This window comes from Variovorax sp. P4_B10 (assembly GCF_056402375.1).
On record NZ_JBFUHN010000020.1, the window covers coordinates 1 to 56349 of the forward strand.

Below are 56349 nucleotides of genomic sequence, written 5' to 3' on the forward strand. Positions count from 1 at the left end.
CGGGCCACGGACTCTCCATCGCGGACTGAAACGCGCTGCGCCTCGCGCCGAAGGAGCGCGACCGGACGATTCGCAGCTGGCATTTCGGTTTTCTACCAGGCTATCGCGTGACCCGCGATGCGTGAAACTGGCACGAAAGCGTTTGGGGCGCTGTTGTTCAGGGCGCGTGCACAGGACACCGGGTACTCCCCTCCGCGAATGTCCCCCGCTTCGCTCCTCCTTTATTTCGCTGCGGAGAGCACCCGGTGCCCTGTGCACGATGGACGCAGCGCTTGTGCGAGCCGATCAACGGCCGCTCTGAGCGATCACGCCGATGGTGTGCTCTGCGCAGCGAAATAAAGGAGGAGCGAAGCGGGGGACATTCGCGGAGGGGAGTACCCGGTGTCCTGTGCACGCGCCCTGAACAACAGCGCCCCAAACGCTTTCGTGCCAGTTTCACGCATCGCGGGTCACGCGATAGCCTGGTAGAAAACCGAAATGCCAGCTGCGAATCGTCCGGTCGCGCTCCTTCGGCGCGAGGCGCAGCGCGTTTCAGTCCGCGATGGAGAGTCCGTGGCCCGTTGCCTGTTGCCGCCGACGACATCATGTTTCTTCAGGTAGCGGATAAGACGCCAGCAGCTCGTGCCGGAACGGGCGCGTGAAGTGCGAGCGCACGAGCTTGAACTCCTGCGCCTTCCAGCGAATAGGGGGCAGGCATGGCGGGCGTGCGGCGCACTCGGTGTCTCGGGCAATCGTGACGTGCGGCGTCCATCCACGGACGCGGGAAACAAAGCCGGCCCGCAACAGGGCGCGTTGGAGATGGTCATGAAGCGCGCGCAGTCCTTCATGCTCGGCCGGTTGAACCACCGAAACACCGTTGGGCCAGGTGCATGAGCGGTTGAGGGTGAGTTCCAGCGGTGGCATGGCCACCTCGGCCAACGCGGCGCGCAGGCGCTGTTCGGCCGCTTCGTCCAGGTCATTGAGGTACTGGAGCGTCAGGTGCAGGCGTTCTTCGGGCGGGAACGTGCAGTTCCTCGGCCACCACCAGTCGTTGCAGTGCGCCTTGATCTCCGCCTGCACCCGCCGGCCGGGAAAGAGACCGATGAGAAGTTGCCGCCGGACCATGGATTCGTTCAGGATGCCGACGGCCACCAGTGCTCGGCCGTCGTCCGGATGACGCGTGCCGCCTGAACGCGGATGTCGTCCTTCTCGCTGCTGTCGCCATGGTCGTGGTCGCGGGCGACGCGAAAGGGCCAGGTCGAAAGCCGGCCTGCACGTTGACGCGGCTGCATCGGGTGCAGCCGGGAGAAAAATAGGACCTGCGCCGAGGGCGCGGGCGGATTGGCGGTGGTCATGAAGTCGCCTCGAATGTTGTTCTTGGAGACGACGTATTCTAGAGAAAATACTGTATTTATGTACAGTATATTTGCAGCCTATCGAGGGTCGCCAAGCAGGGCTTCGAGATCGATCGCCGCGGCCATCGCCTTGTAGCCGGCGTCGCCCGGATGCAGGTGATCGCCGGAATCCATCGACGCCTTCATGCGGATCGGGCGGGCCGGGTCGCGCAGCAGTGCGTCGAAGTCGACCACCGCGTCGAACGCGCCGCCCTCGCGGATCCAGCGGTTCACAGCCTGCCGCACCTTGTCCTTCTCCGGCGAGTGGTGGCCTTCGAGGCCCGTGCCTTCCAGCCCGCGTTCATTGGGCGGGATCGTGCCGGCCACGATGCGCACGTTGTGGGCATGGGCCATCTCGATCAGCTGGCGGAACCCCTGGATCAGTTCCTCCGCGCGCATCGCCGGCTCCTGCGGTGCGAACGGGCCGCCGGGCCAGCCGATGTCGTTGGTGCCCAGCAGCACGACCACGGTGCGAATGCCCGGCTGCGCGAACACGTCGCGGCCCGCGCGCTCCAGCGCGGCGCGGCCCATGCCGTCCTTCATCAGGCGGCCGCCGGAGATGCCCGCGTTCAGTACGCCGACGCCGCGCCCGGCCAGGCGCTCGGCCAGCGCATCGGGCCAGCGGGTGTTGGCGCCGGGCGTGGCGCCGTTGCCGTCGGTCAGCGAGTCGCCCAGCGCGACGACGGTGGCCGGCGGCTTCGGCGTTTCCACGATCAGGCCGCTGACGTAGACGCGGGTGCTCCATGGCGACGCCGCAGGCGGCATCCTGGCGGCGCCGGTCAGGTCGCCGTTGACCACGTACGCAATTTCGCGGGCATCGAAATGAAAGCCCGCGGGCTGGCTGGGTTTCGGCAGGTAGAGCGACACGGCGACTTCGCTGAGCGCAGCCAGCGGCAACTCCACCGGGTCGCTGACCAGCCGTGCGCCGGGCGGCACGGTGACCTCGGCTTGTCCGCCGAAACGAAGCGCCCGGTCGGTGCCTTCGACGATCGCCGAGCCTTCTGCATGGCGCGCCACACGCGCCGCGCCGATGTAAAGCGGCGTCGTGCCGCCTTCATTGCTGATCACCACGCGCAGCCTGGCGCCGCCGATGCTCAGGCGCGCCACCTGGCGAATCGTCTGCCGGTTGAGCTGGAAGGGCAGGCCGCTCGGCAGCACGAAGTCGCCGCCCCAGGTGGGCTGGGTGCTGGCCATCCAGCTGGGGCTCCAGTACGCCGGTGCGCGCGGTGCGGCCGTTTCCGCGGTCGATGCGGCGGCGATGCCCGCCAGGGTCAGCGCCACGGCGCCGTGCTTGAGGATCGATCCGAGGGCCGATGCATTCATGTGCGTATCCTTGAAAGTGAAGCGATGCCTCGACTTTCATGCATGCAAGTGCGGATGGGTAGATGGCAGAATTGCATCCAATACATTCCATATTCGAATACATCGTGGACACCTTGCGCGCCCTCTCGGCTTTCGTGCACAGCGTCGAGCTGGGCAGCCTCTCGGGCGCGGCCCGCGCGCTGGACACCACCCAACCCACGATCAGCAAGCTGGTCGCGGGCCTGGAGCGCTCGCTGGGCGTGCGCCTGCTGCGGCGCGCCGCCACCGGCCTGAGCCTGACCGAGGAAGGGCAGCGTTTTCACGAGCGCGCCCGCCGCGTGCTGGAGGACTACGGCGACGCCGTGGCCGGCGCGCGCGAGCAGGTCCAGCAGCCGCGGGGCCTGCTGCGCATGAGCGCGCCGGTCACCATGGGCCAGCGGCATCTCAACGCGTTGGCGGTGGAGTTCCTGCGGCTGTACCCGGACATCGAACTCGAACTGGTGCTGGACGACCGCTTCGTCGATCCGCGGGAGGAGCGCATCGACGTCTCGCTGCGCGTGGGCGGATCGCTGCCGCCGGACCTGGTCGCGCGCCACCTCGGCACATGGCCGCGCGTGCTCGTCGCGTCACCGGCCTACGTGGCCTCGCGCGGCAAGCCGCGCAAGCCGCAGGATCTTCTGGCCCACGACTACCTGCGCTATGCCGCGGGCGACGAAGGCGTTCTGCTGCAGGGGCCGGACGGCGCAGCGACCGTGCCGGTGCGCAGCCGCTACCGCGTGAACAACGCGGTGGCCCTGCTGGACAGCGTGCTCGGGGGCGCCGGCATTTCGCTCCAACCCACATGGATGGTGGCAGACCTGCTGGCCGAGGGCCGCCTGGTGCGCGTGCTCGGCCGCCACACCGGACCGGCGCAGGAGGTACACCTGCTGTACGCCCCGCGCCGCCACCAGCCGCTGCGGGTGCGCGTGCTGGTGGACTTCCTGGCAGAGCGCGTGGCGCAGCTGCCGGGAGCGGCCCGCTCGCCGGCTCGGTCGGGCGGCCAGCGCAGGTAGGTGCTGTGCAGCAGGCGCGGGGTTATTCCACCCGGACTTCGAAATACGCTTCGTCGGCCTCGCCGAGCGCGCGGAAGCCGGCCGTCTTGGCCGCTTCGTAGGCCTTGGCCCAACTGGCAGCGAGTGCGATCTCGTCCTTGGTGAGTTCGTCGGCACTCGACTCGCTGGCGTTCTCGAAGGCCTTCAGAGCCTGTTCGACGCGGTCGCCCAGCAGCTTGTCGAGTTCGCGCCGGAAGCGGGACTCCGCGGTGGCGATGACATCGGGTGGGGCGTCGGGGAAGTCGACCAGGTTCACGGTGTAGCTCATGGCCGGATGCTACGTGATGGCTGTGACCCGCGATGGGCGCGAGTGCGGGATTCCACCAAGGTTTTGCAGCCGCCGGTGCGGCGCATACTGGCGCCAAAGCCGCATGCCGGCCCCTTCGGGGTCCAGAGCGACTGTCAGGAGGCACGCATTGCAGCGAACCGACATTGCCAACCCGGCCTATTTCCACAAGGTCGTCGATTGCCAGTACGCCTGTCCGGCGCACACCCCCGTCCCTGAATACATCCGCATGATCGCGCAGCGCCGCTACAGCGACGCCTACATGATCAACTGGGTTTCCAACGTCTTTCCCGGCATCCTGGGGCGCACCTGCGACCGGCCTTGCGAGCCGGCCTGCCGGCGGGGGCGGGTGGAGGAAAGCAACGCCAAGGATCCTGAGCCTGTGGCGATCTGCCGGCTCAAGCGCGTGGCGGCCGACATGAAGGACGACGTGCGTGCACGCATGCCGAAGCTGGCGCCGAAGAACGGCAAGCGTGTCGCCTGCATCGGCGCGGGGCCGGCCTCGCTCACCGTGGCGCGCGACCTGGCGCCGCTGGGCTACGAGGTGACGGTGTTCGACGGCGAGGCCAAGGCCGGCGGTTTCATCCGCACGCAGATACCGCGCTTTCGCCTGCCGGAGTCGGTGATCGACGAGGAGACGGGCTACATCCTGGACCTGGGCGTCGAATTCCGCGGCGGCGAGCGCATCGGCTCGATGAAGGCGTTGATGGCCGAGGGATGGGACGCGGTCTTCGTCGGCTGCGGCGCGCCGCGCGGGCGCGACCTCGATGCGCCCGGCCGCCAGGAAGCCGCAGCCAGCATCCACATCGGCATCGACTGGCTCAATTCCGTCTCCTTCGGTCACGTCGGCAGCATCGGCCAGCGGGTGATCGTGCTGGGCGGCGGCAACACGGCGATGGACTGCTGCCGGTCGGCCCGCCGCCTGGGCGGCACCGACGTGAAGGTCATCGTGCGCAGCGGCTTCGAGGAAATGAAGGCCTCGCCCTGGGAAAAGGAGGACGCCCAGCATGAAGGCATTCCGATCATCGACTTCCATGTGCCCAAGGCCTTCGTGCACGAGGAGGGCAGGCTGCTGGGCATGCGTTTCGAAATCGTCCGTGCCGCGTACGACGAGCATGGCGGCCGCACGCTGGTGCCCACGGGCGAGCCGGACGCCTACTTCGAATGCGATGAAGTGCTGGTTGCGGTGGGCCAGGAGAACGCCTTCCCGTGGATCGAGCGCGATTGCGGCATCGCCTTCGACAAGTGGGGCCTGCCGACGCTGGACAAGGACACCTTCCAGTCGACGGTGCCCAACGTGTTCTTCGGCGGCGATGCGGCCTTCGGCCCCAAGAACATCATCACGGCCGTGGCCCACGGCCACGAGGCTGCGGTGTCGATCGACAAGCTGCTGCGTGCCGAACCGGTCTACGTTCGCCCGGCGCCCATGACCAACCTGGTGTCGCAGAAGATGGGCATCCACGAGTGGAGCTACGATAACGACACCTCCAACGACCTGCGCTACAAGGTGCCGTGGGCCAAGGCCGAGATGGCGCTGGCCAGCATCCGGGTGGAGGTGGAGCTGGGCTTCGACGCCGCCACCGCCTTCAAGGAGGCCGAGCGCTGCCTGAACTGCGACGTGCAGACCGTGTTCACCGAGGCCGCCTGCATCGAATGCGATGCCTGCGTGGACATCTGCCCAATGGACTGCATCAACTTCACCGCCAACGGCGAGGAAGCTGAACTGCGCACCCGGCTCAAGGCGCCGGCGCTCAACCTGGCGCAGGACCTGTACGTGTCCGGCGGGCTCAAGACGGGCCGCGTGATGGTCAAGGACGAGGACGTCTGCCTGCACTGCGGCCTGTGCGCCGAGCGCTGTCCCACGGGGGCCTGGGACATGCAGAAGTTCCTGCTGAAGATGACGCCGGCGGGGCAGGGGCATGCGCAGGAGGTGGCCGCATGAGCGCCGTACGGCCGCCCGAAGGCGCGAAGGCCCCCTCGGGGGGCAGCGAAGCACACGAAGTGGCAAGCGTGGTGGGGGTCATTCCGCAGATCGAGGCGGTCAACGACTTCGTCATCAAGTTCGCCAACGTCAACGGCTCGGGTTCGGCCTCGGCCAACGAGCTGTTCGCCAAGGCCATCCTGCGCATGGGCGTGCCGGTGAGTCCGCGCAACATCTTCCCGAGCAACATCCAGGGCCTGCCGACCTGGTACGAGGTGCGCGTGACCGAGCGGGGCCACCTGGGGCGGCGCGGCGGCACCGACATGATGGTGGCGATGAACCCGCAGACCTGGGACGCCGACGTGGCCGAGCTGGAGCCCGGCGGCTATCTCTTCTACGACAGCACGCGGCCGCTGCCGCCCTCGAAATTCCGCGACGACATCCGCATCATCGGCATGCCGCTGACCGAGATCTGCAACGCGGTCTATCACGACCCGCGGCAGCGCCAGCTCTTCAAGAACATCGTCTACGTGGGCGCGCTGGCGATCCTGCTGGGCATCGAGCCCGAGGTGGTCGAGAAGCTGTTCGGCGAGCAGTACAAGGGCAAGGAGAAGCTGCTGGCTTCCAACGTGCAGGCGCTGCACCTGGGCTGCGACTTCGCGCGCGAGAACCTGCGCGAGCCCGTGGGGCTGCGGGTGCGGCGCGCCGATGGCGTGGGCGACCGGATCTTCGTCGACGGCAACAGCGCCGCAGCGTTGGGCTGCGTGTACGGCGGCGCCACGGTGGCCGCCTGGTATCCGATCACGCCTTCGTCCTCGGTGGCCGAGGCCTTCCAGAAGTACTGCGCGAAGTTCCGTGTCGACCCGGCCACCGGCCAGAACCGCTTCGCCATCGTGCAGGCAGAGGACGAGCTGGCCTCCATCGGCATGGTGGTCGGGGCAGGGTGGAACGGCGCACGCGCCTTCACGGCAACCTCGGGGCCGGGCATTTCGCTGATGGCCGAGTTCATCGGCCTGGCCTACTTTGCCGAGATTCCCGTCACGCTCATCAACGTGCAGCGCGGCGGCCCTTCCACCGGCATGCCAACGCGCACCCAGCAGGCCGACATCCTGTGTTGCGCCTACGCCTCGCACGGGGACACCAAGCACGTGCTCCTGTTTCCCGAGGACCCGCACGAGTGCTTCGAGCACGCGGCGGCGGCGCTGGACCTGGCCGACCGGCTGCAGACGCCGGTGTTCCTCATGACGGACCTGGACATCGGCATGAACCAGCGCCTGTGCGAGCCCTTTGCATGGGACGACAGCAAGGCCTACGACCGCGGCAAGGTCATGAGCGCCGAAGAGCTCGAGGCGGGCCGCGACTTCGGCCGCTACAAGGACGTGGACGGCGACGGCATCCCCTGGCGCACGCTGCCGGGCACGCACCCGACCAAGGGCAGCTACTTCACCCGCGGCACGACGCGCGATGCCTACGCCCGGTATTCGGAGCGCGGGCCGGACTACATCTACAACATGGAGCGGCTGCTGAAGAAGTTCGCGACCGCGGCCACGCTGGTGCCGCAGCCCGTGCTCCGGCCGGCCGCCGAGAAGACCGACCTGGGCGTGATCTATTTCGGCTCGACCAGCCCGTCGATGCACGAGGCGCTGGAAACCCTGCAGGAACGCGGCATCCACCTGGACGCGCTGCGGCTGCGCGCCTTTCCCTTCCCGGACAGCGTGGTGCAGTTCCTGGCGCAGCACGCGCAGGTGTTCGTGGTCGAGCAGAACCGCGACGCCCAGATGCGCAGCCTGCTGGTCAACGAGCTGGACATCGATCCCGCCCGGCTGGTCCGGGTGCTGCACTTCGACGGCACACCCATCACGGCGCGCTTCATCGTGCAGGCCATCGGCACGCACCTGCAGACGCAGGCATCCGGCGCCGCCGATACGAAGGAACCTGCATGACCTACCTCGCCAAGCCCCGGCTGCACCACCCGACGCTGGCCACCAACAAGGTCGGCTACACGCGGCGCGACTACGAGGGCAAGATCTCCACGCTGTGCGCCGGCTGCGGGCACGACTCGATCTCCGCCGCCATCATCGAGGCCTGCTGGGAGCTGGACATCGAACCCCATCGGGTGGCCAAGCTCTCGGGCATCGGCTGCAGTTCCAAGACGCCGGATTATTTCCTGGGCGCGTCGCACGGCTTCAACACGGTGCACGGCCGCATGCCCAGCGTGCTGACCGGCGCCAACCTGGCCAACCGCGACCTGCTGTACCTGGGCGTTTCGGGGGACGGGGATTCGGCTTCCATCGGCCTGGGCCAGTTTGCCCACGCCATGCGGCGCGGCGTGCGGATGGCGTACATCGTGGAAAACAACGGGGTCTACGGCCTGACCAAGGGCCAGTTTTCGGCCACCGCCGACCAGGGGTCCAAGAGCAAGAAGGGCGTCGTCAACACCGACAACCCGGTGGACCTTGTGGCCATGGCGCTGCAGTTGGGCGCCAGCTACGTGGGACGCGGCTTTTCGGGTAACAAGGCGCAACTTGTGCCACTGATCAAGGGCGCGATCAGCCACGGCGGGGCCGCCTTCATCGATGTGGTCAGCCCCTGCGTCGCGTTCAACAACCACCCCGGCAGCACCAAGAGCTACGACTACGTCCGCGAGCACAACGAGGCGGTGAGCCGCATCGACTTCATCAGCGGGCGGGAGGAAATCACCGTCGACATGGTGCCGGGCGAGGTGATGGACGTGCGCCAGCACGACGGCACGCTGCTGCGGCTGCGCAGCCTGCACCCCGACTACAACCCCGGCGACCGCTACGCCGCCATGGCCTACATGCAGCGGCACCACGAGATGGGGGAGGTGGTGACCGGCCTGCTCTACGTCGATCCGCTGGCCACCGACCTGCATACGGCGCTCAATACCAGCGACCGGCCGCTCAACGCGCTGGGGCCGGCCGAGCTCTGCCCCGGCGCCCGGGCGCTGGAACGGCTCAACGCCTCCTTGCGCTAAGCGAGCGGCGGCGGCACCATTGGCGCTAATTTCCGGAGGGCGCACCATGGCCGAGCGCACCGTTTTCCAGTCCATCTCGCGCAAGCATGTGACCAGCCTTGGCCCGCAGGCCAGCGCGCGCGATGCCGCATGCGTGATGACGCGCGCCAACTGCGGCAGCGTGCTCGTCATGGAGCTGCCGGACACCCTGCTGGGCATCCTGACCGAGCGCGACCTGATGACCCGGGTGCTGGCCCGGGGACTCGACCCCGATCGCACGGCGGTGCACGAGGTCATGACGCCCAACCCGATCTGCGTACCGTCGGAGACGCTGGTGTCCGATGCCGTCGTGCTGATGCTCGAGAGGGGATTCCGCCATCTGCCGCTGATGTCGGGGACGAAGATCCTGGGGGTGTTCTCGATGCGCGATGCACTGCCGCGGGAGATCGGCACGGCCCTCAGCCAGGCCGAATTCAACGAGCAGGTGAACGACGTTCTGGGCTGAGGAGCCGTCGACGCGGCCCTCAGGCCTGCTTGCGCATCGCGAAGCAGGCGCCCGCCACCAGGATGAAGGCCCCGATGATCACCTTCTGCCATGTGCTGGGCACGCCCGCCAGGATCAGCACGTTGTTGATCAGCGTGACCAGCACCACGCCGAGCAGCGTGCCGCCCACGGTGCCGCTGCCGCCCGTGATGCGCGCGCCGCCGAGGATCACGGCGGCGATCACGTCCAGCTCGTTGCCCACCAGGTCGAACGGATTGGCCAGCCGCGTGCTCGACACATGCACGATGCCCGCCAAGCCCGACAGGAAGCCCGCGTACGCGAACACGAAGACGTGAACGGTGCGCAGGTTGTAGCCCAGCCGCTCCGCAATCGCCAGGCTGCCGCCGATGGCGTACACGGCGCGGCCGATGAGCGTGCGATTCAGCAGCCACCAGGTCAGCAGCGCCGCGCCGGCCAGCACCAGCACGGTGGCCGGCAGCACCGCATGCAGACCCTGCGGCGTGTCGAAGCGCCAGAGCGCGAGCTTGCCGAAGGCGTCCATCGGCAGCGGCACGTTCATGAAGAACACCGTGCCGACGAAGGTCAGCAGGATGCCGCGGTACAGGTACTGCGTGCCGATGGTCACGATCAGCGAAGGCGCCTTGAGCCAGTGCACCAGCAGGCCGTTGAGCACGCCGAGCAGGGCACCGCTCACCGCACCCGCCACCAGTAGCAGCGCGATCGGCGCTTCCGGAAAGTGGTTCAGCACGAGCTTGGTGATGCTGTACATCGTGAGCGCGGCAATCGCCGCGAACGACACGTCGATGCCGCCCGCGGCCAGCACGATCAGCACGCCGAGCGCGAACAGGCCCAGCACCGTGCAGGCACGCACGATGTCGAACAGCACCGGCAACTGGAAGAAGCTCGGGTTGATCGCGCCCACCACCAGGCTCACCAGCACGATCAGCGCCAGTGTGAAGGCCGAGGGGCGCTGTGCGAGCCAGTGGCGCCAGGACGTGCGGGCCCGGGGCTCGGGGGCTGCGGGCACGGCGGTGGCGTGCGCTTGCATGGTGGAAGCCGTCATGAGAATGCGGGGGAGGGAGTGTCTGAAACCAGCGCACGGTACAGCTCGCTTTCGGCCAGCCCCTGCGCGTCGAAGTCGTGGGCGATGCGGCCCTTGCGCATCAGCAGGATGCGGTCGCAGTTCTGCAGCAGTTCCTGCAGGTCGTCGCTGACCAGGATCACGCCCAGCCCCTGCTCGGCCAGCCGCTGCACGATGCGGTAGATGGTGTCTTTCGAGCCGACGTCCACGCCCACGGTCGGGCCGTGCAGGATCAGCACTCGCGGATCGATGGCGAGCCAGCGGCCGATGAGCACGCGCTGCTGGTTGCCGCCCGAGAGCGACTGCACGGGGCGGTCCACGTCGGGCGTGGCGATCTGCAGGTCGGCCACGGTGCGTTCGGCCAGCGCCTGGCACTGGCGTGCATCGAGCGCGCCGAAGCGACCGCGCAGGCGGCTGAGCACGGCCGTGACGATGTTGTCGCGGATCGGCTTGTCGAGAAAGAGGCCTTCGCTGAGCCGGTCTTCGGGCACGTAGCCGATGCCCTGGCGGATGCCGTCGGCCGGTGTCTTCAGCGTGATGGCTTTCGATGCGAGCGAGATGCGGCCGCGGTCCGCGGCCTGCACGCCCGCGAGCGCCATCGCCAGTTCGTTGCGCCCCGAGTCCAGGAGCCCGGTGATGCCCAGGATCTCGCCCTTGTGCAGCGTGAAGCCCACGTCGCTGAACTGCGCGCCTCGGCCCAGCGCCTCGACCTTCAGCAGCACGTCGCCGTCGTGCGAGCGGTGGCGATAGCGCGCGCCGTCAAGCTGCTTGCCGGTCATCCAGTGCGCGAGCTCGGCCTTGGTGAAGTCCTTGATCGAGCCCTGCGCGACCTTGGTGCCGTCGCGGAACACGATGGCCTGGCCGCCCATGGCCATGCACTCGTCGAGCTTGTGGCTCACGAACAGCACCGCCACGCCCTGCGCGCGCAGCGCCTCGACCACGTGCACGAGGTTGTCCACCTCCTTCTGCGTGAGCGAGGTGGTGGGCTCGTCCATGATGACCATGCGCGCGCGCGTGGCCACGGCGCGCGCGATCGCCACCAGCTGGCGCGTGGCGATCGGCAGCTCGTCGACGCGGCGCGCGAGGAACGCGGCGTCTGTCGGCAGCTTCACCGTCTCCAATGCGCGCACGGCCGTGGCCGCCACCGCCTTGCGGTCGAAACGCCGTGCCAGCTTGCCGCTGGTGCTCACCAGCTGCTCGCTGAGCGCGACGTTCTCGGCCACGCTCATGTTCGGCAGCAGGGACAGGTCCTGGTAGACCGTCTCGATGCCGAGCGTGAGCGCCTGAAGCGGCGACAACGCATCGTGCGGCCTGCCGTCGATCACGATGCGGCCCTGGCTCGGCGGCTGCGCGCCCGAGATGATCTTGATCAGCGTGCTCTTGCCGCAGCCGTTCTCGCCGAGCAGGTGGTAGATCTCGCCGGCCTCGATCGTCAGGTCGATGCCGCGCAGTGCATGCACGCCCGCGAAGCGCTTGTGCACGTCCTGCACTTCGAGAAAGACGCGGCGCCCCGCCGGCGCGGCTGGGGCATGCGTGGAAGGCGCTGCTGCAAGGGTCATGGTTCGCAGGCTCAGAAAGCGTACTTCTTGTAGTTCTGCTTGTCGACCTCGACCCAGGCCTGGCCGGTGACGATGACGCCGGCGCCCGGTCCCTTCTTGACCGAGACCTTGTTGTAGCCCGGCACGCCCATGTCGGCGCCATCGGCGATGGTCTTGCCGTCGATCAGCATCTTGGCCGCCTTGTTCATGACGAGGCCGGCATCCTTCGGATCCCAGAAGGCGATGCCGCCGACCGCGCCCGACTCGAGGAACTTGGCCGCCTCGCTGGGCAGGCCCGTGCCGAACACGCAGACCTTGCCCTGCAGGCCCGCTTCTTCCACGGCGCGGCCGATGCCCAGCACGTCGAGCGACGACGAGCCCTGGAAGCCCTTCAGGTCGGGGTGCTTGCGCAGCATCTCCTTGGCCTTGCCGTAGGCCTTCTCGGCATCGTTGAGCGATTCGTTCTTGGCATCGACCAGCTGCATCTTGGGGTACTTCTTCGCGTTCGAGGCGCCGCCGTCGGCCCACTGCACCTGCGACTGGCTGCCGAGCGAGCCGACGAGCGAGGTCCACTTGCCCTGCTGGCCCATGCAGGCCGAGAGGCGCTCGTTGATGCGCGCGCCGTAGGCCGTGTTGTCGAAGGCCTCGATGTCGACCATGGTGTTCTTCTGGTTGTCGGCCTCGTGCGTCACGACCTTGATGCCGCGCTCCATCGCACGCTTGAGCACCGGCTCCAGCGTGGGCGGATCCATCGAGACCACGGCGATGGCGTCGACCTTCTTGGCCACCAGGTCTTCCACCAGGCGCTGCTGCTGCGCGGCGTCCGACTGGGCCGGGCCGATCTGGCGCGTGGACACGCCTGGCGTGTTCGCGCCGAATTCCTTCACGCCCACTTCCATGCGGTTGAACCAGCTGATGCCCGTGATCTTGACCACGGTGACGATGTCTTGCGGCTTGCCCTGTGCGTGCAGCGCCGAGGCGAAAGCCACGGTGGTCAGCGCGAGTACGGTGCAGGCGATCTTTGTTTTCTTCAGCATTGTGTTGTCTCCTAGCCCTCGGGGTTTCTTTGCGTCGCGCCAGGAGGGAGCTGGTGCGGCGGTGCGCTGGTGCGCGAAGTGGAAAGAAAGACGCGCAGGTCCTGCAGGCCGAAGCGCCCGTAGGCCAGGAAGAACAGCAGCAGCAGGCCCCAGGCGCAGTCGCGGAAGAAGTTGGAAATGCCCAGCAGGTTGAAGGTGCTCGACAGCAGCTGCAGCGCCACCGCCGAGAAGAACAGGCACACCATGCGCCCGTAGCCGCCCTGCGGCCGGACGCCCGCCATCACCGTGATGAGGATGGCGATCAGCAGGTAGGAGTTGCCGTAGTCCGACTTCACGCTCGCGGTGCGCGCGGCGATGATCACGCCGGCCACGGCCGCGAGCAGCCCGCACAGCGCGTAGGTCGCGATCAGCATGCGGGCCTGCGAGATGCCGGCGTAGCGTGCCGCCTTGGCGTTGGTGCCGAGCAGGAACAGGCGGATGCCGAAGGGGCTCTGCCGCAGCAGCCAGCCGACGGCCAGCAGCATGACGAGGAAGATCACGAATGGAATCGGCACGCCCAGCACCATCTCGTTGCCGATGGCAGAGAGCGCCTCGGCATCGCCCACGCGCAGGCTGGAGCCGCCGGTGAGCACCACTGCCAGGCCGGTGTAGAGCAACTGCGTGCCCAGCGTGCAGAGGATGGGCGTGAGACCGGCGCGCGCGATCAGCATGCCGTTGAGCAGCCCGCCGGCCAGGCCCACCGCGAGTGCGATGGCGGCAAACCAGCCGGTGTAGAGCCACGGCGACACATCGGGCGCGGCCAGCTGCGGCGCGAGCGTGGCGGCCACCACGCCCGCCAGGTTGGCCAGTGCCACGCCCGACAGGTCGATGCCGCCGTTGCCCGAGATCATCGACAGCGCCACGCCCATGGCCAGCAGGCCGAGTTCGGGCAGCTGGCCGCCCATGGACTGGAAGTTGTAGACGTCGAGGAAGTCGCCCTTGGAGAGCACCGTCGCCACCACGAGGATGAGGACGTTGATGCCGACCAGGAAGTTGAGTTCGCGGTCTGAAAACTTGAGCTTCATGGGCTGGGTCCTGTCAGGCGGCGCGGCCCAGCAGCGCATCGACCTCGGCGCGCGTGGGCATCGAGGGCGCCGTGCCGGCACGCGTCACCGAGATGGCCGCAACGGCCGCGCCGAAGCGCGCAGCCTCGCGGGCGGTCGCGCCTTCGGCCAGCGCGGCCGCGAAACCGCCGTTGAAGGCGTCGCCCGCGCCGGCGGTTTCCTTCACCGCACCGGCACGGAACACCGGAATGTGCTCGGAGCCGCTGGCGCTGTGCAGCAGGGCACCTTTGTCGCCGAGCGTGATGAGCGCGCAGCCCACGCCCTTGGCGAGGAAGAAGTCGCCCGCGCGGCGCGCGTCCTCGATGGTTTCGACGGGCATGCCACTGAGGGCCGCGGCTTCATGCTCGTTGGGCGTGATGTAGTCGCACAGCGCGTAGAGCGCGTCGTCGAAGGGCAGGGCGGGCGCGGGGTTGAACACGGTGACCGTGCCGGCTTCGCGCGCAATCTCCAGCCCGCGCCGTGCGGCGGCGGCCGGCTGCTCGAGCTGGGTGACGAACACGCGTGCGCCGCGGATCGCATCGGCTGCCGCATCGACGTCGGCGGCATCGATCAGCGTCGCGGCGCCCGGCACCACGATGATGGCGTTGTCGCCGGTGACTTCATGCACGTAGATGAACGCCGCGCCGGTCGGCTGCGCCGTCACCTGCGGTGCGCGCGGCGTGATGCCTTCGCGCGACCACAGGGCGAGCGCGTCGTTGCCGAAGGCGTCCTGCCCCAGCTTGGAGATGAACGTGACCCCGGCGCCCGCGCGCGCGGCCGCCACGGCCTGGTTCGATCCCTTGCCGCCGGGGCCCATCGCGAAGCCCGAGCCGGCGATGGTCTGGCCCACGCCCGGAAGGCTGGACGCGCGAAACGCGAGGTCGGCAACGAAGATGCCGAGCACGGCCACGCCGTGCTGCCTGGAAGTGACGACGGTCATGGGGTCAGTCCTGCGGCGCGAGCACGCCCTTTTTGAAGATGAAGCAGCCGTAGAAGCGGCGCTCGCCGGTCGCGATCACGCAGTAGGCGCGGCGCGCGGCTTCGTAGAAGGCGAAGCGTTCGATGGCGCCGAGCGGACGCGAGCGACCTTCGGCCGCATCGATCTCGCGCTGCATTTCCTGCTGTACCGGCGGGATCTCGTTCGGCTGGCCCATGATTTCCATGCGGCGTGCCGGATCGTCCACCGCCTCGTCCAGCGGCAGCACCGACAGGATCGCGTGGGCCGCTTCTGTGGTGCCGACGCCGTCGATGCGCAGCAGCCGGCCCAGCGTGGTCTGGCGCGCCACCGAATCGGCCGGAAAGTTGGCGTCGCACAACACCAGTTCGTCGCCATGGCCCATGGCGCGCAAGGCGTACAGCACGTCGGCATTGAGCAGCGGGTGGATGGACTTCAGCATGCGGACTCCTGGCGATGGAACGGTTCGGTTGGCTGCGATCTTAGGGAAAGAAAACGTTTGCGCAAACGTTTGCTATTCGGGGATTTCCCTTGGTTTTCGAAGCTTTGGCGGCCTTGCCGGCGTTCATTCGCCATAGGGAATCCAGATGTTCTTGACCTGCGTGGCATGCCGCAGGAACAGCGGGCCTTCGGCGGCCGCGCCGTCGTGCCAGTCGGTGGCCAGGCCGTGGTCGACCAGCGTGCGCTTGAGGTTGCCAATAGACAGTCGCTCGGCGGTGCGCGACAGCTCCTTCGCGCCGAAGGCCCACAGCGCATCGACGTCGTCGTGCTCGGCCAGCGTCTGCGCAAGGCCGGCGGCGGGGCCGGTCACGAGGTTGAGCACGCCGGCCGGCAGGTCGGAGGTCTCGAGCACCTGGTAGAAGTCGGTCACGATCAGCGGGTGCTTCTCGCTCGGCACGATCACCGTGCGGTTGCCCATGGCGAGCAGCGGCGCGAACAGGCTCACGAAGGACAGCAGCGGCGCCTCGTCGGGGCACACCACGCCGACCACGCCGATGGCCTCGATGGTGGCGAGCGCCACGCCGCGCAGCGGGGGCACATGCACCGTGCCTTCGTACTTGTCGGCCCACGCACCGTAGGCGAAGAGGCGGCTCACGGCGGCGTCGACTTCGGTCTGCGCGGCGCGCGTGGACACGCCGGTCAAACTCGTGAGGCGCGCGGCGAATTCGCCGGCGCGTGCCGAGAGGTTTTCGGCCAGGTAGTAGAGCGCCTGGGCGCGGCGGTGCGGCGTGGCGCTCGACCAGGCCGCGGCGGCGCGCGCGGCGGCCACGGCGTTGCGGATGTCCTTGCGGTTGCCGGTGCCCACCTCGCCGAGCCGCTGGCCGGCGGCGGAGAACACGGGGTGCGAGAGCTCGCCGTCGGGGCGCACCTGCTTGCCACCGATGAACAGCTTGGCCGTGCGGTCGATGGTCGGGGGCCCCGCGGCGACTGGCGCCTTGTCCGTTTCGTTCGCGGCTTCCGCAGTCGCAATTGCCGAACGCGGCTTGCGCTCTGCCCACGCGCGCGGCTTCAGGTATTCGTAGCAGCCTTCGCGCCCGCCTTCGCGGCCGTAGCCCGATTCGCGGTAGCCGCCGAAGCCTACGCCCGCGTCGAACAGGTTGGTCGCGTTGACCCACACCACGCCGGCCTGCAGCTGCGGTGCGATGCCCAGTGCAAGGCCGATGGTCTCGCTCCACACACTGGCCGCGAGCCCGTAGCGCGTATTGTTGGCCAGCGCCACGGCCTCGTCGGGCGTGCGGAAGGTCATGGTCACCAGCACCGGGCCGAAGATCTCTTCGGTCGCCACGGTGGAGGCCGGATGCACGCCCGTCAGCAGCGTGGGCGGAAAGAAGCTGCCGCCCGCGGGCAGCGCGCCCGGTGGCTGGTAGCAGGCCGCGCCTTCGCGCACGCCGGTGGCCACCAGCGAACGCACGCGTTCGAGCTGCGAAGGGTCGATCAGGCTGCCGATGTCGATCGCCTTGTCCAGCGGCAGGCCCACGCGCAGGCTCTGCATGCGGCGCTTGAGGCGTTCGATGAAGTCGGCCGCAATGCCTTCCTGCAGCAGCAGCCGCGAGCCGGCGCAGCACACCTGGCCCTGGTTGAACCAGATGGCATCGACCACGCCTTCCACGGCGGCATCGATGTCGGCATCGTCGAACACGATGAAGGGCGACTTGCCGCCCAGCTCCAGCGTGAGCGACTTGCCCGAACCGGCGGTGGCTTCGCGGATCCGGCGGCCCACGTCGGTCGAGCCGGTGAAGGCGATCTTGTCAACGCCTTCGTGCGCCACCAGCGCCGCGCCCGTGGCGCCGTCGCCGGTCACCACGTTCAGCACGCCGGCGGGCAGGCCGGCCTGCGCCGCCAGTTCGGCGAACAGCAGCGCGCTGAGCGGTGTGAACTCCGCGGGCTTGAGCACCACCGTGTTGCCCAGCGCGAGGGCGGGCGCGATCTTCCAGGCCAGCATCAGCAGCGGAAAGTTCCAGGGAATGATCTGGCCGATCACGCCCAGCGGCACCTGGTCGGCGAACTCGCGCGCCTGCAGCTGGGCCCAGCCGGCGTGGTGATAGAAGTGGCGCGCCACCAGCGGCACGTCGAGGTCGCGGGTCTCGCGGATCGGCTTGCCGTTGTCCAGCGCCTCGACCACCGCGAGCAGGCGCGCATGGCGCTGCACCATGCGCGCCAGGGCATACAGATGCCGTGCACGGCCGTGGCCGCCGAGCGCCAGCCAGCCGGGCTGCGCGGCGCGCGCCGCGGCGACGGCGGCATCCACGTCCTGCGCGGACCCTTGTGCAATGGCGGCGAGCCGTTGGCCGGTGGCCGGTTCGGCCGTGTCGAAATGCGGGCCGGCCGATGCGGCGGTGAAGCGCCCGCCGATGAAATGGCCGAAGCCCTCCGCATGGCGCGCGAGCCATTGGCGGGCGTCGGTGTCGTTCTCTGGCGCGGGGCCGTAGTCCATGGTGTCGAAATAGCGTGCGACGCTGCTGTTGCTGTTGCTGTTGCTGCTGCTCATCGGGTCATCCGATCGGGTGGCGGTGGAAGGCCGAGTAGCGGCCCGTGACGTGGTGTTCCAGCTGGCGCTCGATGTCGGCCAGCAGGGTGGAGGCGCCGATGCGGAACAGCTCGGGCTCGAGCCAGGCGCGGCCCAGCTCTTCCTTCATGAGCACCTGGTAGTCGAGCGCGGTCTTGGCGGTGGAGACACCGCCGGCGGGCTTGTAGCCCACGCGAAAACCCGTGCGGGCTTCGTACGCGCGAATCATGCGCAGCATCACCAGCGTGACCAGCGGCGTGGCGTTCACGCCTTCCTTGCCGGTGGAGGTCTTGATGAAATCGGCGCCGGCCATCATGCAGACCATCGAGGCCTTGGCCACGTTGCGCAGCGTCCTGAGCTCGCCCGTCGCGAGGATGGCCTTGACGTGGGCATCGCCCGCGGCGAGGCGGAAGTCGCGCATCTCGTCGTAGAGCTTGCGCCATTGGCCGGTGAGCACGTGTTCGCGCGTGATGACGATGTCGATCTCGGCCGCGCCGTCGCGCACCGAGGCCTCGATCTCCTTGAGCTTGAGCTCGTGCGGAATCAGCCCGGCCGGAAAACCCGTCGACACGGCCGCCACCGGAATGCCGGAGCCCGCGAGCGCATCGACAGCCGTGGCCACGAAGCGGTGATAGACGCAGACCGCCCCGGTGTGCAGCGCGCGGTCCGCAAAGCCCAGCGCGGCCAGCAGGTCGGGCCGCACGGGGGTCACGGCCTTGGCGCAGAGCCTGCGCACGCGCTCGGCCGTGTCGTCACCATTGAGCGTGGTCAGGTCGATGCAGCTGATGGCCTTGAGCAGCCAGCCGGCCTGCGCATCTTTCTTGACCGAACGGCGGCCGGGCAGCGTGGCCACGCGGCGTTCCGCGGCCGAGAGGTTGACTCGGATGTTGTCGAACCAGGCGGCATCGAAGGGTTGCGCGGTGTTGCGTGCGACGGTGTGCGGCTTGGCGTCGGGCGCCGTCGCGGCGGCGCTGGCGACGGCAGCCGAGGGCGATGCGGCCGCGACGGTCGAAACGGGGCGCGAGCGCACCGCGCCGCTGGCGCGAACGAGGGAGGTGGAATTCATGGAGTGAAGGGCGCCGGGGCGCGCAGGCGCCGCATGTGCGGCAGGCAGGCAAGGGGCATGTCTTTGTCTCCGAACGTTGTGCATGCCGTCGTGCAGGGCCGGCGGCGATTCGGTGTGAATGTTATTTCAATAACATTTAATCGCGCAAGATGTTTTTGAAATAACATTTTCGATGCCCGATACTCGGGTTTGTGGACCAGAGGAACCAGACCATGCGAAAGACCGCCGGCGCCGAGGCCCGGGCCTTGCGCCTTGCAAAGATGCAGGAGCTCGTCGAGGCCGGCGGCCCATTGCCGATCAAGCAGGCCGCCCAGCGGCTGGACGTGACGGAAATGACGATCCGCCGCGACCTGTCGGCCGCCGACTCCCCGCTCACCGCCCTCGGCGGCTACGTGCTGGCGACCACGCTGCCGGGCGCCGACAGGTACTCGCTCGACGAGGCCGGCGACCAGCATGCGGCGCACAAGCGCGTGGCCTGCGAACGCGCCGCCGAATGGGTGCAGGCGCACGACAGCCTGTTCATCGACTGCGGCACCACCATGGCCCATTTCGCGGAGGCCTTGCCGCCCGACATGCCGCTGAGCGTGGTGTGTTACTCCACCAACATCGCGTCGATCCTGAGTCGCCGGCCGAACACGCAGCTGATGCTGCTGGGCGGGCTGTACCACGCGTCGTCGGCCACGTTTTTTTCCGACGAGGGTCTGCAATATCTCAACCGGCTGGGCGTGAACAAGGCTTTCATCTCAGCCGGTGGGCTGGATCCGGAGCGGGGCGCGAGCTGCTCCAATTTTCACGAGGTGCCGGTGAAGCAGGCCGCAATCCGCAGCGCATCGGAGAGCTTTCTGATCGTGGATGAAAGCAAGCTCGGTCGCCTGCGGCCTGCGTTCTTCAGTCCGCTCGATGCCTTTGCGCGCATCGTGGTGGGCGGTGCGCCCGCGCCGAGTTTGCGCAAGCAGTTCAAGGATGTGCCGATGGAGTTTGCGCGACCCTCGGCCGCTTGAGCATGCGTTGCGCGGCGGGTCGGGCTACCTGCCGGCCTTGGCCACGTTCACGGCGCCCTTCATGCCGGCGTCGTAGTGGCCCGGTTGCAGGCAGGCGAAGTCGACCTTTCCGGCCTGGGTGAACTGCCAGACGATCTCGCCGCGCTGGCCCGGCGCGAGGGTCACCATGCTCGGGTCTGCGTGCTCCATCTCCGGGTTCTTCTTCATGGCTTCGTAGTGTTCCCTGAGCTTCTTCTCGGTTCCGAGCACGAGTTCGTGCTTGAGCTGGCCGGAGTTCTTGACGACGAAGCGAACGGTCTCGCCCTGCTTGACGCCGATGTCGGCCGGCGTGAAGCGCATGCTGTCCGTCATGTCGACGTTGATCGTGCGGGTCGCCCTGGCGGCCACGCCGGGCTTGCCGATGGCCTCTTCGGCGTCATGGCCGTGATCGCCGGCATGGATGCCCGAGGCCGAGGCGCCTGCGGCGGCCAGGGCTGCCAGGGCGGCGAACGTGGTGTTGCGGAGGGTGTATTTCATGGGATGGTTTCCTTCAAGGAGTGCACTCTAGGAATCCAGCCCACCGATTTCCCGTCACTTGGATTACAAAAGCATCATTTCTGCGTGGCGGGGTGCCACGAGGCTGAACATTGAAAACCTCGAAAAGTCGAATCGTGCGTATCGGCCTGCGAGGCGCGGCATTCGTTGCCCTCGTCATTCTGACGGGCATCGTCTACGAGCGCGTCGGTCAATACCGCGCTGCCCGGGACTTCCCTGCGCCCGGGAGAATGATCGATATCGGCGGCCGGAGAATCCAGCTGGATTGCCAGGGTTCCGGCTCGCCCACCGTCGTGTTCGAAGCGGGGTTGAGCGTCGACGGTTCACTGAGCTGGGCGCCGGTCCAGGCGAGGGTCGCTGCACACACGCGGGCATGCGCGTACAGCCGCGCGGGGCTGATGTGGAGCGATCCTTCGGACGAGCCTCCCAGCGCAAGGCGGGCAGTGCAAGACCTTCGCGCGACATTGGCCCACGCAGGCGAACACGGCCCTTTCGTGCTGGTTGGCCAGTCCCTGGGCGGTCTTTACGCCATGCGCTTCACGAGGGACTTCGGGGCCGAGGTGGCGGGGTTGGTTTTTGTCGACCCCTCCCATCCGGAGCAGGTCGAGCGCGTCGCAGGCTGGATGACGGAATCGCGATCCGTCCGGTCCCGGATCGGTGTGGCACTTGCATGGTCCGGCATCCTGCGCGCAGCAGCCCCTGTGCTCCTGACGCAGGAAGCGCACCAGACCGCGCGCGATGCGCAGGCGATCCGGGCGTACGCACCGAAGTCCTTGCGTACACAACTCGCGGAGAGCGATTCGACGGACAGCACGCTGGCCGAAGCAAGGGCCTTTCGAGCGTTGGGTCGTCGCCCGCTGGTGGTGCTCACCGCGATGGCGCCTTACTCCGCGGCAGAGCTCCGGGGCATGAAGATCACGCCCGAGCAAGGCAGGCAGGTTCAAGCCGTCTGGCGGCAAATGCATGAGGAGGAGGCGGGCTGGTCCTCGCGGGGCCGGCACGAGGTCCTGCCGAATTCCGGGCACAACGTTCAATTCGACGACCCGGATGCCGTGGTCGATGCAGTGCTCTCCGTGGTCGATACGGTTCGCACTGACCGCCGCTCCGAGTCCCCCTGACGCCGGCCACGAGAGGCTGCGCCTCGGAGCCCCTGTCGTGTCGGCCGCATGCCGGCGCGCCAATGGCAGGCGTCTCTGCAGCTAAACTGCCGACGCTCGCGGCCGGCTCCGGCTGGCCGCTGCGTTACCAGGCAACTGCCTTATTTTTTAGTCCAAGGAAAATTCTGAGTGAACCGCATCGAACTCGTCGAAAAAATCGCCACCGTCCACACTGTCAGCAAGGCTGAAGCCGCGCGCATCCTCGAAACCGTGACGAGCTCCATCGTCGCGGCCGTCAAGAAGGGCGACCCCGTCCAGATCGTCGGCTTCGGCACCTTCAAGCAAGTGGCTCGTGCGGCGCGCACCGGCTTCAATCCGCAAGCGGGCACCAAGATCAAGATCGCCGCGCAAAAAGTGCCGAAGTTCGTTCCCGGTGCAGCATTCAAGGCAGCGGTCGATCCCAAGGCGGCAAAGCGCAAGTCCGAAAAGGCCGCGGTCGCCAAGCCCGCAGCCAAGAAGGCCGCGGTCAAGAAGAAGTGATTCGTTCTGCAGCGCAAGCTGCGGCATGAAGGCGGCCCTCGAGGGCCGCTTTTTTTTGGAATCAGCCGGGCGGTAACTGGCGCAGCCTGCGGTAGAGCGTGTTTCGGCTGATCCCCAGCCGGCGGGCTGCCTCGGAAAGATTCCCGGCACACGACTGCACCGTCTGCGACATCGTGCGTGCCGAGAGGGCCTTCAGATCCGCCGTATCGACAGCGGCCGGAGGGGGCGCCGCCGGGATGTCGCGCAGTTCGTCCGCCAGGTCGTCGGGCAGATGCCACCAGTCGATCTGGGCCTCATGGTCGCCGAGCAGCGCGCAGGCGGTGCGCAGCGCACTGTTCAACTGACGCAGGTTGCCCGGCCAGCGGTACTGCGACATGGCGAGCACCAGTTCGGGGGCGAGCTGCAGGTCGCGATCCGGCTGGATGTCGCGCAGCATCCGGGCCACCAGGAGTGGCAAGTCCTGCCGCTCGCACAGCGGCGGCAACTGGAGCGTCAACCCGTTGAGCCGGTAGTACAGGTCTTCGCGGAAGCGCCCGGCCTCGATCTCGCGGCGCAGGTTGCGGTGCGTCGCACACACCAGGCGGAAGTCCACCGTCACCGGCTTGCCGCCACCCAGCGGGAGCACCTGGCGGTCCTGGAGCACGCGAAGCAGCCGCGCCTGCAGCGCGAGCGGCATGTCGCCGATCTCGTCGAGCAGCAGGGTGCCTCCGTGCGCCTCGCGGATGCGGCCGATCGCGCCTTCCCGGCTGGCACCGGTGAAGGCGCCGGGACGGTAGCCGAAGAGCTCGGCCTCGATCAGCTGTTCCGGCAGCGCAGCGCAGTTGACGGCGACAAACGGGCCCTCGCGGCGTGTTCCGCTGGCGTGCAGGGCCCGGGCGAACATCTCCTTGCCGACGCCGGACGCACCGAGCAACAGGCACGCGATCGGCTTGTCCAGCACGCGCCTCGCGCGCTCGACCGCGGCCCGCATGACCGGGTCGCCGGTGTCCAGTTCGGTCAGCGCATCGGCCTGGGTTCTCGCCGAATGGAGAGCGATGCGATCGTCTCGGGGTGCCGGCAGGACGTGACGCCCGGCCTCTACCCGCAACCAGAGAGCACTGCCGTCATGCCTGCGCACCACGCGTGGCGCGCCGGCCGGCTGGCGGCACCAGGCCATCAGCGTCGGCACTTCCAGCTGCAGCACCTGTTCCACGGTGGTGGCGCCGACGTCGCAGCGGGAGAGGCCCAGCAGCGCGAGTGCCGCCGCATTGGCCCCCACCACCCATCCGTCGTCCGACAGGGCCAGCAGGCCCTCCGTCACGCTGCCGATGCCCTCGGGCTGGAGATGCAGGCGCAGGCGCAGGTTCGCGGTATGGCGCGTGTCGAACAGCTTCTGCTCGACGGTACGCACGGCGAGCCGGACGAGTGCCAGCGCATGACGGTGGTAGCCGCGGTGGTCGCCCGAAATGTCGAGCACGCCCAGCACGCGCCCGTCCGGCCCGGTGATCGGCGCGGCCGTGCAGGTGAGAAAGCCGTTGCGGTCGAGGTAGTGCTCGCCTGCATGCACCACCACCGGCGCCGCGTCGGCCAGCGCGGTGCCGATGGCATTGGTGCCGCGCCACTGCTCGTTCCAGTTGGCGCCGGGGCGCAGGGCCACGCGTTGGGCGCGGTTCGCGAAATGCGCATCGCCCAGGGCCTCGAGCAGCATGCCCTGTGCGTCGGCGAGGATGACCATGCTGTCGGTGTCGCGCATTTGTTCGAACAGGAACTCCATGACCGGCCGCGCATGGGACGCGAGTTCGCGCTGCTGGTCCAGCGCCCGTGCGAGTTGCGCCGCGGATGCGTGGGGAACGCCGGGCGCGCGCCCCGATGGCGCCAGGCCGAAGCCGCGGCTGCGCTCCCAGCTTCGGCGCAACGCGGCATCGAGGAGTCCGTCGGCGACCTCGCCGGTGGTCGCCAGCTGGCGGCGCGCTTCGCGCAGGCGCGAGCCCGGCGTGCGGGCGACGATGAGGGGGTTCGCGTGCATCTCTTGTCTCCAGGCGGGCCTCTGCGGGCCCCGGGGTGTAACGGACGTCGAGCTGTTTGAGCATGAATGCGGGGCTGCACTGTCCCGTTTCGTGACAGTTGCTCATCGCAGCACACCGCTTGCGCAGTCTGGCGCAGGAAGCTGACCCGATTCTTGCGCCAGATCAGGGGATTCGCGTTCAAGGCCCGCTGGCACGGCGCATGCAATGCCGCACCCCCGGGTCCGCGCGGCATCCGGTTTGCGCGGTCGCCTTCCACCCCCCACCAGACGGAGACAAGACCATGCAATACGCCAGCCCCCATACCCCCGGCGCGAAGATCGACTTCAAGCCCGCCTACGACAACTTCATCAACGGCAAGTTCGTGCCGCCGCTGAAGGGACAGTACTTCGACGTCATCACGCCGATCACCGGCAAGCCCTACACCCGCGCAGCCCGCTCCGGCGCGGAAGACATCGAACTCGCACTCGACGCGGCCCATGCGGCTGCCGGCCAGTGGGGCCGAACCTCTCCGGCCGAGCGCGCCAACGTGCTGCTGAAGATCGCGGACCGCCTCGAGCAGAACCTCGAGCTGCTCGCCTACGCGGAGACGGTGGACAACGGCAAGCCGATCCGCGAGACGCTCAACGCCGACATTCCGCTGACCGTCGACCATTTCCGCTATTTCGCCGGCTGCCTGCGCGCGCAGGAAGGCGCATTGAGCGAGATCGACGAGAACACCATCGCCTACCATTTTCACGAGCCGCTGGGCGTGGTGGGGCTGATCATTCCCTGGAACTTCCCGATCCTGATGGCCGCCTGGAAACTCGCGCCCGCCATCGCCGCAGGCAACTGCGTGGTGCTCAAGCCCGCCGAATCGACGCCCGTCAGCATCATGGTGATGGCCGAGCTGCTGGCCGACCTGCTGCCGCCCGGCGTGCTCAATATCGTCAACGGCTACGGCCGCGAGGCCGGCATGGCGCTGGCCGGCAGCAAGCGGATCGCCAAGATCGCATTCACGGGCTCCACGGCCACGGGCCGGGTCATTGCGCAGGCCGCGGCCGGCAACCTGATCCCGGCCACCCTCGAGCTCGGCGGCAAGAGCCCCAACATCTTCTTCGAAGACATCGCGGACGCGGACGACGACTTCTTCGACAAGGCCATCGAAGGCCTGGTGCTGTTTGCCTTCAACCAGGGCGAGGTCTGCACCTGCCCCTCGCGTGCGCTGATCCAGGAGTCGATCTACGACAGGTTCATGGCCCGCGCACTGGAGCGGATCAAGGCCATCAAGCAGGGCAACCCGCTGGACACCGAGACCATGATGGGAGCCCAGGCCTCGGCCGTCCAGATGGACAAGATCATGACCTACCTCGACCTCGGCAAGGAAGAGGGCGCGCAGTGCCTGGCCGGCGGCGGCCGCGCGCAGCTCGGCGGCGAGCTGGCCGGCGGGTACTACATCCAGCCCACGCTGTTCAAGGGGCACAACAAGATGCGGATCTTCCAGGAGGAGATCTTCGGTCCCGTGCTCGCGATCGCGACCTTCAAGACCGAGGCCGAAGCGCTGGCGATTGCCAACGACACCCCCTACGGCCTGGGCGCCGGCGTGTGGACGCGCGACGGCAGCACCGCCTACCGCATGGGCCGTGCCATCCAGGCCGGCCGGGTGTGGACCAACTGCTATCACGCCTACCCGGCACACGCCACCTTCGGCGGCTACAAGGAGTCGGGCATCGGCCGGGAAACGCACAAGATGATGCTCGACCACTACCAGCAGACCAAGAACCTGCTCGTGAGCTATTCGCCGAAGAAGCTCGGGTTCTTCTGAAGGCTGGCGGCGAGATTGGCGAAGGGCTTGACGTGCGTCAACCTGGAGGGACGTGGCCGGGCCGATGATGGCCCGCCACTTCAAAGGATTCGCCATGAACACCGCTCGCACACTGGGCTCCATTGCGCTGGCCGTCCTGGCGGGCTGCACCGTGTTGCCCTCCACTGACGGCAAAGAGGCCAAGGATCACGCGCTGCACCATCCGCCTGGAGCGCCTCCGTCCGCGGCCATGACGTCGGACCAACAGATGGCGCGGATGCGGGAGATGCACCAGAAAATGATGGCCGCCAAGACGCCCCAGGAGCGCAAGGCCTTGATGGCCGAACACATGAAGGCCATGCAGGCCGGAATGTCGATGATGTGCCAGATGGGGGGCGCGTCGGGTTCGCAAGGCGGTGCCGCGTCTGACGACATGATGAAGCGCTGCATGGACATGAAGGACATGACCATGCAGATGATGCTGGATCGCGAAGGCGCCCAGTCGCCTGCGGCCACTCGCCGTTAGATCGACCGTTGGCGCGGCGATGTCCCCCAACCGTTTACTGGCCCGCCGCGCTGGCATCGACACCTACCAGCAGCCCGTGGTCTACATGCGCAGCGACTGCGATGCCTGCCGGGCCGAGGGCTTTCAGTCGCAGGCGCAGGTCGAGGTGATCGCCAACGGGCGCCATCTGCTCGCGATCCTGCACCAAGTGAACGGCGACTGGCTTCGGCATGACGAGATCGCGCTTTCGGAGGCGGCCTGGACCTTGATGGACGCGGCCGAGGGCGAAGAGCTGGTGGTGCGACACCCGCCGGTACTCGAATCGCTGGCGCACCTGCGCACCAAGGTCCATGGCGGGCGATGGGACTATGTGGCGCTGCGCGCGCTGATGGACGACGTGAGCCACGGTCGCCTCCCCGAAATTCACCTGGCTTCCTTCGTGACGGTCTGCGCCGGCGGTGGCCTCGATCTCGACGAGACTGTCGCGCTGACGCGTGCCATGGTTGATGTCGGGGAGCGCATCGATTGGGGAACGTCGCCTGTGGTGGACAAGCACTGCATTGGCGGATTGCCGGGCAACCGGACCACACTGGTCGTGGTGCCCATCGTCACGGCTTGCGGCGTGGTGATGCCCAAGACCTCCTCGCGTGCGATCACATCGGCGGCCGGCACGGCAGACGTGATGGAGACGCTCGCACCCGTCGACCTTGACCTGGCGGCGATGCGCCGCGTCGTCGAGCGCGAAGGGGGCTGCATCGCATGGGGCAACGCGATGCGCGTCAGCCCCGCCGACGACATGCTGATTCGCGTGGAAAGGCCGTTGAGCATCGACAGCGAGGGCCTGATGGTGGCATCCATTCTTTCCAAGAAATCAGCGATGGGTTCGCAGCGCGTGCTGATCGATATTCCAGTCGGCGCGCTGGCCAAAGTGCGCAGCCACGATGCTGCCAGCCAGCTGTCGCGAAGCCTGATATCGGTGGGCGCGGCACTGGGGCTGCAGGTGCAGACAGCGCTCACCGACGGCAGTCAGCCGGTCGGCCGGGGCGTCGGCCCCGCGCTGGAGGCCATGGACGTGATGGCCGTGCTCGAACGCACGGCCGACGCCCCCCAGGACCTGCGCGAACGCGCGCTCTTGCTGGCCGGACTGGTCCTCGAGATGGCGGGGCGGGCTGCGCCGGGCATCGGCAAGTCGCTGGCGCGCGAGGTGCTCGACGACGGACGTGCATTGGCCAAGTTCATCGCGATCTGCGAAGCGCAAGGCGGTTTGCGTGTGCCGTCCAAGGCGGCACACACGCACTGCGTGACCGCGCCCATCGATGGGGTGGTGTCGGCGATCGACACTCGTCTGGTCGCGCGGATGGCCAAGCTGGCCGGTGCGCCGCGCGATCCAGCGGCAGGCGCTTCGATGCATGTGCGCGTGCAGGACCGCGTCAAACTCGGCCAGCCCCTTTTCACGCTGCATGCCGAAAGCTTCGGCGCGCTTCAATACGCCTTGAGCTTCGTGCGCTCGCAACTACCGGTCGTCTGCGTCGAGGCCGTTCCCTGAAACTCCGGACCGAGGCATGGCGGGCGACGGCGCGTCCTGTACCGCCGCATCCGCAGCCAGGGCCTTTCATCCCAAGCGTGTGATCTCGAGGCCTCGGTGCAGGGCAGTCTCGCCCCGGCGAGTTTCCTGAGGAGATTGGTGCGCATGGAAGCGCCTCCGTGAGCCTCAGTCGAGCGTGATCCACATGATCAACAGCCGGAAGGCGAGCCACAGGGCGGCAGCGCCCAGTGCCGCGCAGAGCGCGACGATCGGCCAGAAGGAGTTCGACAGGAAGGACATGAGGCCTTCTCCTTGAACGGGGGAGAAAAGTGAATCTTGCGCGCCCGAACAGCGGACGGTGTTGCGTTGGATCAAGCATCGACGCCGTCGCGTGGAAGTTTGCGGGTGCTTGATCCAGCGCAAGGCCGTGCGAGGAGGGGGCGCCTAAGGTCGGCACATCGCATCGCACAGATGCAAGCCGAAGGAGCCTTCATGCAGACCCCGAAATCCATCCTGCTTCACCTCGACGGCTCGGCCCGCACGGTGGAGCGCATCCGGCTGGCCCGCCAACTCGCCGAGACCTTCGACGCCGAAGTCACCGGCCAGCCGTGCACCCTGTCCGCGCTCATGCGCTACCCGTTCGCCATCGAGGCCGCAGCGGAGGCCGTCGCGATCATGCAGGAGGTCGACAAGGCGGCGCGCGACAAGATGCACGCCACCTTCATGGCGCACGGCGCGGGCTCGCAGCGCCTGCACTGGGCCGAGCCGCAGAGCGACGGGCCGTGGGAATTCGCCCGGCTCGCGCTCTACGCCGACCTGATGATCCTGGGCCAGCGCGACCGGAACGACCCGATGGACGCCGAGCTCCCCGGCGACTTCCTGCCCAGCCTGCTGGTGCAGAGCGGCCGGCCGGCGCTGGTGCTGCCGTACGCAGGGCCTGTCGGTCCCGTCGGCCGGAACGTGCTGGTGGCATGGAAGGAGACACGCGAGGCTGCGCGCGCGGTGACCGCCGCGCTGCCGTGGCTGCGCAAGGCGTCCCGGGTGCATGCCGTGGCCTATGGCGAGGACGCGGAGGCATCCTTGCAGCGCCTGCATGACTACCTGCGGGTACAGGGCATCCCGAACGCCACCCTGCATCCCGGCGGCGACAAGGACGACGATGCCGGCAACAAGCTGCTGTCTTTCGCCGCCGACCTGGGCTCGGACCTGCTGGTCATGGGCTGCTATGGCCACAGCCGGGCGCGCGAATGGGTGATGGGCGGGGCCACGCTGTCCATCCTCCAGTGGATGACGCTGCCCGTGCTGATGTCGCACTGAGCTGTCCGCACGACAGGGGGCAACGGCATGCGCATCGATTTCCTCGGCGGCACCGGCACCGTCACCGGCTCGAAATACCTGCTGACGCACGAGGGGCGGCGCCTGCTGGTCGACTGCGGACTCTTCCAGGGCCTCAAGCAGCTGCGCTTGCGCAATTGGGATGCGCTGCCGGTCGACCCCGCGGGCATCGATGCCGTGCTGCTGACGCACGCACACATGGACCACAGCGGCTTCGTGCCGCGGCTGGTCCAGCTCGGCTTCAGGGGCAAGGTGTATTGCACCTCGGCCACCCGCGAACTCTGCGAACTGCTGCTGCCCGACTCGGGCCGCCTGCAGGAAGAGGACGCCGACTTCGCCAATCGCCACGGCCATTCCAGGCACAAGCCCGCATTGCCGTTGTATACGGAACAGGATGCGCGCGCGGCCCTGAAGCGCTTCGAGGTGCTGCCGTTCGGCCAGGAGTGCGCCCCCTGGACAGGCTGGTCGTGGCAGTTGCACCGCGCCGGCCACATCCTGGGCGCCGCCAGCGTGCGCATCGGCTGGGAGGGAGCGAGCATCCTCTTTTCGGGCGACCTGGGGCGCAGCGACGATTTGCTGATGCGCCCGCCCGAAGTCGCCGAGCCGGCGGACTACGTGGTGGTGGAGTCGACCTACGGCAACCGCAAGCACCCGGCGTCGGACACGCTGGCCGAATTGGCGGGCGTGATCAACCGGACGGCCGCGCGCGGCGGCATCGTGGTGATTCCGGCCTTCGCCGTCGGGCGCGCCCAGACGCTGCTGCACTGCATCCAGTTGCTCAAGCAGGCGCGGCGCATTCCCGACATGCCGGTGTACCTGAACAGCCCGATGGCGGCGGACGCCACGCGCATCTACCAGAGGCACCTGGACGAACATCGATTGAGTGCCGAGCAGTGCGCCGCCATGCGGGGGCAGACGATCATCGTCAATACGCCCGAGGAATCCCGGCGCCTGAACACGCTGAGCTTTCCGTCGATCATCGTTTCCGCGAGCGGCATGGCCACCGGTGGGCGGGTGCTGCACCATCTGAAGGCCTATGCGCCCGACGCCAGGAACACGATTCTGTTCGCGGGCTTCCAGGCTGCAGGCACGCGCGGCGCGGCCATGCTGGGCGGCGCGGACGCGGTCAAGATCCACGGCGCCTACGTGCCGGTGCGCGCGGAGGTCGCCAACCTCGAGACCCTGTCGGCCCATGCCGACCGCGACGAGTTGCTGGCCTGGCTCGATGCCCAGCGCGCGCCCCGTCGGGTGTTCGTGACCCACGGGGAGCCGGTGGCGGCCGATGCGCTGCGGCTGGCCATCGAGGAGCGCCACGGCTGGCCTTGCACCGTGCCCGACTACCGCGAATCGCAGGAACTCTGAAATCCGGCGCCCGGCTCAGGGCACCAGCACCGCGGCGCCTTCGATCCGGCCTGCGCGCAGATCGGCCAGCGCCTCGTTGGCCTGCCTCAGCGGATAGGTCCTGACATGCACCTGCAGCGGATGCGTCTGTGCGAAATCCAGGAACTCCTGGGCATCGGCGCGCGTGAGGTTCGCCACCGAGGCCACGCTGCGTTCTTCCCACAGCAGCTGGTAGGGGAAGGCCGGGATGTCGCTCATGTGGATGCCGCCGCACACCACCCGGCCGCCCTTGCGCACCGCGCGCAGCGCCGCCGGCACCAGTTCGCCGGCGGGCGCGAAGATGATGGCCGCGTCCAGCGGTTCGGGCGGGCGCTCGTCCGAGCCACCGGCCCATCTGGCGCCGAGGCTGCGCGCGAAAGCTTGCGCCTCATGGTCGCCAGGCCGGGTGAATGCGTAAACCTCGCGCCCTTGCGCGGTGGCGACCTGCGCCACCAGGTGCGCCGCGGCGCCGAACCCGTAGAGGCCCAGCCGGTGCGCGCCTTCGCCGGCCATCTTCAGGCTGCGCCAGCCGATCAGGCCCGCGCAGAGCAAGGGGGCGATGCGGGTGGCGTCGGTTTCGGGCAGGGCCAGCGGCAGGCAGAACGCCGCCTCGGCGATCACGTGGCTCGCGAAGCCGCCGTCGCGGTGGTAGCCGGTGAAGCGCGGCGCTTCGCACAGGTTCTCGTGGCCCTCCATGCAGAAACCGCAACAGCCGCAGCTGTGGCCCAGCCACGGCACGCCCACGCGGTCGCCGATGCGATGGCCTTCGACACCCGCGCCGAGCGCCTCCACCACGCCCACGATCTCGTGCCCCGGCACGATCGGCAGCACGGGCAGCGGCAGTTCGCCGTCGACGATGTGCAGGTCGGTGCGGCAGACCGCGCAGGCCAGCACGCGCAGGCGCAGTTCGCCGGGGCCGGGCTTCGGGATGTTGCGCCGCTCCAGTTCGAGTGGCAGCAGCGCGGCGCTCAGCACCATGGCGCGCATGCTCAGGCGTCCACGAGCAGGTCGTTCACCACCATCGAGACACCCGGCGTGGCCCATGCAGCGCCTTGCACCGCGTCGCGCTCGGTCCAGGAATGGACCGTGCCGCGCAGCGTGACCTGCGAGCCGTCGACCGCGATGGCGAGCTGGCGCGCCTCGCGGTCGGCCTGGCGCGAAAGCGCTTCGTGGATTTTCTTCTCGACGTCAGCGGGGCTCACCTTCGGCTTGACCTTCACGAGGTTCGACACACCGGTCACGCCCATCAGGTCGCGCACGGCGTTTTCGGCGGCGCTGCGCTGGTAGTCCCACTCGACTTCGCCGTTCAGCGTGAGCCAGCCTTCCTCCACCATGGGACGGATCTTGTCGTCGGGCACGAGCACGTTCCACGCGAGTGCGCGTTCGGCCGCCAGGGCGATGTCGGCATCGGTGCGCTGGTTGTCGAAGGGCAGCTTCACCGTCAGTTCGATGGCCAGTGCCTTGACGCCATGCACGCGCTGCACGGCGCGCTCGACGGCGTACTTCTCGGCATGGCTGGCGAGATGGCCAGTGAGGGTCACCACGCCGTCCTTGACGATCACGCCTATGTCGGAGGTCTTGACGTCGGGCGCCCAGTTCAGCTCGGCCTGGATATCGTTGCGCAATTGGGTATCGGTCTTCATGGGGGATTCCTTGCAGTGAACGAATGGAGGGAAGGGCGGTCGTCATGCGAGGGCAGCGGCAACCGTGGAATCCACTGTAGGAAGCGGGCGAGCAGGCCGTATTGCGCTGGATCAAGTGCGCGCGCGGGAGGTGCCCGGCGACTCAGGCAATGGCGTCCAGCAGCAGGGCCTGGAGCACGAAGCGCCGGTTGTCGGCCAGCGGGGTCTTGTCGCCGAGCAGTTCCGCAAGGCGGTCCGCCGGATGGTCTTTCGTGGCGGCTCCGTCGAAGACCGGGATCCCGGCGTGCTGGGCGATGCGCTGCACGAGCACAGGGTCCAGACCCTGGCATTCCACGGCCTCGTAGAGACGGCCGAGCATGCGGGCGGTGTGCTGCACTTCCTGCGGCGTACTCGCAGGCGACAGGCTCGAGCGCATGACGGCCACATGGGCGCCCAACTCCTCGGCCGCAAGGCGGAACAGCGCCTGGGCCTCGTCGGGCTGGGTTTCGCACAACAGCCCCAGGTTCTTGCCGCGCAGCAGTTTGCGTGTGGTCCCATCCAGCGCGGCACGCTGGAGGATGCGCGCGTGGCGCAGCAGGCTCGCCACGTTCAACGGGGAAAGCTGCGGCTCGGCCTCAGGGCTGCGGGCGTTGTTGGAAAGAGGCATGGCAATGGTCAATGTGACATGCCAAGGTTAAGGATGCCGAAGGTCCCGGGCTTGATACAAGTCAAGGCACAGGGACTGCGCCGATCGCAATTGCGCGTTCAGGCGCGACCGGCCAGCACCTTCGCCATGGCTTGCGCCAGTTCGGAGCGCGTGTAGGGCTTGCGCAGAAGTTCCCAGCTCTGCGGCACTTCGCGGTCGGCATCGAGCAGCTCCGACGAGAAGCCCGACATCAGCAGCACCGCCAACCGGGGAAAGCGCTGCTGCACCTCGGTGGCCAGCCGCGTGCCGCGCATGCCCGCGCCCAGGGCGATGTCGCTCAGCAACAGGTCGAAAGGCCCGGCGCCCGCGTCCAGCGCCGACAACGCCTGCTCGGCCGTGGCGGCCGCGACAACCTCGCAGCCCAGGGTCGCCAGGAAGGTGTGCACCACCTTGCGGACCTCCGCATCGTCCTCGACCAGCATCACGCGCAGTCCGGGCGGGATCGTTTCGTCGGCGCGCTCTTCCATGACGGCCGGTGGGCGGGCTTCTTCCTGCTGCGGCAGATAGAGCGTCACCGTGGTGCCCTGGCCCGTCTTGCTGTCGATCGCGACTGCGCCCCGGGACTGGTTGACGAAGCCGTACACCGTGCTCAGGCCCAGGCCGGTGCCGCGGCCGGCTTCCTTGGTGGTGAAGAAGGGCTCGAAGGCGCGCTCCTTCACGTCCTCGGACATGCCTGTGCCGCTGTCGGCGATGGAGATCGCGACGAAGCGCGCAGCGGCATTGTTGTTCGGGTCGTTGCGTTGGCTGCGCAGGGCCATGGGCAACGCACCGCACAGCTCGGTGCGAAAGCGAAGCGTGCCGCCCTCGGGCATGGCATCGCGCGCATTGATCGCGATGTTGAGCAGCGCCGATTCCAGTTGGCCCGGGTCTGCCAGTACTGGCGGGCAAGCGGGCACGGTGTCGATCTCGATGCGGATGCGCTGGTCCAGCGTGCGGCGCAGCATGTCGGCCAGCGAGTGGAGCAGCGTATGCGTGTCGACGGCGATCGGCTGCAGCACCTGCCGCCGGGAAAACGCCAGCAGCTTGCCGGTGAGTTCGGCGCCGCGCCGCGAGGCACGGGTGGCGGCGCCCAGCAGCTGTTGCGCATAACCGTCCTGCGCCAACGCGGGCAGTTCTTCCAGGACCTGGAGGTTGCCCTGGATGACGGTCAGCAGGTTGTTGAAATCGTGCGCGATGCCGCCCGTGAGCTGGCCGACGCTTTCGAGCCGCTGCGCGTGGCTGAGCGCCTCCTCGGTCTGCACGCGCTGCAGGCAGGTGGCAAGCAGGCTGGACAGCGATTCCAGGAAGCGCATTTCCTCGTCGCCGAAGCGCTTGGACTCCTTCGAGCGCACCGACAACATGCCGATCACGCGCCCCAGGTCGGTCAGCGGCACCGCGAGCGCGCTGACCAGGCCAGCGTCGAGGTAGGCCTTGGGTACGGAAAACCGGTCTTCCTTGCGGTAGTCCGGCACCACGACCGGCTGGCCCTGGGAGAACACGAAGCCCGGCGGGGTGTCGGGGCGGTTGGCGATGCGCGCACCTATCTCCTCGCCGGCGACCAGGCCGACGCCGCTGGCCACCCGGAACTCGAGGCGGTTGCCGTCGAGCAGCCATACCATCGCGACCTCGACCTGCAAGGCCGTGGTGATGATTTCCGGCACGTGCTGGAGCACCACCTGCAGGTCGCGCGTGTCGACCGCCAGGCGTCCCAGTTGGGCCAGGTGTTCGCTGTAGCGCGCGCGCTGCAGCGCCTGCTTCACGCGCGGGTAGGCGCCGATGTCGCGGATGGCGGCCACGACGAATGGCAGCCCGTGGCTCTGCAGCGGGCTGAGCGCGATCTCGACCATGACCTCGCTGCCGTTCTTGCGCTTGGCCACCAGCTCCATGTGCGTGCCCATCGGGCGGGGGCGGGGCGCGCGGCCATAGGCCTCGCGGTACGAGGCATGGCGCGGGCGGATGCTGTCGGGTACCAGCACGTCGACGTTCAGGCCCACCAGCTCGTCCACCGCATAGCCCAGAAGCGCGGCTGCCGAAGGGTTGGCGAGCATGATGCTGCCGGACTGGTCCACCAGCAGCAGCGAATCGGGGTAGGCGATGAAGAGCGAGCGGAACACGCTGCCTTCGTCGATGCCCGACGGCAAGCCCTGGATGGGCGCGTCGGGCAGGAAGGGCAGGTTGTCCGCAGCCTCAGCCATGGGAAACCGGCGGCACCAGGATGTAGCCCGCGCCTCGCACCGACTTGATGAACTGCGGATCGTCCGCATCCGCCTCGATCTTCTTGCGCAGCCGGCCGACCTGCACGTCGATCGTGCGGTCGAAGGGCGCGGCTTCGCGTCCGCGCGTCTGCTCGAGCAGGAAGTCGCGCGACAGCACGCGGCCGGGATGGCGGGCAAAGGCCTGCAGCAGGTCGAACTCGCCACCGGTCAAGGCCACTTCCTCGCCTTGCGGGTTCCTGAGGCTGCGCGCGGCGGTGTCGAGTTGCCAGCCGGCGAAGCGCAGTTTGTCGGGGGAAAGCGCTGCGGTTGGTGCGGATGCGGGCGCCTCGGGCGTCAGCCGCCGCAGCACCGCCTTCACGCGCGCCACCAGCTCGCGCAGGTCGAAAGGCTTGGTGACGTAGTCGTCGGCGCCCACCTCGAGGCCCACCACCTTGTCCACCGCATCGCCCCGGCCCGTGACGATGACGAGGCCGCAACGCCAGCTCTCGCGCACGCGGCGCGCGATGGAGAAGCCGTCTTCGCCGGGCAGGCCGAGATCGAGCAGCACGAGGTCGGCAGGATCGGTGTCCATCAGCGTCGTGAGGGCGCGGCCGTCATGGACCTGGGTGACGCGGAAGCCGTGGCCTTGGAGGTAGTTGGCCAGCAGCAGCGTGATGTCGACCTCGTCGTCGAGCACCGCGATGTGGGAGGCAGGTTTCATGCGTGGGCAAGGAAATAAGGCGCGAATGTTGTGAACATCCTGGATCGGCATGAGCGTAGCACGCACACCTCGCCTGCGGCACCCGTTGCAGCCCTGTCTCGCGAATCAGCCGGCTATCGTGTCCAGCGCCAGTTCTCGATCTCCGGCATGTCCCGGCCGTGACGGGTGATGTAGGCCCGGTGCTGCAGGAGCCTGTCGCGCAGATGCTGCTGTACATGGCCCGTGCTGTCGCACAGGCGCGGCACGCGTGCGATGGCATCGGCGGCGAGGTGGAAGCGGTCCAGCCGATTGAGCACCGTCATGTCGAAGGGCGTGGTGGTGGTGCCTTCCTCGCAATAGCCGTGGACGTGAAAGCCGGGATGGTTGCGCCGCCTGTAGATCAGCCTGTGGATCAGTGCGGGGTAGCCGTGGAACGCGAAGATCACCGGCCTGTCCGTGGTGAAGATGGCGTCGAAGTCCGCATCCGCCAGGCCATGGGGGTGTGCGGTGGGCGACTGCAGCGCCATCAGGTCGACCACGTTCACCACCCGCACCTTCAGCTCGGGCACTTTCTCGCGCAGCAGGTCGACGGCCGCCATCGTCTCCAGCGTGGGCACATCGCCGGCGCAGGCCATCACCACGTCGGGCGTGCCGCCTTCGTCATTGCTCGCCCATTCCCAGATGCCCAGGCCCGCGGTGCAGTGGCGCGTCGCGGCATCGATGTCCAGCCATTGGGGGGCGGGCTGCTTACCGGCCACGATGACGTTCACGTAGTCGCGGCTGCGCAGGCAATGGTCGGTCACCGAGAGCAAGGTGTTGGCGTCCGGCGGCAGGTACACGCGCACGACCTCGGCCTTCTTGTTGACCACGTGATCGAGAAAGCCCGGGTCCTGGTGGCTGAAGCCGTTGTGGTCCTGTCGCCAGACGTGGCTCGTGAGCAGGTAATTCAGCGACGCAACCGGCCGTCGCCATCCGATGCCGCGCGCGACCTTGAGCCACTTGGCATGCTGGTTGAACATCGAGTCGACGATGTGGATGAAGGCCTCGTAGCACGAGAAGAAGCCGTGCCGCCCGGTCAGCAGGTAGCCTTCGAGCCAGCCCTGGCAGAGATGTTCGCTCAGCACTTCCATCACGCGGCCGTCGGGCGAGAGGTGGTCGTCGCCTGGCCATACCTGGGCGGTGGTGGTCCGTTCGGTCACCTCGAACAGTGCGCCGAGCCGGTTCGATGCGGTTTCGTCCGGCCCCATCACCCGGAAGTTGCGCTCTTGCGCATTGGCGCGCATGACCTCGCGCAAGAAGCTGCCCGCGACGCGCGTGGCCTCGGCATCGACCGCGCCCGGGGCCGTCACCGGTACGGCATGTGCGCGGAAGGGCGGCATCGCCAGGTCCTTCAGCAGCAGCCCGCCGTTGGCATGCGGATTGGCGCTCATGCGGCGCCGGCCCTTGGGCGCGAGGGCGGCGATCTCGGGGCGCAGCGCGCCGCCCGCATCGAACAACTCCTCGGGCCGGTAGCTGCGCAGCCATTGAGCGAGCAGTTCGACGTGGCCCGGCTGGGCGGCAAAGTCGGTGAGCGGCACCTGGTGCGCGCGGAAGGTGCCTTCGACCTGCAGGCCGTCCACCTCGCGCGGCCCGGTCCAGCCCTTGGGAGATCGCAGCACGATCATGGGCCAGCGCGGCCGCGTGCGAAAACCGTCCTTGCGGGCGCTTGCCTGAATGGCGTGGATGCTGCCCAGCACGGTGTCGAGCACGGACGCCATCTGCCTGTGCATCTCGGCCGGCTCGTCGCCCACGACGAAATACGGCTCATGGCCGTAGCCGCGCAGCAACTGCGCCAGCTCTTCCTCGCCGATGCGTGCGAGCACGGTGGGGCCGGCGATCTTGTAGCCGTTCAGATGCAGGATCGGCAGCACCGCCCCGTCGCGTTCGGGGTTCAGGAACTTGTTGGAATGCCAGCTCGCCGCCAGCGCTCCGGTCTCGGCCTCGCCGTCGCCGATCACGCAGCAGGCCAGCAGCGAGGGGTTGTCGAACACCGCGCCGTAGGCATGCAGCAGCGAATAGCCCAGCTCGCCGCCTTCGTGGATGGAGCCGGGAGTCTCGGGCGCGACGTGGCTCGGAATGCCGCCCGGGAACGAGAACTGCATGAACAGCCGCTGCAGGCCTTCGGCGTCCTGCCCGATTGCCGGATACACCTCGCTGTAGGTGCCTTCGAGGTAGGTGTTGGCGACCACGCCGGGCCCACCGTGGCCCGGGCCCGCGATGAAGATCGCGTCGAGGTCCAGCGCGTTGATGGCGCGGTTCATGTGCGCGTAGATGAAGTTGAGGCCCGGTGTCGTCCCCCAATGCCCCAGCAGGCGCGGCTTGATGTGCGAGAGCACGAGCTTCTCGCGCAGCAGCGGGTTGTCCATCAGGTAGATCTGGCCCGCCGAAAGGTAGTTGGCGGCGCGCCACCAGGCATCGAGCAGCACGAAGTCGTCCGGAATTGCCGGGACAGGGGAGGAGGTCATGTCGAACTGCTTTCTCTTTTTGGGTGGACGGACGGACGTTCCAGTATCGGCATGCGAGCGCGCACAGGGTTGATGTCGGTCAAACCGGTAACAACCGATACAGGAGGCGTGGTCTTGTGTTGCCTTGATCCCGCGCAAAGCGGGCAGGGCGGTGCGGCGTCAGCATTCGCGTGAACGCTCTTCGGGCAAAGGACACACCATGTGCAGCGACTTCACTTTTCCGCCGGCGCTGTGCAAGGCGCATCGCAAGACCACCGCAACGCGAGGCAAAGCGTGACGCTCTCGACCATCTCCGTGCACCTCGACCACACCGAGCGGTGCGAGGTCCGCACCCGTCTGGCCGCTCGGATCGCCGTGCTGCATCGCAGCCACCTCATGGGCATCGTGCCGACCGGCGTACCAGCCGGGTGCGGCCCGGCACCTCTGCTTGCTTGCGCGGAAGACACGGCCGACGTGCTCGTCGAGGCCGCCCTGTACCTGCGCAGGCGGGCCGAAGCCGTCGCACACGTGTTTCGCAGCCGGCTGGGTCCGGCCCTGGCATCCTGCGACGCGCGGCTGGTGGATGGCGAACCTGTGCAGGCCGTCGTCCATCTCGGCCGGGCCAGCGACCTGATCGTCGTGGGGCAGGCGGACGAAGCCGCGGCCGTGGGCGACGCGGAGCGCCGACTGCCGGAGGAGGTCATGCTGAACGCGGGCCGGCCCGTGCTCATCGTTCCGCGCGCGGGCCGCATGGCGGAAGGGCTGGACAGGATCCTGGTGGCGTGGGACGGCAGCAGGGAGGCTTCGATATCGCTGCGCGGTGCCATGCCGCTGCTGCGCAAGGCGGCTCATGTCACGCTGGTTTCCCTCCTGCGGGACGGCGATGCGAACTCGGCACATGCACCGAACCCTGCTGAAATGAACGGCTGGCTGCTGCGGCACGGCATCCAGGCCAAGCTCGAGCGCATGGTGACGTCGCTGCCTCTTGCCGATGCACTGCTGGATCGCGCCGAGGCACTGGGCAGCGAACTGCTCGTGATGGGCGGCTATGGCCATGCCCGCACGCGCGAGCACTTGCTGGGCGGCGTGACACGCGGCGTGCTCGTGCAAGCCAGGATTCCAGTACTGATGGCGCACTGACGCGCGTGGCTACGGAAGCCCCCTGGCTGGTGGCTGCGATCACCGCCAACCCGGCGCGCCGGGCCTGCCGCACGATCGCACGGGCTTGATCTTCCGCAAGCCGGGAACACCGCGCGGTGCCGAGGATGGCGCCATCTCTGTTTCGCTGAACGCCATGTCGAGAAAAATCCTCCTGTTGCAGGGCCACCCCGATGCGTCGGCCACGCATTTCGGCCATTCGCTCGCCGAAGCCTACGCACGGGGCGCACAGGCGGCCGGCCATGAAGTCCGGGTCATCCGGATCGCAGAGCTGGCGTTTCCCCTGCTACGCAGCAAGGCGGCGTGGGACGCCGAGGCCGTGCCGCCGGTGCTGCAGCCGGCGCAGGATGCGATCCTCTGAGCCGAGCACATCGTGCTGTTCTTTCCTCTGTGGCTCGGCGGCATGCCCGCCATCACCAGGGGTTTCCTCGAGCAGGTGCTTCGCCCGGGGTTTGCGCTTGGACGGCCAGCGGAAGACGGCATCGGCGCGAAGCTGCTCAAGGGCCGTTCGGCGCGCATCGTCGTGACCATGGGAATGCCGGCGCTGGTCTATCGCTGGTATTTCCGCGCCCACAGTCTCAAGGCGCTGGAGCGGAACATCTTCGGTTTCGTGGGCATTGCGCCGGTCCACGAAACGCTGGTCGGCCTGGTCGAGGGCATGAACGACGCCCAGCGCGGGCAATGGCTGCGCCGGTTCGCAGTGCTGGGGCGCGAGGGCAGGTAGAAACCGTTTTGCGCGGCGATGCGGGAATCCTTGCGCTATCTCAAGAGAAGAACGCGCACGGACGCATAACGTGGCGGCATGAAAGCACTCGTGTACCGGGGCCCCGGCCTCAAATCGCTCGAAGACCATCCCAAGCCGGAGATCCAGGCGCCGGGCGACGCCATCGTCCGGATCCTCAAGACGACCATCTGCGGCACCGACCTGCACATCCTCAAGGGCGATGTGCCGACGTGCACGCCGGGGCGCATCCTCGGGCACGAGGGCGTGGGCGTGGTCGAGACCGTCGGCGCGGGCGTGACGGCCTTCCGTCCGGGCGACCATGTGCTGATCTCGTGCATCTCGTCGTGCGGCAAATGCGAGAACTGCCGCCGCGGCATGTATTCGCACTGCGCCACCGGCGGCTGGATCCTCGGCAACACCATCGACGGCACGCAGGCCGAGTACGTGCGCATTCCGCATGCGGACACCAGCCTGTACCCCGTCCCGCCCGGCGCGGACGAGGAGGCGCTGGTGATGCTCAGCGACATCCTGCCGACCGGCTTCGAGTGCGGCGTGCTCAATGGCAAGGTCGCGCCCGGCAGCACGGTGGCCATCGTGGGCGCCGGGCCGATCGGCCTGGCCACGCTGCTCACGGCCCAGTTCTATTCGCCATCGCAGATCATCCTGATCGACCTGGACGACGGCCGGCTCGAGGTTGCGCGCCGCTTCGGCGCGACGCACACGATCAACAGCACCGACGGCAAGGCCGCCGAGGCGGTGCTCGCGCTGACCGGTGGCCGCGGCGTCGACGTGTCGATCGAGGCGGTCGGCATACCGGCCACCTTCGTGCTGTGCCAGGACATCGTGGCGCCCGGCGGCACCATCGCGAACATCGGCGTTCATGGGCATCCGGCCGAGCTTCACCTGGAGCGGCTGTGGTCGCAGAACATCGCGATCACCACGCGGCTGGTCGATACGGTGTCGACGCCGATGCTGCTGAAGACGGTGCAGTCCCACAAGGTGGACCCGGCCCAGTTGATCACGCACCGGTTCACGCTGGACCAGGTCCTGGACGCCTACGACACTTTCGGGCGCGCCGCCGAGACGCATGCGCTCAAGGTGATCATCGAAGCGTAGGGTTCGGCGCGCATCGGACTTTTCCGACCAGCGGATCTGCCGTTTCGACGGCGGCGGAAGCGCGTGCTGAAGCATTCATTTGATCGCCATCAATACCCGAGCGCTTCCGGTGCTCGAACATCTGCCTGACGTCCATGTACTGCGCCGCATGCGGCGCACCACCTTGCGGAGGCATCCATGAATTTCAAGACCATCCTCGTTCACCTGGACCACTCGGTCCGCAGTCCCGCGCGCGCCGCGATGGCGGCCCTGTGGGCGCGGGCGCACGAGAGTCACCTGGTCGGGCTGGTGCCCACGGGACTCTACGACGGCGTGATCCCCGCCGATGCCATCGCCACCGGCATGACCGACTACATCGCCGAGTCGGCCGACTACCTGCGCCAGCGCGCCGAAGCCATCGCACGGGAGTTCAGGGAAAGCATCGCCGGGTCGGGGCCCCTGTCGTACGAGGTGCGGCTGGTCGACGGCGTGACGGCGGACGCCGTGGTGCGGTACGGGCGGGCGAGCGATCTCGTGGTGCTCGGGCAGAGCGACGACTCGAACCGGAGAGACACCACGGTGCACGGGCTCGCCGAAGACGTGCTGATGGAGGTCGGGCGGCCGGTGCTGGTCGCGCCTTCGGCCGGCGTGTTCGAGGGGAGCCCGAAGCGCATCGTGGTGGCCTGGGACGGTTCGCGCGAATCCGCCGTGGCCCTTCTGGCCGCGTTGCCGGCGCTGCGGCGCGCCGCGCGCGTCACGCTCGTGTCGCTGCGCCATCCGGACGAGGAAGACAACGCGCAGCGGCTGCTGGTGCCGGACATGATCCAGTTCCTGCTGCGGCACGGCGTGCAGGCGCGTGCCGAGTCCGAAGTGACCGAGATCGACATCGCGGACGCGCTGCTGTCGCGTGTCTCGGACCTGAGCGCCGATCTGCTCGTGATGGGCGGCTACAGCCATTCGCGCCTGCGCGAGCGGATCCTGGGCGGCGTCACGCGGCAGATCCTCGCGCAGATGACCGTGCCGGTCCTGATGGCGCATTGAGGTGTCTGGCCGCGCGTGGGTCCTGCTTTGACGGAGGTCAAGGTTGCGGCGGCCGACGGTGGCACGCTCGACCAAAGCCACCGAGGAACCGCCGTGCCCGACAACCCGCCTGCGGGCCTGACCGACGACGAAGCCGCGCAGCGCCTGCATCGCGACGGTCCGAACGTACTGCCGTCCGTGTCCCGCAGGGGATTGGCCCGCATTGCCTGGAATGCGCTGACGCAGCCGATGTTCTTGCTGCTGCTGGCGACTGCCGCGCTGTATGCGCTGCTCGGCAGCCTGGGCGACGCCGGCATGCTCGCGCTCTCGGTGCTGCTGGTGGGTGGCCTGTCGATCTACCAGGAGCAGCGGACCGAGCGCGTGCTCGAGGCGCTGAAGGACCTCTCCAGCCCGCGCTGCACGGTCGTGCGCCAGGGGCGTGCGCTGCGCATCGCGAGCCGCGAGCTGGTGCGCGGCGACCGCCTGCTGGTGAACGAGGGCGACCGGTTGTCCGCCGATGCGCGGATCGTCGAGGCCGTCGGGCTGCAAGTCGACGAATCCCTGCGCACGGGCGAATCGATGCCGCTGGGCAAGCACGCGGACGGTGAAGGCGAGACCGGCCGGCTCTTCGCGGGCAGCCTGGTGGTGCGCGGCGACGGCGTGGCCGAGGTGACCGGCACTGGCGCCCACACCGCGCTGGGCGCCATCCACCGCTCGATCGCGCAGCTTGTTCCCCGCGCGAGCCGGCTGCAGGATGAACTGCGTCGGCTGGTGGGACGCGTCGCATGGCTCGCGGCCTTCACCTGCGTCGTCGCGGCGACCGTGTTCGCGCTGCGCGAAGGCTCATGGACGCAAGGCCTGCTCGTCGGGCTGACCCTGGCGATGTCGCTGATCCCCGAGGAATTCGCCGTCGTCTGGAGCGTGATGCTGGCGCTCGGCAGCTGGCGTCTTGCGCAGTCGAACGTGCTGACCCGCCAGCCGCAGGCCATCGAGGCGCTCGGCACCACCACGGTCCTGTGCGTGGACAAGACTGGAACGCTGACGCGCAACCGCATGGCGCTCGCGGTGCTGCACGACGGCGAGTCCGAATGCAATCCGGGCGCGGGCGAGTCGGCCCCGCGCCTTCGCCGCCTGCTGTCGGGTGCACTGCGCGCCAGCAGCACGGGCGGCGTCGAGCCCATGGACCATGCGGTGCGCGCCACCGCGCAAGCCGCAGGCCTGAGCGGCGGCGATGCGGGCTGGACACCGGGCCCGCGCCGGGGCATCCGTGACGGCGCGCCCTATGTCGTGCACTGGTGGCACGCACCCGGCGAGCCCGGGCAGACGGTGGCGGTCAAGGGCGCCGCGGAGGCCGTGCTCGCGCTCTGCGATGCCGATCCGGTGCTCATGCAGCGGCTGCGCGAAACCGCCGACAGGTGGAGCGCCGGCGGCCTGCGGGTGCTCGCGGTGGCCGAGGGGCATGCCGCGCAGGCCGGCGACGACGCCGCGCTGCCTGGCGGGCTGCGCCTGGCACCGCTGGGCCTGCTCGGTTTCACGGACCCCTTGCGCGAGGAGGTGCCCGGCGCCATCGAGGAATGTCGGCGTGCGGGGGTTCGCGTGGTGATGATCACCGGCGACGCGGCCCTCACGGCCCGGTCGATCGCGCGGCAGGCCGGTCTGGTCGACGGCGGCGAGGCGCAGGTCATGACCGGCAAGGCGCTGGCCACGATGGACGACGAGGCGCTGCGCCGTTGCGTGCGCGAGGTGCAGGTGTTCGCACGGGTCGATCCGGCGCAAAAGCTGCGCATCGTGCGAGTTCTTCAGCAGCAGGGCGACATCGTGGCGATGACTGGCGACGGCGTGAACGACGCGCCGGCCCTCAAGGCGGCCGATATCGGCGTCGCGATGGGCCAGCGTGGCACCGACGTTGCGCGCGAAGCCGCCTCGCTGGTGCTGCTGGACGACAACTTCGCCTCGCTGGTCGAGGCGGTGCGCGCCGGAAGGCGTATTTTCACGAACCTGCGCAAGGCGCTGGGGTATCTCTTTGCGGTGCATGTGCCGATCGTCGGCGTGGCGCTGATCCCGGTCGTGATGGGCGGCCCGGTGCTGCTGCTGCCGCTGCACGTGGTGCTGCTCGAGCTGTTGATCGACCCGGCCTGCTCGCTGGTGTTCGAAGCCGAGCCGGCGTCCGACGACAGCATGACGGTGCCGCCACGGCATCGGGACGATGCATTGTTCTCGCTGGCTTCGGCAGCCCGTGCGTTCGCGATGGGCGCGCTGGTCTTCGTCGGCGTGGCACTGGTCCAGTGGGGCTTCCGCGCGCAGGGGGCCACGCACGAGGAGTTGCGCATGGCAAGCCTTGGATCGATCGTGCTCGGCAACCTGCTGCTGCTTCTGTGGTTCCGCAGGGCCGGTGTCCGGCTTGCGCACACCAACACGGTGTTCCATGCGCTGCTGATCGGTGTGTGCGTGGTCTGGGGCCTGCTGACGGGGGTGCCTGGCGTGGGGGTGGTGTTCGGCCTGCCGGATGCATCGTCGCCGTGGGCCTTGTGGGTCGTGTTGCCCGCGGGCTGGGCGCTGTGGCGCCTTTTCGCTGTTTCTCGCGGTCATTGAATCGCCAACACGCCATATGGACACTACACTGGTCAACGCATTGCGTGAAGAACTCCGCCGGGAGACCGGGCAGCCGGTCGCACTGGTCGAGACGCACATCTCCTGGGTGCTGCTGACGCAGACGTTCGCCTGCAAGCTCAAGAAGCCGGTGCGCCTGCCGTTCCTGGATTTCGGCAGCATCGAGGCCCGCAAGCATTTCTGCGACGAAGAACTGCGCCTCAACCGGCGCTTCGCCCCCGCGCTCTACATCGACGTGGCGCCGGTCTGCGGCACCCGCGATTCGCCGCGGATCGGCGGCGCCGGCACGCCCATCGACCATGTGGTCCGAATGCGGCGGTTTCCGGAGTCGTCGCTGCTGCGCGACCTGCTGGTGGCGGACCGGCTCCAGCCCGGGTGGCTGGAAGGCTTCGCGCAACGGCTGGCGGCGTTGCACGGGGCCGCGGAGTGCGCGACGCCGGCGTCCGGCTTCGGCAGTCCCGAGCTGATCGTTCGTGCGGCGACGGACGTGCTGGCTGCGTTGCGGGCACAGGCCGACGACAGCCGCCTCGCCGCGCTGGGCACATGGATTCGAGAGCAGGGCCGGGCGCTGCGCATGGCCTGGATCGCCCGCCAGCACGGCGGGGCCGTGCGCGAATGCCACGGCGACCTGCACACGGCCAACGTGGTCCTGCTCGACGGCGCGCTCGAGCCCTTCGACTGCATCGAGTTCGACCCGGCGCTGCGCTGGATCGACGTCATGAGCGACATTGCCTTCGTCACCATGGACCTGAAGGCCTACGGCCGCAGCGATCTCGCATTCCGTTTCCTGGACGCATCGCTGCAGCACAGCGGCGATTACCCTGGCCTGCGGGTGTGGCGTTTCTACGAGGTGTACAGGGCATTGGTGCGGGCCATGGCCTCGGGCCTGTGCCCGCAGGCGCCGGACGCCGATACCCGACCCGACTACCTGGCGTGCGCAGGGCAACTGGCGACGCAGCCGGAAGGAGGTGCCCGCCTGATGATCACGCACGGCTTCTCGGGTTCGGGAAAATCAAGCCTGGCCTCGCAGTTGCTGTGCGCCGCGGGCGCCGTTCGTGTGCGCTCGGACGTGGAGCGCAAGCGCCTGTACGGTCTCGATCCGCTGGCACGCTCCGCCGACCTCGGGCTCGACATCTACGGCGCGCAAGCGACCCGGCGGACGTTCGAAAGGCTGCACGCCTGCGCGCGCGACGCGCTGCTGGCGGGCTACCCGGTGATCGTGGACGCGGCCTTCCTGCGCAGTGCCGAGCGACGCCGCTTCGAGACTTTGGCAACCGAGCTCCGCGTGCCTTTCACAATCCTGGATTGCCGCGCCGACGCGGCCACGCTGCGCCGCCGCGTGGCCGATCGGGATGCGGCGGGCACGGACGCCTCGGAAGCCGGGCTGGCAGTGCTGGAGCGCCAACTGGAAAGCCACGAGCCACTGGACGCCGACGAACGCGCCCTGGCCATCGAGGTTTCCACGCAGGACACCGTGGAGATCGCGCTGGTCGAAGCGCGCTGGCGCGCCGCGACCCTGAGCCGCCGCAAGGACGACGACGATTGATGCGGCGTTCCCGCCTCAGTGCCGCAGGCGTGCTTCCACCGCCGTCTGGCAGGCCGCGCAACGGATGGCGGTGGGCTGCGCAAACAGCCGCGCACGCGGGATTTCCGCGCCGCAGTCTTCGCAGATGCCGTAGCGCCCGCCCGCCATGCGTGCGAGCGCCTGATCGATCTCTTCCAGCCTGGCGCGATCGATCTCGATCTCGGCAAAGCGAACGTCGTCGGCGCGTTCGGCCTCGGCCTCGTCGGCATGGGTCTTCACTTCATGCTGGCTCTCGGCCGACATGCGTTGGGCCGCAGGCGCCGAGGCGCGGAGTTCGTCGAGCACCTGGCGCTTCAGCATGTCGAGTTGCAGGTGCAGGTCGCGGCGGTCGTTGGTGTCGAGGTGTCTCATGGTGTGTCCTTGCGATGGAATGGCTGCAACGAGGCGGCGCGTTCGCGGTCAGGAGCGGTTGCGACGCGGCGCCGGAAGACGGACCGCCACATAGGCCAGCCGGCGGTCGCGCATGACCAGCAGCGCGACGGTGTTTCCGGGAGCGATCCGTGCCAGGCCTTGCCTGAAATCGTCCAGGCGATGAAGCTTCACCGTGTTCAGGGCCACGATCACGTCGCCGGCACGGATGCCTTCGCTGCGTGCAGGGCCGGCGGCTTCCCGCACCATCAAGCCGCTGTCGATGTGCAACTGCTGTCGCTGCGCGGGCGACAGATCACCCAGGCTCAGGCCCAGGCCGTCGTTCCATTCGGGCACCGCGGCCGCGAAGGATGTGCCGGGGAGCGCAGGCTGTGCCGCCAGCGAAACCTGGAGCGTGCGGGGCGCGCCGTGCCGCCACACCTCGAGCTGCATGCGGCTGCCGGGCTGGCGTTGTGCGATCTGCTGCGGAAGATCGGAAAAATGCGCGAGCGGCTTGCCGTCGAAGGCCAGCACCGCATCTCCCTGCGCAAGGCCCGAAGCCTCCGCCGGGCCGCCTGCCTCCACGCGGACGACCAGGGCGCCGGTCGCCGCCGGCAGGCCGAAGGACTGGGCCAGGGCGGGCGTCAACTCCTGGAACTCCGCACCCAGGTAGGCCCGGCGCACGGCGCCGTGTTCGCGCAGCTGTCCGGCGATGCGCATCGCCAGGTTGATCGGCACCGCGAAGGACAGGCCCATGTAGCCGCCGCTGCCGCTGTAGATCATCGAGTTGATGCCCACGACCTCGCCCCGGCTGTTGAACAGCGGACTGCCCGAGCTGCCCGGGTTGATGGCGACGTCGGTCTGGATGAAGGGAATCTCGCCCGCACCGCCGATCACCCGCCCGACTGCGCTGACAACACCCGCCGTGACACTGCCGTGGAACCCGAAGGGCGAACTGATCGCGGCCACCCAGTCGCCGGGACCGAGTGTCGAAGAGTCGCCGATGACGGCCACGGGCAGGGCGGTCGCATCGATCTTCAGAAGGCCGACGTCGGTGCGTTTGTCAACACCGACCACGTGTGCTGTGAAACGGCGCCCGTCGTCGAGTTGCACCTGAGCCTCGTCGATGTTCGTGACCAGGTGGGCGCTCGTGAGGATCAGCCCGTTGCTGTCGATGATCACGCCCGAGGCGAGGTCGCGGATCTGGCTGATCCGGACGCTCGCCGGCAGGGGCCAGGCGAGGCGGTCCGCGAAGTCGCGCTCCGGGGCGATTTCCAGCTCGATGCCTTCCGAACTCTCGTCGCGTCCGATGCGCAGCGTGCTGATGTCGACCACCGATGTGCTGCGGCTGGCGACAAGGGATGAAAAGCCGGGTGCGGCGTGCGCCACCGCCGGCGTTGGCCCGGTGGCGCAGGCGCCGAGACCGCCGCTGCAGACGAGCAGGACCGCCAGACAGGCGACACGGCGGCGCAGGCATCCCAGGACGTGGGGAGGGGCGGTTGCGTTGGGCGTGTTCACGTGTCAGATCGCCTGAGGCGACAGGGTGGCGGGGCGCACCACGGATTGCGAATCTTCCGCGCTCCGTATGGCCGTGCCGAATGCCTGCAGGCGGGCCGCACAGCTGCCGTCGTCGACCTCGCGCCGGGTGACCGCGGTGGTCGTGAGCGGTGCACGTCCCAGGAGTTCGCCGATCTCGGCCGCTGCGTTCGGTGCACCCTCTCCTCCCATGACCGAGAGCACGGCGACATCGGGCAGGCGGTGGCGCTGTTGAGCGACGAAGCTGCGCATGGGACCGGCCAGCCGCAGCATCCAGATCGGAGACACCAGCACCACGGCATCGAAGTCGCCGGGCGGCGGGCCGTCGTAGCGAATGGCGGGCTGCCGCCGGAAGAACGAGTCGAGCAGGCAGCGCCAGGTGCCGAGGGCGCCGCTGCGCGGACGCGCATCGGCGATGTCGGCGATGCGCCAGCCCTGCTGGCTGCACAGGAGTTGCGCGACCTTGCGGGAGGTGCCGGTGTAGGAATAGACGATCACCAGGACGTTGTTCATGGCTGCCTCTGCTGCATTCATATGCAGTCAATGTAGGCATGGCGAAGCAAGGCTGTCTTGCGCTGAATCAAGAATGGATGCTGTTGCGCAGGCGGGCCGCGAGCCCCTGGTTTTCTTGATATGGCGCAAGGTGGCTCCATGGCCGCACGACGACCATTCGTGCACCGGGGAACGTTCCCGTCGAAGGATCCATCATGAACATCCTGCTTGCCGTCGATGGCAGCGACTGCACGAATCGCTTGAAATGAAAGCCGTCACCCTCGCGCGAGGGACGATTGCGGCCGCGCTCGGCGCACTCGCGCTTGCAGGCGGAACGAGCGCCTGGTCGCAGGCGCGGTCGTGCCTGGACCATGTGCCGCCGCTGTCGCAGGGCGCCGATTTCGTGGCGGCCGCCGCGCGGCAGTCGCCTGCGGTGGTGAGCATCACCGTCGCAGGGGCAGGCAACGACTGGGCTGTCGCAGGCGACATGCGGTCTTCGACGTCTTGGGGGCAGGGCGTGGGCCGTGGCTTCGCCTCGGGCTTCATCTTCCGTCGCGACGGCTACATCCTGACCAGCGCGCATGCGGTGAACGGTGCGCAGGCGATCTCCGTCGCTACGGCGGACCAACGCCGCTTCGACGCCGAGGTGGTGGGCATCGACCGCCGTACCGACGTCGCGTTGCTCCGGATCGCGGCGTCCGACCTGCCGGTCGTTACCGTGGGCCACAGCAGCGAGCTCTGCCCGGGTGAATGGGTCGCAGCGATGGGCGCGCCGTTCGGCTTCGAACGCAGCGTCACCGCCGGCGTGGTGAGCGCCAATCCGCGCTACATGCCGGGTGGAAACGGGGTGCCGCTGATCCAGACCGATGTCGCGCTCAATCCCGGCAACTCGGGTGGTCCCCTGTTCGACGAGCGGGGGAATGTGGTGGGCATGAACTCGATGATCTACTCCGCAAGCGGCGGGTACTTCGGCGTGTCGTTCAGCCTGCCCATCGACACTGCGATGCGCGTGGCGGACGAGCTTCGCGCAACAGGGCGGGTGACGCGAAGCCATATCGGTGCCCGTACCCAGCCCCTGACCGCCGAATTGGCGCCGGCATTCGGCCTCGATGCCGCACTGGGCGCACTGGTTGTGCGCGTCGATCCGGACAGCCCGGCGGAGACGGCGGGGCTGCGCAGCGGCGATGTGGTGCTGGCCGTCGGTGCCGCGGCGGCGATGCCCTATGCCGAGATACAGGATCGCGTGGCCAGCGCCAGTCGGGGCAGTGGGTTGACCTTGCGTGTCTGGCGCCACAGGGCGCCGTTGACCGTGCAGGTGAGCGTGGCTCAAAGTGTGCCGGACATCGCGCCAAAGCTCGTTGCGCGCTCCGAAACGCGTGAGGTCCGGTTTGGACTCGACCTCGCGGAGCGCAAGGGTACGCTGGGCATCAGTTTGCTGGACCCCGGGCTTTATGTGCAATCGGCTTCGGGGTCGGCGCAGCGTGCGGGATTGCGCTATGGCGACATGCTGATCGCGGTCAACGACGTGCACGTGGCCGGCCTGGCGGATTTCGATGCGGCAATCCATTCCATTCCGGAGAGCGACACGGTTGCGTTGCTGGTCATGCGAGGCTCGGCCAGAAGCTACATAGCGATTCCCCCGCGCGTGTCGAGGCGCGCGCCGTTGGCGCAGCGTGCGGGCGATGCCGCAGCGTTGACGCCGTGAAACCGCTGCCATGAAGTCGGTCAGCTGTGGCGTTCTGGTGTTCGATCCTGCAGGAAGTCTGCTGCTCGGCCATGCGAACGCAAGCCGGTACTGGGACATTCCGAAAGGCGAGGGCACAGCGCAAGAGCAGGGCGCGCAGACCGCGGTGCGCGAGGCCTTCGAGGAATGCGGGCTGCGGCTGTTGCCCGGTCAATTGAGGGAAATCGGCCTTTTTAGATACCGGCGGAACAAGGAACTCCGGCTTTTCGCCGTGCTGGTGGCGCACTTCGAGGCGAAATCCTGCGTATGTTCCAGCTTCTACACGGACCGCCATGGGCGACTGTGCCCCGAGATGAACGGATTCCGATGGGCCACGCCGGAAGAGTTGCCGCTGTTGTGCGCCCCCAGCCTGGTTGCCGTGCTGACGCAAACGCTCTCATTGGCGGCGATCCACGGGCAGCTGCTGTATGAAGCTGCTCCTGTCCAGGCGGCACCTGCGCAGCGTGAGCTCACCCGGATTGGTCCGGCGCATGGCGGCGCACAGCCTCTCGTTCAAGAATGACGGCGCACTGCCAGATTCTCTTCCGGGGCGACGGACGCTGAGGGTTGCCTTGGAACGTTGCTTGGAGCGGGTGAAGGGAATCGAACCCTCGTATGAAGCTTGGGAAGCTGCCGTTCTACCATTGAACTACACCCGCATTTTTTAACCCGTTGATTCCAAACGAGTTATCGACCTGACTACCTGATTCTACAGAGGAGAAAAGGTCTTTCGACTTCGACCGTGTTCCCAACGTCATCCGGTCTGCTGACGACAGCCGGGAGTATAGGTCCATGTTCTTTGACGTTCGCGCTGCCAAGCCTCAAAGGCCTGCCCGTCAGTACGAGGCACCCGATCGTCAGTCTGTCAGCGCTTCGGGCTGAGATCCAAAGGGATTCGGAACATGCTCGAGCTTCACGAGCCATTCCGACTGATCTGGCGTTGAGCCCTGTCGGTAGTACCGCATCGTCACTTGGTACATCAGGTTCGGAAAATCGGGGAAGCTGATGAGGTCCCCAACGTTGTACGGACAACCCGCAGTTGCCTCTACCCTCGGCCATGCGCCCGAAGCCTTCGCGACCATCTGGTCGTGGTCCTCCATCAGGAATCTGACTGTCATTTCGTCCGCCCCTTGCGGGGTCCGTGTTGAGGAAATCGGACTCTACCTCTCGTCAGCAGGAACCACGTCAGATTGGCGGCGTGGAGTCACGAGTGCCGAAGGTCATGGGTGCTTTGCAAAAGACGGGGCAATCCGATTGCATGAGATGCAGCGGAAGGTGAGAGGGCGGCGCCGCGGATTGCCACCGGTATTCGAGCCAGCAAGCTGTGGGCAAGAAAAAGCCCGCACAAGGCGGGCAAAGGTAGCCCTGGAGGAGGGAGGAAGAGAGAAGTGGGCTACCGAAATGAAGTCTAACGCACTACATGCGAGACGATAGGTAACTTTGGGCAACCGTGATTGCGATAAACGCTGCTGCCTCGAGGAAGGGCGTGGCGCCTGTTGCCCGCCGCTTGCACGGAAAGTTCGAACCCACGCCGACGACGGAAGCAGGCTCGCAGTCCCTCGCATTGAATCCTTTTGGCTACAGAGTGGGGTCGGAACGATATCCCCCATTTGTGGGTTGCACCCGACGGTGCTATCGCACACCATCCGGACATGTATCTGCATGCTCTGGTTGCCGATCTGCCGCAGGCAGAACGCGCGGCGTTGGTCCAGGCCACCGAACTCCGTTCCTACCGGCGAAACGACATCGTGCTCGCCGTGGACGAATGGACGGACCGGATCTACTGCGTGGCCAGCGGGCTGCTGCGCGTGGTGGCGCATGGCAGCGGCAGCGGCAACGGCAACGGTGACGTCACCACCGACTTCATTCGCAAGGATGATTTCTTCCTCGGTGCTTCTTTCAACGAAGACCGCTACCAGGCCGGCCAGACGCTCGTCGCAGCGCTGCCTTCGTCGGTGTATCTCATTCCCGTCTCTGCAATGCGCAGGCTGTGCGCATTGCACCCCGAGGTGGTCCTGACACTGCTGAGCCTTGCCATGAAGCGCATGAGCGCGATGCGTGGGCAACTGCGCCGGATTTCATCGCTGTCGTCCGAAGATCTCGTGGGCCGCGTGCTTCATCAGTTGACCCAGCTCGCACCGGCAACGACGGGTGGGTATGACAAGCGCATCACACAATCGGTGATCGCATCCTATTCGGGGCTCTCGCGCGAGGTGGTCAACAGGACCATGCGCAACATGGAGGACCGTGGACTCGTGCGCCGCGACGAGTGCGGCGTGCATGTGCCCGAGGCGTTCGCCGCGACAGACTTCGGCTTGCCGCCTGCCGGATAGAACGCTTCCGAGATGGGCGCGCCTTCGCCGGACTCGCGACTTCCGCTGCCGGGAGCGACCGGTGCATGAGTTCCGCGGCGACTGCCGGCTCGGTCGAGGCGAAGGGTCCGCTGTCGCCACGCGAGCTGAAGGTGCTGCGGCTGATTGCCCGGGGCTGGAGCAACCGGCAGATCGCTGAAGAAACTCACCGCTCCATCAACACGATCGAGACCCGGCTCAAGAGCATCTACCGCAGGCTGGCCGTCAAGTCGCGCACGGGTCCCGCGACCACCTGTGTCGAGTTGTGAACTGGGACACATTCCGGGCCTAAAAGTGAATGCGTGAGCCGATCGACATCCGTAGTATCAAATTGTTTTCGAATTCTTACGGAGCTCCCAACGTGATGGTTTTCAGACCCGGCTTCCATCGAACGCAAGACCGCGGCGTCTTGCGTGCGGGTCTGCATCGCGAATCAGCAGTACCGTCAGTTCGAAGGTTGCTCTCATGCCGAACCCCTGACCGCGACCGCGCGCGGAGGCCGACGTCCTCCGCCGATTGCGCGCCGCTCCCCGTGACGCGATAGCCGATCGCCGGCTGCTCCGAGAGGAGCGTCGAGGCGCCTGGAGTTCTCGCCCGCCCGGTGATTTTCAAGAACCCGTTCAAACCCGCGTTTCGGCGGGGGATGGAGAACTGTTGCCGCCACGAACGTGCAGCTTTCTCCCGGGCCCACAGTTTTTTTATCGAGGATGCAATGTCCGCTCTTTCGCAAACCACAGACAGGCCCCTTCGGCCGTGGAGGCCGATCGCACCGGCATTCCACATGCCGATGCATCACCGCGTTGCATCCGCCGACACGCCAAAGGATCGCACCGTGTGGAATGTGCAGGCGGCCGGTGTTGGGCGACGACGGGATTGCGCGTTCGTCTTCATCGCCAACCTGCCGCACCTCGTCGAGGCTTATGGCCTGGACTTCGCGATGGCCGTGAGCCGCGAGATCAAGCGCCGGCTTTGCGCCAGCTTCCTGAGCTCGGCCGAAACAGACCTGGCCTGCCTGCGCGACGACTGCTTTCTGCTGTGGAGCAATGACGCCTTCGCGGCCGGCCCATCGCACGCGGCGCAACCCGTCAGCGAGCAACTCGAGACGCTGCTCGCCGTGACCGGCAGCGAGCCGATACGCGCCGAGGGAATGACGGCACTGGCGCAATTGCATGCGGACTGGATCGAGGTGTGCGCGCCGGAGCAACTGGGCGCCTCGGAGATCGAGCTCACGCTGTGGACTGCCCAGCCCTTTCCGGACGCGCAAGAAAACCGCACCGACGGATGGCGACAGCTCTACCGCGCGGACATGGATGTGGCGGTGCGCGTGAGCGAGGCACTGCAGGCCGATCGCCTTGCCTTCGCATGGCGGCCCGTGGTCGATGCCTACGCGTCCGCAACCACGTTCTACCGTGAGGCACGCCCCCGCATCGCACCGCACTCAGGCCATCCGGCTTCGCCCACGCCGGAGGTGTTCATGCCGTGCCTGCAGCGTCTCGGCCTGGCCCGCGTGTTCGACAGGCTGGTGGTGCGGCAGGTCCTCGACGAATTGCGGCGCGAGCCTTCGGTGCGCGTGGGGGTGAGCATCTTCGCGCAGAGCGCGCGGCTCGATCACTGGTGGGCGTCCCTGCTGTCGACCCTGCAGTCCCAGCCGGCGTTGGCTTCCAGCCTGACGGTGGAAATCTCCGACGGCATGGCGTTCTCGAATCTGGAATCGGTTCGCGACTTCTGTGCCCGGCTGCGGTCGTGCGGCTGCCGGATCGCGATCAAGGACTTCGGTGTCGGGACCGGCAACCTGGCCGCGGTACAAGCCTGCCGCCCCGACATCGTCAAGCTCGACGCCTCGTTCCCGCGCCGGGCGCGCGAAAGCGAGTTCGGCCGCGAATGCCTGCGCGACATGCTGACGCTCTGTGCGCATCTGGCATCGCACGTCGTGGTCGACGGCGTCGAGCGCGAAGAGGACATGGACGTGGCGTTGGACGCAGGCGCCCGGTGGTTGCAGGGCTACTACCTGCACGATGCCGAAGAACCGGTACGGCCCGCTTCGCAGACGAACCTGGTCCAGCGGAGGCCGGCATGAGCATTCCGCTGGAATTGCATCTGGGCCTGGTCCGGCTGAACGCGGAGCTGAACAACCTGCAGCGCGCGATCCAGGAGGTCTTGAACTGCAGCGGACTGACCTCCGGCGGTGCCGGCCCGAACGACCTCGCGGCCAAGGCGCAGTACCTCGTGCTGGAGGCGGCGATCCGCCTCCAGGCGGACCGAGGTCCGCGCATCGCGTCCTCGAAACAGGACGACAGGTCCCCGAAGCGGCGCCGTCGGCTCGTCGGTGAACGGCTCCACCAGCAGCAGCTCGGCCTGCGCGTTCGGCGCACTCAATTGACAGGGAAGAAGGAATGACCATGTTCAAGTCGATCCGTGCATTGGCGCGCGACAAGACGGCAGGCCGTGGGCTGATCGCGGCGGCCGCCATCGCAAGCCTCGCCGGACCGTGCAGACGGTCCGGGCCTTTTTGCGACACGGAGATAACGAGGGTTTGACCATCGGTTGTGGATTCGGGCGTGCCTTCGAATCCGGCAACCGAATCGAATTCATCATCTTCAGCCATGTACCTGCACCCCCTTCTTCACAACGTCAGCACGGCGGAGCGAAAGGCCTTGATCCAATGCAGCGAGCTTCGCTCCTATCGGCGCAACGAGCTGGTGCTCCATGCGGACGAATGGACGGACCGCATCTACTGCGTGACCAGCGGCCTGCTGCGGGTCGTGGTGCATGGGAGCGCAAACAGCGGCGACGTCACGACCGACTTCATTCGCCGGTGGGATTTCTTCCATGGTCCTTCGCTCAGCGAGGACCGTTATCAGGCCGTGCCGACGCTCATTGCGGCGCTGCCTTCGTCGGCGTACCTCGTGCCGGTATCGGCGGTGCGCGAGCTCTGCTCGAAGCACCCCGAGGTGGCGCTGGGCTTGCTCGAACTCGCGATGCAGCGCATGGACATGCTGCGCGGGCAGCTGCGGCGGATTTCTTCGCTGTCGGCGGAAGTCCTGGTCAGCCGTGTGCTCTACGAATTGACCCAGCTCGCGCCCGCGGGCTCGAGCGGCTAC

Annotated in this window: 51 protein-coding genes and 1 tRNA gene (1 of these 52 only partly in view); 27 read left to right on the plus strand and 25 right to left on the minus strand. The window is 67.9% G+C overall.

The features are described 5' to 3' along the window. Window positions 1–582 precede the first annotated feature (582 nt). The 3 genes from thpR to AC1DXX_RS11825 all read right to left on the minus strand — a co-directional run bounded on the left by thpR (window position 583) and on the right by AC1DXX_RS11825 (window position 2696). A complete protein-coding gene (gene thpR, locus AC1DXX_RS11815) occupies window positions 583–1131 on the minus strand; it encodes an RNA 2',3'-cyclic phosphodiesterase (protein ID WP_478134379.1) in 549 nt (182 codons plus the stop codon). Further along, window positions 1113–1334 (minus strand): hypothetical protein, encoded by a 222-nt coding sequence (locus AC1DXX_RS11820; protein ID WP_478134380.1) that lies wholly within the window; start codon window positions 1332–1334, stop codon window positions 1113–1115. The genes thpR and AC1DXX_RS11820 overlap by 19 nt, the downstream gene beginning before the upstream one ends. A gap of 78 nt (window positions 1335–1412) precedes the next feature. Beyond that, the gene (locus tag AC1DXX_RS11825) at window positions 1413–2696 is read right to left on the minus strand and encodes an SGNH/GDSL hydrolase family protein (RefSeq protein WP_478134381.1); all 1284 of its coding nucleotides are present in this window, start codon (window positions 2694–2696) and stop codon (window positions 1413–1415) included. 104 nt (window positions 2697–2800) lie between these two features. Here AC1DXX_RS11825 and AC1DXX_RS11830 point away from each other — a divergent pair, with 104 nt between their 5' ends. After that, a complete protein-coding gene (locus tag AC1DXX_RS11830; RefSeq protein ID WP_478134383.1) occupies window positions 2801–3727 on the plus strand; it encodes a LysR family transcriptional regulator in 927 nt (308 codons plus the stop codon). A gap of 22 nt (window positions 3728–3749) precedes the next feature. On the opposite strand, the gene AC1DXX_RS11835 is transcribed toward AC1DXX_RS11830, so the two are convergent. After that, a complete protein-coding gene (locus AC1DXX_RS11835) occupies window positions 3750–4034 on the minus strand; it encodes a hypothetical protein (RefSeq protein WP_478134384.1) in 285 nt (94 codons plus the stop codon). A 148-nt stretch (window positions 4035–4182) separates the two neighbouring features. Here AC1DXX_RS11835 and AC1DXX_RS11840 point away from each other — a divergent pair, with 148 nt between their 5' ends. The 4 genes from AC1DXX_RS11840 to AC1DXX_RS11855 all read left to right on the plus strand — a co-directional run bounded on the left by AC1DXX_RS11840 (window position 4183) and on the right by AC1DXX_RS11855 (window position 9452). Further along, complete coding sequence (locus AC1DXX_RS11840; RefSeq protein WP_478134385.1) at window positions 4183–5994, plus strand: FAD-dependent oxidoreductase; 1812 nt, start codon at window positions 4183–4185, stop codon at window positions 5992–5994. An 80-nt stretch (window positions 5995–6074) separates the two neighbouring features. Continuing rightward, on the plus strand, window positions 6075–7916 hold the full coding sequence (locus tag AC1DXX_RS11845; protein WP_478134462.1) for a 2-oxoacid:acceptor oxidoreductase subunit alpha: 1842 nt from the start codon (window positions 6075–6077) through the stop codon (window positions 7914–7916). Next, window positions 7913–8968: a 2-oxoacid:ferredoxin oxidoreductase subunit beta gene (locus tag AC1DXX_RS11850; RefSeq protein WP_478134386.1), complete on the plus strand. Its 1056-nt coding sequence runs from the start codon at window positions 7913–7915 to the stop codon at window positions 8966–8968. The genes AC1DXX_RS11845 and AC1DXX_RS11850 overlap by 4 nt, the downstream gene beginning before the upstream one ends. A 46-nt stretch (window positions 8969–9014) precedes the next feature. Then, a complete protein-coding gene (locus AC1DXX_RS11855) occupies window positions 9015–9452 on the plus strand; it encodes a CBS domain-containing protein (RefSeq protein WP_478134387.1) in 438 nt (145 codons plus the stop codon). A 19-nt stretch (window positions 9453–9471) separates the two neighbouring features. Here the strand turns inward: AC1DXX_RS11855 and AC1DXX_RS11860 are convergent, their stop codons facing one another. From AC1DXX_RS11860 to deoC, 8 genes are all read right to left on the minus strand, one after another. After that, the gene (locus AC1DXX_RS11860; protein ID WP_478134388.1) at window positions 9472–10515 is read right to left on the minus strand and encodes an ABC transporter permease; all 1044 of its coding nucleotides are present in this window, start codon (window positions 10513–10515) and stop codon (window positions 9472–9474) included. Continuing rightward, entirely contained in the window at window positions 10512–12092 is a 1581-nt protein-coding gene (locus AC1DXX_RS11865) for a sugar ABC transporter ATP-binding protein (RefSeq protein WP_478134389.1), read from the minus strand. Before AC1DXX_RS11865 ends, AC1DXX_RS11860 begins: the two co-directional genes overlap by 4 nt. A gap of 11 nt (window positions 12093–12103) precedes the next feature. Then, window positions 12104–13108: a substrate-binding domain-containing protein gene (locus AC1DXX_RS11870; RefSeq protein ID WP_478134390.1), complete on the minus strand. Its 1005-nt coding sequence runs from the start codon at window positions 13106–13108 to the stop codon at window positions 12104–12106. 11 nt (window positions 13109–13119) lie between these two features. Then, entirely contained in the window at window positions 13120–14172 is a 1053-nt protein-coding gene (locus tag AC1DXX_RS11875) for an ABC transporter permease (protein ID WP_478134391.1), read from the minus strand. A gap of 13 nt (window positions 14173–14185) precedes the next feature. After that, a complete protein-coding gene (gene rbsK, locus AC1DXX_RS11880; protein ID WP_478134392.1) occupies window positions 14186–15130 on the minus strand; it encodes a ribokinase in 945 nt (314 codons plus the stop codon). A gap of 4 nt (window positions 15131–15134) precedes the next feature. Then, window positions 15135–15587 (minus strand): RbsD/FucU family protein, encoded by a 453-nt coding sequence (locus tag AC1DXX_RS11885; RefSeq protein ID WP_478134393.1) that lies wholly within the window; start codon window positions 15585–15587, stop codon window positions 15135–15137. A 123-nt stretch (window positions 15588–15710) separates the two neighbouring features. Beyond that, window positions 15711–18134 (minus strand): aldehyde dehydrogenase family protein, encoded by a 2424-nt coding sequence (locus AC1DXX_RS11890; protein ID WP_478134395.1) that lies wholly within the window; start codon window positions 18132–18134, stop codon window positions 15711–15713. Between the two features lie 4 nt (window positions 18135–18138). Next, window positions 18139–19218: a deoxyribose-phosphate aldolase gene (gene deoC / locus AC1DXX_RS11895; RefSeq protein WP_478134396.1), complete on the minus strand. Its 1080-nt coding sequence runs from the start codon at window positions 19216–19218 to the stop codon at window positions 18139–18141. Window positions 19219–19430: 212 nt separating this feature from the next. On the opposite strand from deoC, the gene AC1DXX_RS11900 reads away from it, so the two are divergent. Continuing rightward, window positions 19431–20219 (plus strand): DeoR/GlpR family DNA-binding transcription regulator, encoded by a 789-nt coding sequence (locus tag AC1DXX_RS11900; RefSeq protein ID WP_478134397.1) that lies wholly within the window; start codon window positions 19431–19433, stop codon window positions 20217–20219. 24 nt (window positions 20220–20243) lie between these two features. Here the strand turns inward: AC1DXX_RS11900 and AC1DXX_RS11905 are convergent, their stop codons facing one another. Continuing rightward, a complete protein-coding gene (locus AC1DXX_RS11905) occupies window positions 20244–20735 on the minus strand; it encodes a cupredoxin domain-containing protein (protein ID WP_478134398.1) in 492 nt (163 codons plus the stop codon). A 110-nt stretch (window positions 20736–20845) separates the two neighbouring features. On the opposite strand from AC1DXX_RS11905, the gene AC1DXX_RS11910 reads away from it, so the two are divergent. Further along, window positions 20846–21871, plus strand: coding sequence for an alpha/beta fold hydrolase (locus AC1DXX_RS11910; RefSeq protein WP_478134399.1), 1026 nt, complete (start codon window positions 20846–20848; stop codon window positions 21869–21871). A gap of 168 nt (window positions 21872–22039) precedes the next feature. After that, entirely contained in the window at window positions 22040–22390 is a 351-nt protein-coding gene (locus tag AC1DXX_RS11915) for an HU family DNA-binding protein (protein WP_478134401.1), read from the plus strand. A 61-nt stretch (window positions 22391–22451) separates the two neighbouring features. Here the strand turns inward: AC1DXX_RS11915 and AC1DXX_RS11920 are convergent, their stop codons facing one another. Beyond that, window positions 22452–24395 (minus strand): sigma-54-dependent Fis family transcriptional regulator, encoded by a 1944-nt coding sequence (locus AC1DXX_RS11920; RefSeq protein ID WP_478134402.1) that lies wholly within the window; start codon window positions 24393–24395, stop codon window positions 22452–22454. 281 nt (window positions 24396–24676) lie between these two features. Between AC1DXX_RS11920 and exaC the strand changes: the two genes are divergently transcribed. From exaC to AC1DXX_RS11945, 5 genes are all read left to right on the plus strand, one after another. Beyond that, on the plus strand, window positions 24677–26197 hold the full coding sequence (gene exaC / locus AC1DXX_RS11925) for an acetaldehyde dehydrogenase ExaC (protein WP_478134403.1): 1521 nt from the start codon (window positions 24677–24679) through the stop codon (window positions 26195–26197). Window positions 26198–26291: 94 nt separating this feature from the next. Further along, window positions 26292–26702 carry a hypothetical protein gene (locus AC1DXX_RS11930; protein ID WP_478134404.1) on the plus strand — a complete coding sequence of 137 codons (411 nt, stop codon included), beginning with the start codon at window positions 26292–26294 and terminating at the stop codon, window positions 26700–26702. A 19-nt stretch (window positions 26703–26721) separates the two neighbouring features. Continuing rightward, window positions 26722–28227 carry a thymidine phosphorylase family protein gene (locus tag AC1DXX_RS11935; RefSeq protein WP_478134405.1) on the plus strand — a complete coding sequence of 502 codons (1506 nt, stop codon included), beginning with the start codon at window positions 26722–26724 and terminating at the stop codon, window positions 28225–28227. A 471-nt stretch (window positions 28228–28698) separates the two neighbouring features. Beyond that, window positions 28699–29523, plus strand: a complete 825-nt coding sequence (locus tag AC1DXX_RS11940) for a universal stress protein (RefSeq protein WP_478134406.1) — start codon at window positions 28699–28701, stop codon at window positions 29521–29523. Between the two features lie 27 nt (window positions 29524–29550). Next, complete coding sequence (locus AC1DXX_RS11945) at window positions 29551–30903, plus strand: MBL fold metallo-hydrolase RNA specificity domain-containing protein (RefSeq protein ID WP_478134407.1); 1353 nt, start codon at window positions 29551–29553, stop codon at window positions 30901–30903. Window positions 30904–30918: 15 nt separating this feature from the next. Here AC1DXX_RS11945 and AC1DXX_RS11950 read toward each other — a convergent pair whose 3' ends face one another. The 6 genes from AC1DXX_RS11950 to AC1DXX_RS11975 form a co-directional block, all read right to left on the minus strand. Continuing rightward, entirely contained in the window at window positions 30919–31908 is a 990-nt protein-coding gene (locus AC1DXX_RS11950; RefSeq protein WP_478134409.1) for a zinc-dependent alcohol dehydrogenase family protein, read from the minus strand. A gap of 2 nt (window positions 31909–31910) precedes the next feature. Continuing rightward, entirely contained in the window at window positions 31911–32564 is a 654-nt protein-coding gene (locus AC1DXX_RS11955) for a BON domain-containing protein (protein ID WP_478134410.1), read from the minus strand. A 142-nt stretch (window positions 32565–32706) separates the two neighbouring features. Continuing rightward, complete coding sequence (locus AC1DXX_RS11960; protein WP_478134411.1) at window positions 32707–33210, minus strand: Rossmann-fold NAD(P)-binding domain-containing protein; 504 nt, start codon at window positions 33208–33210, stop codon at window positions 32707–32709. A 98-nt stretch (window positions 33211–33308) separates the two neighbouring features. Next, window positions 33309–35423, minus strand: a complete 2115-nt coding sequence (locus tag AC1DXX_RS11965) for a PAS domain S-box protein (protein WP_478134412.1) — start codon at window positions 35421–35423, stop codon at window positions 33309–33311. Continuing rightward, the gene (locus AC1DXX_RS11970; RefSeq protein WP_478134413.1) at window positions 35416–36144 is read right to left on the minus strand and encodes a winged helix-turn-helix domain-containing protein; all 729 of its coding nucleotides are present in this window, start codon (window positions 36142–36144) and stop codon (window positions 35416–35418) included. The genes AC1DXX_RS11965 and AC1DXX_RS11970 overlap by 8 nt, the downstream gene beginning before the upstream one ends. Before the next feature lie 113 nt (window positions 36145–36257). Beyond that, window positions 36258–38627: a phosphoketolase family protein gene (locus AC1DXX_RS11975; RefSeq protein WP_478134414.1), complete on the minus strand. Its 2370-nt coding sequence runs from the start codon at window positions 38625–38627 to the stop codon at window positions 36258–36260. Window positions 38628–38828: 201 nt separating this feature from the next. Here AC1DXX_RS11975 and AC1DXX_RS11980 point away from each other — a divergent pair, with 201 nt between their 5' ends. From AC1DXX_RS11980 to AC1DXX_RS12010, 7 genes are all read left to right on the plus strand, one after another. Continuing rightward, complete coding sequence (locus tag AC1DXX_RS11980; RefSeq protein WP_478134415.1) at window positions 38829–39746, plus strand: universal stress protein; 918 nt, start codon at window positions 38829–38831, stop codon at window positions 39744–39746. An 85-nt stretch (window positions 39747–39831) separates the two neighbouring features. Further along, on the plus strand, window positions 39832–40125 hold the full coding sequence (locus tag AC1DXX_RS11985) for an NAD(P)H-dependent oxidoreductase (RefSeq protein ID WP_478134416.1): 294 nt from the start codon (window positions 39832–39834) through the stop codon (window positions 40123–40125). Between the two features lie 12 nt (window positions 40126–40137). Further along, on the plus strand, window positions 40138–40488 hold the full coding sequence (locus tag AC1DXX_RS11990; RefSeq protein ID WP_478134418.1) for an NAD(P)H-dependent oxidoreductase: 351 nt from the start codon (window positions 40138–40140) through the stop codon (window positions 40486–40488). A 78-nt stretch (window positions 40489–40566) separates the two neighbouring features. Continuing rightward, window positions 40567–41604, plus strand: coding sequence for a zinc-dependent alcohol dehydrogenase family protein (locus AC1DXX_RS11995; protein ID WP_478134419.1), 1038 nt, complete (start codon window positions 40567–40569; stop codon window positions 41602–41604). A gap of 177 nt (window positions 41605–41781) precedes the next feature. Continuing rightward, window positions 41782–42624, plus strand: coding sequence for a universal stress protein (locus tag AC1DXX_RS12000; RefSeq protein WP_478134420.1), 843 nt, complete (start codon window positions 41782–41784; stop codon window positions 42622–42624). Between the two features lie 93 nt (window positions 42625–42717). Next, the gene (locus AC1DXX_RS12005) at window positions 42718–45195 is read left to right on the plus strand and encodes a cation-translocating P-type ATPase (RefSeq protein ID WP_478134421.1); all 2478 of its coding nucleotides are present in this window, start codon (window positions 42718–42720) and stop codon (window positions 45193–45195) included. Between the two features lie 16 nt (window positions 45196–45211). Continuing rightward, window positions 45212–46759, plus strand: a complete 1548-nt coding sequence (locus tag AC1DXX_RS12010; protein ID WP_478134422.1) for a bifunctional aminoglycoside phosphotransferase/ATP-binding protein — start codon at window positions 45212–45214, stop codon at window positions 46757–46759. 15 nt (window positions 46760–46774) lie between these two features. Here the strand turns inward: AC1DXX_RS12010 and AC1DXX_RS12015 are convergent, their stop codons facing one another. Genes AC1DXX_RS12015 through AC1DXX_RS12025 form a run of 3 tightly spaced genes read right to left on the minus strand, consistent with a single transcriptional unit; the run spans window position 46775 to window position 49195 of the window. After that, on the minus strand, window positions 46775–47149 hold the full coding sequence (locus tag AC1DXX_RS12015) for a TraR/DksA family transcriptional regulator (RefSeq protein ID WP_478134423.1): 375 nt from the start codon (window positions 47147–47149) through the stop codon (window positions 46775–46777). Window positions 47150–47197: 48 nt separating this feature from the next. Next, window positions 47198–48664, minus strand: a complete 1467-nt coding sequence (locus AC1DXX_RS12020) for a trypsin-like peptidase domain-containing protein (protein ID WP_478134424.1) — start codon at window positions 48662–48664, stop codon at window positions 47198–47200. Window positions 48665–48667: 3 nt separating this feature from the next. Continuing rightward, window positions 48668–49195: a flavodoxin family protein gene (locus AC1DXX_RS12025; protein ID WP_478134425.1), complete on the minus strand. Its 528-nt coding sequence runs from the start codon at window positions 49193–49195 to the stop codon at window positions 48668–48670. Window positions 49196–49439: 244 nt separating this feature from the next. Here AC1DXX_RS12025 and AC1DXX_RS12030 point away from each other — a divergent pair, with 244 nt between their 5' ends. Continuing rightward, window positions 49440–50879: a trypsin-like peptidase domain-containing protein gene (locus AC1DXX_RS12030; RefSeq protein WP_478134427.1), complete on the plus strand. Its 1440-nt coding sequence runs from the start codon at window positions 49440–49442 to the stop codon at window positions 50877–50879. Between the two features lie 10 nt (window positions 50880–50889). After that, complete coding sequence (locus AC1DXX_RS12035; RefSeq protein WP_478134429.1) at window positions 50890–51420, plus strand: NUDIX hydrolase; 531 nt, start codon at window positions 50890–50892, stop codon at window positions 51418–51420. A gap of 62 nt (window positions 51421–51482) precedes the next feature. Here AC1DXX_RS12035 and AC1DXX_RS12040 read toward each other — a convergent pair. Then, window positions 51483–51556: transfer RNA gene (locus AC1DXX_RS12040), tRNA-Gly, on the minus strand. 198 nt (window positions 51557–51754) lie between these two features. Beyond that, on the minus strand, window positions 51755–52015 hold the full coding sequence (locus AC1DXX_RS12045; protein WP_478134430.1) for a hypothetical protein: 261 nt from the start codon (window positions 52013–52015) through the stop codon (window positions 51755–51757). Between the two features lie 534 nt (window positions 52016–52549). Here AC1DXX_RS12045 and AC1DXX_RS12050 point away from each other — a divergent pair. The 5 genes from AC1DXX_RS12050 to AC1DXX_RS12070 all read left to right on the plus strand — a co-directional run. Continuing rightward, window positions 52550–53230, plus strand: coding sequence for a Crp/Fnr family transcriptional regulator (locus tag AC1DXX_RS12050; protein ID WP_478134463.1), 681 nt, complete (start codon window positions 52550–52552; stop codon window positions 53228–53230). Between the two features lie 65 nt (window positions 53231–53295). Beyond that, a complete protein-coding gene (locus tag AC1DXX_RS12055) occupies window positions 53296–53517 on the plus strand; it encodes a response regulator transcription factor (RefSeq protein WP_478134431.1) in 222 nt (73 codons plus the stop codon). Between the two features lie 563 nt (window positions 53518–54080). Further along, window positions 54081–55325: an EAL domain-containing protein gene (locus AC1DXX_RS12060; RefSeq protein WP_478134432.1), complete on the plus strand. Its 1245-nt coding sequence runs from the start codon at window positions 54081–54083 to the stop codon at window positions 55323–55325. Beyond that, a complete protein-coding gene (locus AC1DXX_RS12065; protein WP_478134433.1) occupies window positions 55322–55645 on the plus strand; it encodes a hypothetical protein in 324 nt (107 codons plus the stop codon). The genes AC1DXX_RS12060 and AC1DXX_RS12065 overlap by 4 nt, the downstream gene beginning before the upstream one ends. Window positions 55646–55851: 206 nt before the next feature. Then, window positions 55852–56349: the 5' portion of a Crp/Fnr family transcriptional regulator gene (locus AC1DXX_RS12070; protein WP_478134434.1), read on the plus strand. It continues 252 nt past the right edge of the window; 498 of the gene's 750 nt are visible here — the first part of the coding sequence; its start codon is at window positions 55852–55854; the stop codon falls past the right edge of the window.

Excerpts from the sequence above, each read along its gene's own strand:
- AC1DXX_RS11850 (WP_478134386.1), top strand. The coding sequence starts at position 7,913 with ATGACCTACCTCGCCAAGCCCCGGCTGCACCACCCGACGCTGGCCACC.
- AC1DXX_RS11835 (WP_478134384.1), bottom strand. The coding sequence starts at position 4,034 with ATGAGCTACACCGTGAACCTGGTCGACTTCCCCGACGCCCCACCCGAT.
- AC1DXX_RS11935 (WP_478134405.1), top strand. The coding sequence starts at position 26,722 with ATGTCCCCCAACCGTTTACTGGCCCGCCGCGCTGGCATCGACACCTAC.
- AC1DXX_RS11820 (WP_478134380.1), bottom strand. The coding sequence starts at position 1,334 with ATGACCACCGCCAATCCGCCCGCGCCCTCGGCGCAGGTCCTATTTTTC.
- AC1DXX_RS11855 (WP_478134387.1), top strand. The coding sequence starts at position 9,015 with ATGGCCGAGCGCACCGTTTTCCAGTCCATCTCGCGCAAGCATGTGACC.
- AC1DXX_RS12015 (WP_478134423.1), bottom strand. The coding sequence starts at position 47,149 with ATGAGACACCTCGACACCAACGACCGCCGCGACCTGCACCTGCAACTC.
- exaC (WP_478134403.1), top strand. The coding sequence starts at position 24,677 with ATGCAATACGCCAGCCCCCATACCCCCGGCGCGAAGATCGACTTCAAG.
- AC1DXX_RS12045 (WP_478134430.1), bottom strand. The coding sequence starts at position 52,015 with ATGACAGTCAGATTCCTGATGGAGGACCACGACCAGATGGTCGCGAAG.
- AC1DXX_RS11860 (WP_478134388.1), bottom strand. The coding sequence starts at position 10,515 with ATGACGGCTTCCACCATGCAAGCGCACGCCACCGCCGTGCCCGCAGCC.
- AC1DXX_RS11995 (WP_478134419.1), top strand. The coding sequence starts at position 40,567 with ATGAAAGCACTCGTGTACCGGGGCCCCGGCCTCAAATCGCTCGAAGAC.
- rbsK (WP_478134392.1), bottom strand. The coding sequence starts at position 15,130 with ATGACCGTCGTCACTTCCAGGCAGCACGGCGTGGCCGTGCTCGGCATC.
- AC1DXX_RS12010 (WP_478134422.1), top strand. The coding sequence starts at position 45,212 with ATGGACACTACACTGGTCAACGCATTGCGTGAAGAACTCCGCCGGGAG.
- AC1DXX_RS12065 (WP_478134433.1), top strand. The coding sequence starts at position 55,322 with ATGAGCATTCCGCTGGAATTGCATCTGGGCCTGGTCCGGCTGAACGCG.
- AC1DXX_RS11960 (WP_478134411.1), bottom strand. The coding sequence starts at position 33,210 with ATGCCTCTTTCCAACAACGCCCGCAGCCCTGAGGCCGAGCCGCAGCTT.
- deoC (WP_478134396.1), bottom strand. The coding sequence starts at position 19,218 with ATGAATTCCACCTCCCTCGTTCGCGCCAGCGGCGCGGTGCGCTCGCGC.
- AC1DXX_RS11945 (WP_478134407.1), top strand. The coding sequence starts at position 29,551 with ATGCGCATCGATTTCCTCGGCGGCACCGGCACCGTCACCGGCTCGAAA.
- AC1DXX_RS11940 (WP_478134406.1), top strand. The coding sequence starts at position 28,699 with ATGCAGACCCCGAAATCCATCCTGCTTCACCTCGACGGCTCGGCCCGC.
- AC1DXX_RS11905 (WP_478134398.1), bottom strand. The coding sequence starts at position 20,735 with ATGAAATACACCCTCCGCAACACCACGTTCGCCGCCCTGGCAGCCCTG.
- AC1DXX_RS11870 (WP_478134390.1), bottom strand. The coding sequence starts at position 13,108 with ATGCTGAAGAAAACAAAGATCGCCTGCACCGTACTCGCGCTGACCACC.
- AC1DXX_RS12035 (WP_478134429.1), top strand. The coding sequence starts at position 50,890 with ATGAAGTCGGTCAGCTGTGGCGTTCTGGTGTTCGATCCTGCAGGAAGT.
- AC1DXX_RS11875 (WP_478134391.1), bottom strand. The coding sequence starts at position 14,172 with ATGAAGCTCAAGTTTTCAGACCGCGAACTCAACTTCCTGGTCGGCATC.
- AC1DXX_RS11825 (WP_478134381.1), bottom strand. The coding sequence starts at position 2,696 with ATGAATGCATCGGCCCTCGGATCGATCCTCAAGCACGGCGCCGTGGCG.
- AC1DXX_RS11975 (WP_478134414.1), bottom strand. The coding sequence starts at position 38,627 with ATGACCTCCTCCCCTGTCCCGGCAATTCCGGACGACTTCGTGCTGCTC.
- AC1DXX_RS11865 (WP_478134389.1), bottom strand. The coding sequence starts at position 12,092 with ATGACCCTTGCAGCAGCGCCTTCCACGCATGCCCCAGCCGCGCCGGCG.
- AC1DXX_RS12030 (WP_478134427.1), top strand. The coding sequence starts at position 49,440 with ATGAAAGCCGTCACCCTCGCGCGAGGGACGATTGCGGCCGCGCTCGGC.
- AC1DXX_RS11970 (WP_478134413.1), bottom strand. The coding sequence starts at position 36,144 with ATGAAACCTGCCTCCCACATCGCGGTGCTCGACGACGAGGTCGACATC.
- AC1DXX_RS11930 (WP_478134404.1), top strand. The coding sequence starts at position 26,292 with ATGAACACCGCTCGCACACTGGGCTCCATTGCGCTGGCCGTCCTGGCG.
- AC1DXX_RS11965 (WP_478134412.1), bottom strand. The coding sequence starts at position 35,423 with ATGGCTGAGGCTGCGGACAACCTGCCCTTCCTGCCCGACGCGCCCATC.
- AC1DXX_RS12025 (WP_478134425.1), bottom strand. The coding sequence starts at position 49,195 with ATGAACAACGTCCTGGTGATCGTCTATTCCTACACCGGCACCTCCCGC.
- AC1DXX_RS12055 (WP_478134431.1), top strand. The coding sequence starts at position 53,296 with ATGAGTTCCGCGGCGACTGCCGGCTCGGTCGAGGCGAAGGGTCCGCTG.
- AC1DXX_RS11900 (WP_478134397.1), top strand. The coding sequence starts at position 19,431 with ATGCGAAAGACCGCCGGCGCCGAGGCCCGGGCCTTGCGCCTTGCAAAG.
- AC1DXX_RS11885 (WP_478134393.1), bottom strand. The coding sequence starts at position 15,587 with ATGCTGAAGTCCATCCACCCGCTGCTCAATGCCGACGTGCTGTACGCC.
- AC1DXX_RS11920 (WP_478134402.1), bottom strand. The coding sequence starts at position 24,395 with ATGCACGCGAACCCCCTCATCGTCGCCCGCACGCCGGGCTCGCGCCTG.
- AC1DXX_RS11955 (WP_478134410.1), bottom strand. The coding sequence starts at position 32,564 with ATGAAGACCGATACCCAATTGCGCAACGATATCCAGGCCGAGCTGAAC.
- AC1DXX_RS12050 (WP_478134463.1), top strand. The coding sequence starts at position 52,550 with ATGTATCTGCATGCTCTGGTTGCCGATCTGCCGCAGGCAGAACGCGCG.
- AC1DXX_RS12000 (WP_478134420.1), top strand. The coding sequence starts at position 41,782 with ATGAATTTCAAGACCATCCTCGTTCACCTGGACCACTCGGTCCGCAGT.
- AC1DXX_RS11950 (WP_478134409.1), bottom strand. The coding sequence starts at position 31,908 with ATGCGCGCCATGGTGCTGAGCGCCGCGCTGCTGCCACTCGAACTGGAG.
- AC1DXX_RS11890 (WP_478134395.1), bottom strand. The coding sequence starts at position 18,134 with ATGAGCAGCAGCAACAGCAACAGCAACAGCAGCGTCGCACGCTATTTC.